This is a genomic window from Streptomyces sp. NRRL WC-3618 (assembly GCF_001280005.1).
In the GTDB taxonomy this organism is placed as follows: domain Bacteria; phylum Actinomycetota; class Actinomycetes; order Streptomycetales; family Streptomycetaceae; genus Streptomyces.
Window position 1 is genome coordinate 1 of sequence record NZ_LGDW01000040.1, and the last position, 55578, is coordinate 55578.

Annotated in this window: 54 protein-coding genes and 4 pseudogenes (1 of these 58 only partly in view); 26 read left to right on the forward strand and 32 right to left on the reverse strand. The window is 69.4% G+C overall.

The window, feature by feature from the left end:
* Window positions 1-186: 186 nt before the first annotated feature.
* The gene (locus ADL01_RS05975) at window positions 187-1809 is read left to right on the forward strand and encodes a peptide-N4-asparagine amidase (RefSeq protein WP_053740835.1); all 1623 of its coding nucleotides are present in this window, start codon (window positions 187-189) and stop codon (window positions 1807-1809) included.
* A gap of 98 nt (window positions 1810-1907) precedes the next feature.
* Here the strand turns inward: ADL01_RS05975 and ADL01_RS05980 are convergent, their stop codons facing one another.
* Both ADL01_RS05980 and ADL01_RS05985 read right to left on the reverse strand, forming a co-directional pair.
* On the reverse strand, window positions 1908-2195 hold the full coding sequence (locus ADL01_RS05980; protein WP_053740836.1) for an SHOCT domain-containing protein: 288 nt from the start codon (window positions 2193-2195) through the stop codon (window positions 1908-1910).
* A 30-nt stretch (window positions 2196-2225) separates the two neighbouring features.
* Window positions 2226-2648 carry a DUF6325 family protein gene (locus tag ADL01_RS05985; protein ID WP_053740904.1) on the reverse strand — a complete coding sequence of 141 codons (423 nt, stop codon included), beginning with the start codon at window positions 2646-2648 and terminating at the stop codon, window positions 2226-2228.
* Window positions 2649-2842: 194 nt separating this feature from the next.
* Between ADL01_RS05985 and ADL01_RS05990 the strand changes: the two genes are divergently transcribed.
* Window positions 2843-4177, forward strand: coding sequence for a hypothetical protein (locus ADL01_RS05990; RefSeq protein ID WP_234354517.1), 1335 nt, complete (start codon window positions 2843-2845; stop codon window positions 4175-4177).
* A gap of 45 nt (window positions 4178-4222) precedes the next feature.
* Here ADL01_RS05990 and ADL01_RS05995 read toward each other — a convergent pair whose 3' ends face one another.
* The 6 genes and pseudogenes from ADL01_RS05995 to ADL01_RS06010 all read right to left on the reverse strand — a co-directional run bounded on the left by ADL01_RS05995 (window position 4223) and on the right by ADL01_RS06010 (window position 8370).
* On the reverse strand, window positions 4223-4630 hold the full coding sequence (locus ADL01_RS05995) for an SHOCT domain-containing protein (RefSeq protein ID WP_053740837.1): 408 nt from the start codon (window positions 4628-4630) through the stop codon (window positions 4223-4225).
* The gene (locus ADL01_RS06000) at window positions 4627-4989 is read right to left on the reverse strand and encodes a carboxymuconolactone decarboxylase family protein (protein ID WP_053740838.1); all 363 of its coding nucleotides are present in this window, start codon (window positions 4987-4989) and stop codon (window positions 4627-4629) included. Before ADL01_RS06000 ends, ADL01_RS05995 begins: the two co-directional genes overlap by 4 nt.
* Before the next feature lie 186 nt (window positions 4990-5175).
* The gene (locus ADL01_RS47175) at window positions 5176-6000 is read right to left on the reverse strand and encodes a sulfatase-like hydrolase/transferase (protein ID WP_324614578.1); all 825 of its coding nucleotides are present in this window, start codon (window positions 5998-6000) and stop codon (window positions 5176-5178) included.
* Window positions 6001-6206: 206 nt separating this feature from the next.
* A pseudogene (locus tag ADL01_RS47180) lies at window positions 6207-6473 on the reverse strand (sulfatase-like hydrolase/transferase); the annotation flags it as partial.
* Window positions 6371-7027 carry a sulfatase-like hydrolase/transferase gene (locus tag ADL01_RS47430; protein WP_324614579.1) on the reverse strand — a complete coding sequence of 219 codons (657 nt, stop codon included), beginning with the start codon at window positions 7025-7027 and terminating at the stop codon, window positions 6371-6373. The gene ADL01_RS47430 and the pseudogene ADL01_RS47180, both read right to left, overlap by 103 nt.
* The gene (locus tag ADL01_RS06010) at window positions 7024-8370 is read right to left on the reverse strand and encodes a cation:proton antiporter (RefSeq protein ID WP_063783462.1); all 1347 of its coding nucleotides are present in this window, start codon (window positions 8368-8370) and stop codon (window positions 7024-7026) included. The genes ADL01_RS47430 and ADL01_RS06010 overlap by 4 nt, the downstream gene beginning before the upstream one ends.
* Before the next feature lie 259 nt (window positions 8371-8629).
* Between ADL01_RS06010 and ADL01_RS06015 the strand changes: the two genes are divergently transcribed.
* The 5 genes from ADL01_RS06015 to ADL01_RS06030 all read left to right on the forward strand — a co-directional run bounded on the left by ADL01_RS06015 (window position 8630) and on the right by ADL01_RS06030 (window position 12562).
* A complete protein-coding gene (locus ADL01_RS06015; RefSeq protein ID WP_053740839.1) occupies window positions 8630-9040 on the forward strand; it encodes a DUF7144 family membrane protein in 411 nt (136 codons plus the stop codon).
* 46 nt (window positions 9041-9086) lie between these two features.
* Window positions 9087-9530, forward strand: a complete 444-nt coding sequence (locus ADL01_RS06020; protein WP_053740840.1) for a hypothetical protein — start codon at window positions 9087-9089, stop codon at window positions 9528-9530.
* A gap of 510 nt (window positions 9531-10040) precedes the next feature.
* A complete protein-coding gene (locus ADL01_RS47700; RefSeq protein ID WP_420719688.1) occupies window positions 10041-10490 on the forward strand; it encodes a hypothetical protein in 450 nt (149 codons plus the stop codon).
* 15 nt (window positions 10491-10505) lie between these two features.
* Entirely contained in the window at window positions 10506-11054 is a 549-nt protein-coding gene (locus tag ADL01_RS45260; protein WP_199834768.1) for an SPASM domain-containing protein, read from the forward strand.
* 122 nt (window positions 11055-11176) lie between these two features.
* Window positions 11177-12562: a cation:dicarboxylate symporter family transporter gene (locus ADL01_RS06030; protein WP_053740841.1), complete on the forward strand. Its 1386-nt coding sequence runs from the start codon at window positions 11177-11179 to the stop codon at window positions 12560-12562.
* A 70-nt stretch (window positions 12563-12632) separates the two neighbouring features.
* Here ADL01_RS06030 and ADL01_RS06035 read toward each other — a convergent pair whose 3' ends face one another.
* Window positions 12633-13103, reverse strand: a complete 471-nt coding sequence (locus ADL01_RS06035) for a MarR family winged helix-turn-helix transcriptional regulator (protein WP_053740842.1) — start codon at window positions 13101-13103, stop codon at window positions 12633-12635.
* A 97-nt stretch (window positions 13104-13200) separates the two neighbouring features.
* Between ADL01_RS06035 and ADL01_RS06040 the strand changes: the two genes are divergently transcribed.
* Together ADL01_RS06040 and mltG are read left to right on the forward strand one after the other, a co-directional pair.
* The gene (locus ADL01_RS06040) at window positions 13201-15000 is read left to right on the forward strand and encodes an ABC transporter ATP-binding protein (protein ID WP_053740843.1); all 1800 of its coding nucleotides are present in this window, start codon (window positions 13201-13203) and stop codon (window positions 14998-15000) included.
* A gap of 65 nt (window positions 15001-15065) precedes the next feature.
* The gene (gene mltG / locus ADL01_RS06045) at window positions 15066-15953 is read left to right on the forward strand and encodes an endolytic transglycosylase MltG (protein WP_053740844.1); all 888 of its coding nucleotides are present in this window, start codon (window positions 15066-15068) and stop codon (window positions 15951-15953) included.
* Between the two features lie 33 nt (window positions 15954-15986).
* On the opposite strand, the gene ADL01_RS06050 is transcribed toward mltG, so the two are convergent.
* The 5 genes from ADL01_RS06050 to ADL01_RS47705 form a co-directional block, all read right to left on the reverse strand.
* Complete coding sequence (locus tag ADL01_RS06050) at window positions 15987-17084, reverse strand: NAD(P)-binding domain-containing protein (protein WP_053740845.1); 1098 nt, start codon at window positions 17082-17084, stop codon at window positions 15987-15989.
* A 63-nt stretch (window positions 17085-17147) separates the two neighbouring features.
* Entirely contained in the window at window positions 17148-18182 is a 1035-nt protein-coding gene (locus ADL01_RS06055; RefSeq protein ID WP_053740846.1) for an ABC transporter substrate-binding protein, read from the reverse strand.
* Window positions 18183-18272: 90 nt separating this feature from the next.
* Window positions 18273-19010, reverse strand: a complete 738-nt coding sequence (locus ADL01_RS06060) for an ABC transporter ATP-binding protein (RefSeq protein ID WP_053740847.1) — start codon at window positions 19008-19010, stop codon at window positions 18273-18275.
* On the reverse strand, window positions 18983-19870 hold the full coding sequence (locus ADL01_RS06065) for an ABC transporter permease (RefSeq protein WP_053740848.1): 888 nt from the start codon (window positions 19868-19870) through the stop codon (window positions 18983-18985). The genes ADL01_RS06060 and ADL01_RS06065 overlap by 28 nt, the downstream gene beginning before the upstream one ends.
* 138 nt (window positions 19871-20008) lie before the next feature.
* A complete protein-coding gene (locus ADL01_RS47705; RefSeq protein WP_351276907.1) occupies window positions 20009-20092 on the reverse strand; it encodes a putative leader peptide in 84 nt (27 codons plus the stop codon).
* A 123-nt stretch (window positions 20093-20215) separates the two neighbouring features.
* Here ADL01_RS47705 and ADL01_RS06070 point away from each other — a divergent pair, with 123 nt between their 5' ends.
* Window positions 20216-20638 (forward strand): secondary thiamine-phosphate synthase enzyme YjbQ, encoded by a 423-nt coding sequence (locus ADL01_RS06070; RefSeq protein ID WP_053740906.1) that lies wholly within the window; start codon window positions 20216-20218, stop codon window positions 20636-20638.
* Window positions 20639-20733: 95 nt separating this feature from the next.
* Here the strand turns inward: ADL01_RS06070 and ADL01_RS06075 are convergent, their stop codons facing one another.
* Window positions 20734-23841: a lantibiotic dehydratase gene (locus ADL01_RS06075; RefSeq protein WP_234354518.1), complete on the reverse strand. Its 3108-nt coding sequence runs from the start codon at window positions 23839-23841 to the stop codon at window positions 20734-20736.
* 196 nt (window positions 23842-24037) lie between these two features.
* On the opposite strand from ADL01_RS06075, the gene ADL01_RS44515 reads away from it, so the two are divergent.
* The 6 genes from ADL01_RS44515 (at window position 24038) to ADL01_RS06100 (ending at window position 30677) form a co-directional block, all read left to right on the forward strand.
* Window positions 24038-24190: a hypothetical protein gene (locus ADL01_RS44515; protein WP_159049462.1), complete on the forward strand. Its 153-nt coding sequence runs from the start codon at window positions 24038-24040 to the stop codon at window positions 24188-24190.
* A gap of 62 nt (window positions 24191-24252) precedes the next feature.
* On the forward strand, window positions 24253-26262 hold the full coding sequence (locus tag ADL01_RS06080) for a B12-binding domain-containing radical SAM protein (protein WP_053740849.1): 2010 nt from the start codon (window positions 24253-24255) through the stop codon (window positions 26260-26262).
* Window positions 26259-27275, forward strand: coding sequence for a DUF692 family multinuclear iron-containing protein (locus ADL01_RS06085; protein ID WP_053740850.1), 1017 nt, complete (start codon window positions 26259-26261; stop codon window positions 27273-27275). The genes ADL01_RS06080 and ADL01_RS06085 overlap by 4 nt, the downstream gene beginning before the upstream one ends.
* Complete coding sequence (locus ADL01_RS06090; protein WP_053740851.1) at window positions 27272-28063, forward strand: hypothetical protein; 792 nt, start codon at window positions 27272-27274, stop codon at window positions 28061-28063. Before ADL01_RS06085 ends, ADL01_RS06090 begins: the two co-directional genes overlap by 4 nt.
* Window positions 28064-28080: 17 nt before the next feature.
* A complete protein-coding gene (locus tag ADL01_RS06095) occupies window positions 28081-30033 on the forward strand; it encodes a RiPP maturation radical SAM C-methyltransferase (protein WP_053740852.1) in 1953 nt (650 codons plus the stop codon).
* Window positions 30030-30677 (forward strand): DUF5825 family protein, encoded by a 648-nt coding sequence (locus ADL01_RS06100; RefSeq protein ID WP_053740853.1) that lies wholly within the window; start codon window positions 30030-30032, stop codon window positions 30675-30677. Before ADL01_RS06095 ends, ADL01_RS06100 begins: the two co-directional genes overlap by 4 nt.
* Here ADL01_RS06100 and ADL01_RS06105 read toward each other — a convergent pair.
* Window positions 30642-31409, reverse strand: coding sequence for a Stf0 family sulfotransferase (locus ADL01_RS06105; protein WP_053740854.1), 768 nt, complete (start codon window positions 31407-31409; stop codon window positions 30642-30644). The genes ADL01_RS06100 and ADL01_RS06105 overlap by 36 nt on opposite strands.
* 175 nt (window positions 31410-31584) lie before the next feature.
* On the opposite strand from ADL01_RS06105, the gene ADL01_RS47190 reads away from it, so the two are divergent.
* Window positions 31585-31710, forward strand: a complete 126-nt coding sequence (locus tag ADL01_RS47190) for a hypothetical protein (protein WP_267889902.1) — start codon at window positions 31585-31587, stop codon at window positions 31708-31710.
* A 79-nt stretch (window positions 31711-31789) separates the two neighbouring features.
* Here the strand turns inward: ADL01_RS47190 and ADL01_RS06110 are convergent, their stop codons facing one another.
* Both ADL01_RS06110 and ADL01_RS06115 read right to left on the reverse strand, forming a co-directional pair.
* Window positions 31790-32458 (reverse strand): hypothetical protein, encoded by a 669-nt coding sequence (locus ADL01_RS06110; protein WP_053740855.1) that lies wholly within the window; start codon window positions 32456-32458, stop codon window positions 31790-31792.
* 375 nt (window positions 32459-32833) lie between these two features.
* Window positions 32834-33592, reverse strand: a complete 759-nt coding sequence (locus ADL01_RS06115; RefSeq protein ID WP_053740856.1) for a class I SAM-dependent methyltransferase — start codon at window positions 33590-33592, stop codon at window positions 32834-32836.
* Between the two features lie 403 nt (window positions 33593-33995).
* Between ADL01_RS06115 and ADL01_RS06120 the strand changes: the two genes are divergently transcribed.
* Entirely contained in the window at window positions 33996-34463 is a 468-nt protein-coding gene (locus ADL01_RS06120) for a hypothetical protein (RefSeq protein ID WP_053740857.1), read from the forward strand.
* Here the strand turns inward: ADL01_RS06120 and ADL01_RS06125 are convergent.
* Window positions 34445-34785 (reverse strand): annotated as a pseudogene (locus tag ADL01_RS06125) (MFS transporter); the annotation flags it as partial. The gene ADL01_RS06120 and the pseudogene ADL01_RS06125 sit on opposite strands and share 19 nt — an antisense overlap.
* A gap of 269 nt (window positions 34786-35054) precedes the next feature.
* Between ADL01_RS06125 and ADL01_RS06130 the strand changes: the two are divergent.
* Window positions 35055-35717, forward strand: coding sequence for a hypothetical protein (locus tag ADL01_RS06130; RefSeq protein ID WP_234354519.1), 663 nt, complete (start codon window positions 35055-35057; stop codon window positions 35715-35717).
* 41 nt (window positions 35718-35758) lie between these two features.
* Here ADL01_RS06130 and ADL01_RS45815 read toward each other — a convergent pair.
* Window positions 35759-35998 (reverse strand): annotated as a pseudogene (locus ADL01_RS45815) (ISKra4 family transposase); the annotation flags it as partial.
* Window positions 35999-36000: 2 nt separating this feature from the next.
* Window positions 36001-36243: pseudogene (locus ADL01_RS41430) on the reverse strand (IS110 family transposase); the annotation flags it as partial.
* Between the two features lie 263 nt (window positions 36244-36506).
* Here ADL01_RS41430 and ADL01_RS06140 point away from each other — a divergent pair.
* From ADL01_RS06140 to ADL01_RS06150, 3 genes are all read left to right on the forward strand, one after another.
* Complete coding sequence (locus ADL01_RS06140; RefSeq protein WP_234354520.1) at window positions 36507-36929, forward strand: DUF6153 family protein; 423 nt, start codon at window positions 36507-36509, stop codon at window positions 36927-36929.
* Window positions 36930-37001: 72 nt separating this feature from the next.
* On the forward strand, window positions 37002-38624 hold the full coding sequence (locus ADL01_RS06145; RefSeq protein ID WP_053740861.1) for a multicopper oxidase family protein: 1623 nt from the start codon (window positions 37002-37004) through the stop codon (window positions 38622-38624).
* Between the two features lie 611 nt (window positions 38625-39235).
* Window positions 39236-39511 carry a peptidoglycan-binding domain-containing protein gene (locus tag ADL01_RS06150; protein WP_159049463.1) on the forward strand — a complete coding sequence of 92 codons (276 nt, stop codon included), beginning with the start codon at window positions 39236-39238 and terminating at the stop codon, window positions 39509-39511.
* A 232-nt stretch (window positions 39512-39743) separates the two neighbouring features.
* Here the strand turns inward: ADL01_RS06150 and ADL01_RS06155 are convergent, their stop codons facing one another.
* Complete coding sequence (locus tag ADL01_RS06155) at window positions 39744-40571, reverse strand: tetratricopeptide repeat protein (protein WP_053740863.1); 828 nt, start codon at window positions 40569-40571, stop codon at window positions 39744-39746.
* A gap of 143 nt (window positions 40572-40714) precedes the next feature.
* Between ADL01_RS06155 and ADL01_RS44520 the strand changes: the two genes are divergently transcribed.
* Together ADL01_RS44520 and ADL01_RS06165 are read left to right on the forward strand one after the other, a co-directional pair.
* Window positions 40715-41020 (forward strand): hypothetical protein, encoded by a 306-nt coding sequence (locus ADL01_RS44520; RefSeq protein ID WP_053740864.1) that lies wholly within the window; start codon window positions 40715-40717, stop codon window positions 41018-41020.
* Between the two features lie 26 nt (window positions 41021-41046).
* Window positions 41047-43971 carry an ATP-binding protein gene (locus tag ADL01_RS06165; protein WP_159049464.1) on the forward strand — a complete coding sequence of 975 codons (2925 nt, stop codon included), beginning with the start codon at window positions 41047-41049 and terminating at the stop codon, window positions 43969-43971.
* 22 nt (window positions 43972-43993) lie between these two features.
* Here the strand turns inward: ADL01_RS06165 and ADL01_RS06170 are convergent, their stop codons facing one another.
* The 4 genes from ADL01_RS06170 to ADL01_RS06180 form a co-directional block, all read right to left on the reverse strand.
* Window positions 43994-45316: a TolB family protein gene (locus ADL01_RS06170; protein ID WP_107090821.1), complete on the reverse strand. Its 1323-nt coding sequence runs from the start codon at window positions 45314-45316 to the stop codon at window positions 43994-43996.
* A 703-nt stretch (window positions 45317-46019) separates the two neighbouring features.
* On the reverse strand, window positions 46020-46250 hold the full coding sequence (locus ADL01_RS41440; RefSeq protein WP_078960350.1) for a hypothetical protein: 231 nt from the start codon (window positions 46248-46250) through the stop codon (window positions 46020-46022).
* A gap of 187 nt (window positions 46251-46437) precedes the next feature.
* Window positions 46438-46686 carry a hypothetical protein gene (locus tag ADL01_RS06175; RefSeq protein WP_053740867.1) on the reverse strand — a complete coding sequence of 83 codons (249 nt, stop codon included), beginning with the start codon at window positions 46684-46686 and terminating at the stop codon, window positions 46438-46440.
* Window positions 46683-48020 carry a S8 family peptidase gene (locus ADL01_RS06180; RefSeq protein ID WP_053740868.1) on the reverse strand — a complete coding sequence of 446 codons (1338 nt, stop codon included), beginning with the start codon at window positions 48018-48020 and terminating at the stop codon, window positions 46683-46685. The genes ADL01_RS06175 and ADL01_RS06180 overlap by 4 nt, the downstream gene beginning before the upstream one ends.
* A gap of 392 nt (window positions 48021-48412) precedes the next feature.
* Between ADL01_RS06180 and ADL01_RS06185 the strand changes: the two genes are divergently transcribed.
* Complete coding sequence (locus ADL01_RS06185; RefSeq protein ID WP_053740869.1) at window positions 48413-48766, forward strand: hypothetical protein; 354 nt, start codon at window positions 48413-48415, stop codon at window positions 48764-48766.
* Window positions 48766-50229 carry a M14 family zinc carboxypeptidase gene (locus ADL01_RS06190; RefSeq protein ID WP_053740870.1) on the forward strand — a complete coding sequence of 488 codons (1464 nt, stop codon included), beginning with the start codon at window positions 48766-48768 and terminating at the stop codon, window positions 50227-50229. Before ADL01_RS06185 ends, ADL01_RS06190 begins: the two co-directional genes overlap by 1 nt.
* A gap of 224 nt (window positions 50230-50453) precedes the next feature.
* On the opposite strand, the gene ADL01_RS06195 is transcribed toward ADL01_RS06190, so the two are convergent.
* The 6 genes from ADL01_RS06195 to ADL01_RS06220 form a co-directional block, all read right to left on the reverse strand.
* Window positions 50454-51068 carry a nucleoside deaminase gene (locus ADL01_RS06195; protein ID WP_053740871.1) on the reverse strand — a complete coding sequence of 205 codons (615 nt, stop codon included), beginning with the start codon at window positions 51066-51068 and terminating at the stop codon, window positions 50454-50456.
* Between the two features lie 99 nt (window positions 51069-51167).
* On the reverse strand, window positions 51168-52001 hold the full coding sequence (locus ADL01_RS06200) for an ABC transporter permease (RefSeq protein WP_053740872.1): 834 nt from the start codon (window positions 51999-52001) through the stop codon (window positions 51168-51170).
* Window positions 51998-52777: an ABC transporter permease gene (locus ADL01_RS06205; RefSeq protein WP_053740873.1), complete on the reverse strand. Its 780-nt coding sequence runs from the start codon at window positions 52775-52777 to the stop codon at window positions 51998-52000. Before ADL01_RS06205 ends, ADL01_RS06200 begins: the two co-directional genes overlap by 4 nt.
* On the reverse strand, window positions 52774-53637 hold the full coding sequence (locus tag ADL01_RS06210; RefSeq protein ID WP_053740874.1) for an ABC transporter ATP-binding protein: 864 nt from the start codon (window positions 53635-53637) through the stop codon (window positions 52774-52776). Before ADL01_RS06210 ends, ADL01_RS06205 begins: the two co-directional genes overlap by 4 nt.
* A 112-nt stretch (window positions 53638-53749) precedes the next feature.
* On the reverse strand, window positions 53750-54844 hold the full coding sequence (locus tag ADL01_RS06215; protein WP_053740875.1) for an ABC transporter substrate-binding protein: 1095 nt from the start codon (window positions 54842-54844) through the stop codon (window positions 53750-53752).
* 599 nt (window positions 54845-55443) lie between these two features.
* On the reverse strand, window positions 55444-55578 hold the end of the coding sequence (locus ADL01_RS06220) for an aromatic ring-hydroxylating oxygenase subunit alpha (protein WP_053740876.1). The gene runs 909 nt beyond the window's last position; the window shows 135 of its 1044 coding nt (coding positions 910-1044); its start codon lies off the right edge, out of view — the gene reads right to left on this strand; its stop codon occupies window positions 55444-55446.

A 55578-nucleotide genomic window follows, 5' to 3' on the forward strand; every position in this document is an offset into this window, starting at 1 on the left:
TCTCGCATGAGGGGGGAATGGGGGGTGGGGGGGGAGGCCGGGAAGGCCTAACAACTGGCCGTGAAAGGTTCGCGTCACAGCGTGGCCGGAGGCAAACGGTTTTCCGGCAAGAGGAGTTGATTCGGCCTGATTGGCGGTTGATCGCCTCATTGCCGTGCGGGGCCGACTGCCCGTAGAACACCAGCCATGAGAAGCCGGATCATCATGTCCATGCTTACCGGAGTGACCCTTCTGGCGAGCACCCTCCTAGGGGCGAGCCCCGCCCAGTCGGCAGCCGCCCGGCCGGTCGATGTCCCGGCCGAGTTCGGCACCGACTGGCACGACCCGGTCACCGCCGCCCCGCCCGTCACCAGACCGGTCGGCTCCCCGTCCTGCGAAGTCACCGTCGCCGAGGCCCAGTTCAAGGACTTCACGCCCTACGAGGGCACGTACACGCCCCCGAACAGATGCGGCGTGAGCTGGAGCAAGGTCGTTCTGCGGATGGACGGCAAGGTCAAGGGCCGGCAGTACGACCGCCTCGGCTACCTCCACATCGGAGGCGTCGAGGTCCTCCGTACCTCCACCCCGCAGCCTTCGCCGGACGGTATCGCCTGGTCCGTGGAGAAGGACGTCACGCGCTACAGCGACACATTGAGCAGGCCCCAGCCCGTCGAGATGCTCATCGGAAACGTTGTCAACGACACCTACACTGGCATTTTCGACGTCAAGGTCACCTTGATGTTCTACGCCGGGAAACCTGTCGCGAGGGACACTCCCGACCGCGTTCTCACCCTCCACGACGGCACCCTCACCACCCCGCGCAACAGCGAACGGATCGTCGCCGAGGTGTACGCGACCGGTTCGGGCGGCGGCTGCGAGGAGTACTGGTACCTCACCGTCCCCGACGCCGCCCCCTACTCCTGCAAGGCCACGGACGGCCCGTACCGCGAGGTGCAGATCAAGGTCGACGGTCAACTGGCCGGAATCGCCGCCCCGTTCCCGACCGTCTGGACCGGCGGCTGGTCCAACCCCTTCCTCTGGTACGTGGTTCCGGGACCGCGCGCCTTCGACATCAAGCCGATCGAATACGATCTGACCCCCTTCGCCGGGCTTCTCAACGACGGCAGCCCGCATGATGTGGAGGTCTCCGTCGTCGGCGTCCCGGAGGGGCAGGCCGGCTGGAGCACCCCCGTCAATGTCCTCGTCTGGCAGGACGCCGAGCGCGCCCAGGTCACCGGCGGGCTCACCACCCACCGCGCGAGCGAACCGGTCAACTCCTCGACGTACACACCCGGTTCCGTCGACGAACAGCACCGCCTCGATACCCGCGGCGCTCACCGGCTGACCGTCGCCGGGTACGTCGACACCTCGCACGGCCGAGTCACCACCACCGTGAGCCGAGCCCTCGCCAACACCTCCGTGCACCGCTGGACCGACGGCGAGAACACCGACGGGCTCACCGCCGCCTGGACGGACTTCGAGAACGTCACGGTCGACGGGCGCGGGCCGGGCAGGACATCCCGCACGGCGCGGACGTACACGATGGACGGCACGACCACGCTCGGTGCGGGCGACCGGCTGCGGACTGTGCTGACACTCGGCGACCGGGCAGCCGTCACACAGACGTCAGCCGGGCGGCGTACGGCGTGGTCGTGGCTCGACGACACGTACGCCGGCGACGCGACGTACACGGCCAACGTGCCGCGCGACCAGCGCCACGCCGTCGGGACGACGAGCGAGCGCTACCGCCTCCACGGCTCGGCCGGATGCCACGACCGTTCGCTGGTGACCGTCCAGGGGGTGCTCACCCGGGACCGAAAGCGCTGCTGACAGCACGGGGACTGTTTCACCGGTCGGCGCCGTACGACTTGTTGGTCCTGGAGGCCGGCAGCGGCAGCGCTCGAACACGGCCCGCGCCGGACGATCGGTCAGGAGTCGAGGAGCTTGCGCTTCTGCTCCGCGAACTCCGCTTCCGTGAGGACGCCCTGGGCCTTGAGCTCGCCCAGCTGCTTCAGCTGTTCGATCTTGCTGGTCATGTCGGAGGCCGGCGGAGCTGCGGGCTGCTCGGCCGGGGCCGCCGCTTGTGGCGCGGGCGCCTGGGGTCCCTGCTGGGCCGCCCATCGCCCCTGCTGTCGGCGGGATACACGGTTCGACACGGTGGTTGCCGTTCCGGCGACGACGGCCGTGCGGGCCACTCCTCGGAGGAGTCCTGGCATGGCGGTCTCCCTTCTCGCTGCCTTTGACTTTCAGGGAGCGGTTTCGGTCGCGTCGAGCGCGGCCAGGACGGCCGGCGCGGGGATTCTTCCGGAGGCGACCAGCTCGGCACCGCCGCGATGCAGGGCGGCGGCGAACGGGGCGGCCCACAGGTTCTCGTAGATCAGGACGCCGGCGGAGTTGCCGGGCTCCAGGGCGGCGGCTGCCTCATTGAGGTCGTCCTGGCCCAGCAGCCCCGAGGAGGCGCCCTCGAAGACCGCCAGGTCGAGTTTGCCGTCGCCGGTGAGATCGGCGATCTCCATGGCGGTCACGGATCCGTCGGCCTCCTTCCGGATGAACGTCAGATCGAGGATCCGGATGAGGCCGCGGTCCACCAGATCGACCAGGATGGGAAAGCCCTCGCCGGTCATTCGACTGCCTGGGAACTCGACCACCAGATAGTCGATCGGTCCCATCTCGCGTGTCTCGCCGGATGTGTTGAGTTCACCGAAATCGTCGCTCACGGTGTCACCTCTGGGATTGCTGGCTTTTCCCCCATCCCATTGCAGCATCGGACCGGTTCGGTCGCACGTCCTGTGTGCTTCACCCGGTTCACCCGTCGGGCTCACCCCGGTCGCGCCTACGACGTCGCACGGATCTTCTGGTGCCCATGAGCAATGGAAGCGGCGAGCCGCTCTCGGCCGGGGAGCGCAGTGAACTGGATGAGCTGCGGCACAGGGTGGGCGCCCTGGAGAGCACCGGTCGCCCGCAGGCGGCGCGGCATCACAGGGTCCGGTCCACGGGCTCGGTCCTGCTGATTATCCTCGCGGCCCTGTTCTCGTTGCTGTCCGTCGTAGCGGTCTGGGCGAACAGCATCGTGCGGGACACGGACCGCTATGTCGCCACGGTGGGGCCGCTCGCCTCCGATCCCGATGTGCAGAAGGCGGTCACCAACCGGGTCACCGACGTGGTGCTGGCGCAGATCGACGTGAACGCGTTGGTCAAACAGTTGCAGGACGCCGCGTCGGAAAAGGGCGTCCCGCCGAAGGCATCCCAGTTGCTCGGGAACCTGAAGGGGCCGATCACGAGCGGGTTGAAGCAAGTGGTCAGCGGCGTCGTGGAGCGGGTGGTCAGCAGCAGCGCCTTCGAAACCGTCTGGGTCGACGCGAACCGCACGGTCCACAGCGCTGTCGACAATGCCCTGACGGGCAGCAACGACGGCGCGGTCGCGCTGAAGGACGGCAAGGTGGCCATCAACGTGGGACCGCTGGTGGCCAAGGTCAAGGACCGGTTGGTCGGTGCCGGCCTTGGAGTGGCCGAGAAGATCCCGGAGGTCCACACGGACTTCGTGGTGTTCCAGTCGAAGGACATCGGCAAGATCAAGACCTACTTGAGAGTGCTGCAGATCATGGGCTCCTGGCTGCCCGTGATCGCCCTGCTGCTCGCCGCCGCGGGGGTGTACACCGCGTTCAACCGCCGGCACGCGCTGATCGGGGTCGGGCTGGCGGTGTTCGTGGCCATGCTGCTCCTCGGAATCACGCTCACCGTCTTCCGTGACATCTACCTCGACCATCTGCCCCCGGGCGGGTCTCCGGCCGCCGCCGGGGCGGTGTACGACGCGTTGATCAAGTTCCTGCGCGCCGGTGTGAGGGCGCTCGGTGCCGTCGCCCTCATCACCGCCATCGGTGCCTTTCTCAGTGGTCCGTCCCGCATCGCGGTCTTCGTCCGCAAGGGCTGCCGCAGGAGTATCGGCGCCCTGCGCGACGTGGCGATGTCGGGAGGACTTCGCCTGGGGCCGGTCGGACGATTCGTGCACCGCTTCAAGCGGTGGATCGGGGTCGCGATCGTGGTGGTCGCCGCGATCGTCCTGTTCACCTGGAACTACCCGACCACGATGGTCGTGGTGTGGACCACGTTGATCGTGCTCTTGGGCTTCGCGATCCGTGAATTCCTGGACACCGACTCCACCCCGACCGCCGACTCCCGCGCGGCCGCCCATCCCTGACGTACCGCCAAGGCGGCAACGAAGCCGTCCGGTCCTCGACTGCGGTCAGTGGAGGATCTTCTCCTTGGCCCGCCGGAACTCGTCGTCGGAGATGTCGCCCTTGGCGCGGATCTCGGAGAGCTTCGCGAGTTGCTCCGCCTCGCTCTGGGGCTGCGCGCCGCTACCGGCGGCCTCGCGGATCTGCTCGTCGAAGGCCTGCTGACGGGCCTGGGCATGCCGTCTCTCGCGCTCGCCCATGCCCTTGCCCCGGGCCAGGACGTAGACGAACACGCCGAGGAAGGGGAGCACGACCACGAAGATGAGCCACCCTGTCTTGCCCACTCCGCTGAGCGTGTCGTCCCGGAAGATGTCACCGATGATGCGGAAGAGCATGATGAACCACAGGATCCACAGGAAGATCCACATGGTTGTCCAGAAGACCCCGAGGACCGGGTAGTCGTAGGCCAGATTCATGTGACCGCTCCGGCTTCGCCGCCTTCGTCGTGCAGCGGCAGACCGAAGGCTTCCCCGATGCTTCGGGCGGCGGACACCACGCGGGCGCTGCCGACGACGGGGGCGACCGCGACGAGGACGCCCTGGACCTTCTCCAGGGGTACGCCGAGTTCGTTGGCGGCGCCGACGTTGAGCAGATACGAGGCGGGGGAGGCGTCCATGGCCACCAGCGCCGCGATGCGCGTCAGCAGATAGGTTTCCGGGTCCAGCCCCGATCGCTCGAACGTGTCGAGCGTCATCTGGACGAGTGTTTCGAACACGGGGGCGTCCGCCTCGGCGAGGGCGCTGACGCCACCTGTCCCGCTCGGTACATCGGCCATGGTCCGGCTCCTTCTTCAGGGGGTGTGGTGATGCTTCAGAGGGTGTGGTGATGCTGTTCCTGCACGACTCCAGTCGAGCCCTGTCCGCCTGAGGGGGCATCGCCCGCAGCGGGTGATTCCGGTTCGTGCCCGGCGGTGTCGGCGAGGTGCCGTCGAGCACGAACCGTTCGAGGGCGGCCGGCACCGTCAGTCGATCATGAACCAGCCGCGCACCTGCGCCTCGTGGTCGACGTAGCGTTCGCCGGACACGTCGACGACGACCTTGTCGATCGTGCCACCGGCGAACGGGAAGGGGCCTTCGTAGCCGGGAGTGACCGGTGAGGCGTCGTCGCGGCCCACGCAGATCCCGTCCCCCACGACACAGAAGTAGCCGGGCTGGGTGACGATGTCGTAGCTGCCGATCTCCTGGTCGTCCATGTAGAGCGTGAGTCTGCCCGCGGCGCCGGGCATCGCGGGGTCGGCGTTGCGGCTGGTCGCTGCGAATTCGATCGGGTTCTGCGGGTAGCCCTTGAGCACCTCGGGCGGCTCGACGCCGAGGAGGTCGTAGAGCGTGGGAACGACGTCCACCGCGTGAACGTACTGCTGGCGCACCTCCCCCCGGGCGTCGATCCCTGCGGGCCAGGCGACCAGGCACATGCCGGCCACGCCGCCCTCGTAGCCGGCCCAGCGCTTCCAGTACAGGAACGGTGTGTCGAACGCCCAGGCCCATCCGGTGTTGTAGTGGTTGTACGACGTCGGGCCGCCGAGTTCGTCGATGTGTTCCAGCGACAGCTCGGCCGGGGTGGGCAGGCCGTTGAAGAACCGCCACTCATTGAACGTGCCGCTGGGTCCGCCTTCGCCGCTCGCCCCGTTGTCGGAGACGGCCACGATGATCGTGTTGTCGAGCTCGCCCGCGGATTCGAGGAAATCGAGCACCCGGCCGAGCTGGTCGTCGCTGTAGGAGACGTAACCGGCGAAGACCTCGGCCATCCGGATGAACAACCGCCGCTCGTCGGAGCTGAGTTGTCCCACGGTCGGACGGTGTCGAGCAGCGGCCACGGCTGGCCGTCCGGCCCGGTCGCCGCGGGCTCGCCGTGCGGGTTGATCGGAGAGAGTTCGGTGTTCTCGGGCAGCAGCCCGAGTTCTTTCTGGCGCCGCAGAATCCCCGGCCGGATCGACTCGTATCCCTCGTCGAAGACGCCTTTGTACCGGTCGGACCACTCCTTGAACACGTGGTGCGGCGCGTGGGCCGCGTCGAGGGAGAGGTACATGAAGAACGGCTTGTCGGGATCGACGACCTTGGCGTCCCGGACGAATGCAATAGCTTTGTCGGACAGGTCCTTGGCGATGTGGTAGCCCTCTTCGGGCGTGGCCGGCGGGTCGACCGGGTGGTTGTCGTGGATCAGGTCCGGGTACCAGCAGCTCGCCTCGCCGCCGAGGAAGCCGTAGAACCGCTCGAAGCCGCGCCCGAGGGGCCAGCGCCCCTTGTACGCGGCCAGGTTGATCTCCTCGCCGGGGGTGAGGTGCCACTTGCCGACGCACTACGTGTTGTAGCCACGCTCGCCCAGGACCTCCGAAATGAATCCGTTCTCGAACGGAATAGGGGTGGATATGCCGGGAAGCCGGCGCTGAACTCGGCGATCGTGGCCATACCGTTCGACGTCGCGTTCCTGCCGGTCATCAGGGAGGCCCTGCTGGGGGAGCGCAGCGCGGTGGTGTGGAAGTTCGAGTAACGCACGCCCATGTCGGCGATCCGCGACATCGTCGGCGTTCGCACCGGCCCGCCGAAGCAGCCCATCGTTCCGTAGCCGTCGTCGTCCCACGCGATCACCAGCACGTTCGGGGCCTTTTCGGGCGCTTTGGGGCGAGGTAAGGCGCCCAGTCCGGTTGTGATTCTCGGATGTCGAGGGCGATTTTTCCTTTGAATGGCTTGGCCATGACGATTCTCCTCGCTTCCCGGGTCCTTACCGTTACCGGCTCCGCCGGCGCCCTGGCCTGCGGGACGTGTCTCGACTCGTGGAGGTGACGCGGACCTGGCGTGCCGGGAGTTCCATGTCATCGAGCAGTGATCCGTCTCCGTACCGAGGGGTCGGGAACGGGCGTGGCCTCGTGCAGTTCCCGGCCTTGGGCCCTGGTCTTCTCGTGCCACCGGCCGTACCGGTCGGCGAGGATGACGGCCGAGATGCCGTGCAGGAGGACGCTCAGGCCGACGGTGACCGCGACGACCCTGCTCAGCAGCTCCACCCCGGGGACGTGCTCCTCCAGGACCAGCAGCCCCAGCACGACGGAGGCCAGACCGCGGGGCCCGAACCACCCGATGTACGCCACCGTGGGCAGCCGGAGTCCGCTGGCGGCGAGCGCGAGGGCCACCGGCAGCATCCGGACGACCGTGAGGCTGAGCACCGCGTAGCCGACGATGCGCCAGCTCAGGTCCTCGAGTGTCGGACCGAGCAGCACCGCCCCGAAAAGCAGCAGGCCGGCCGAGGCCAGGAGTCCTCCGAGGCGCTCGGCGAAATCGGCGGTGCGGTCGGGGTCGTCGTGGCTGTTCTGACCGTCCTGACCGCCCTGACCGTCCTGCCGCTCGGCGTCCGGCCCGGTGGCCCGGAACCGGCGCAGGGCGAAGCCGAAGGCGAACCCGGCGACCCAGGCCGCGATGAAGCCGCTGCCGTCCACCGCGACGGCCAGTGTGTACGCCGCGGCGGCGACGGCCGGGACGTAGAGCTGCGCCCACTCCCGCGATATCCATCCCCGTGCCTGCGCCCATCGCAGCAGCCTGCCGCCGAGCGCGCCGATCAGGAGACCCAGGACGGTGCTCAGCACCAGTGCGCGCCAGAAGACGCCTCCCACGCCCTCCCGCGCGGCGGACGTGCCGGGAATGGCTGCCAGGAAGAGCGCGAAGAACGGCAGCACCATGCCGTCGTTCAGGCCGCTCTCCACATTGAGCCCGTGCCGCACCAGCGCAGGCACCCGGGGACTGGACATGGCTGTCTTGCCGAGGGCCGCGTCCGTGGGAGCGAGGACGGCACCCACCAGCGCGAGCTCCCAGAGCGTCAGCCCGGGCAGCAGGGGCCATGCCAGCAGCCAGCCCGCCCCGATGCTCAGCGGCAGTCCGATGCCGAGCAGCCGACCGGGCAGAAAGCCGCCGGATCGCAGATCCCGCGCGCGGACGGCCATGGCGTCGGTGAACAACACCAAGGCCAGGGCCGCTTCGAGCAGCGTAAGGAGCGGCCCGGCGTTGTGCTTCAGGTCGATGACGTCGAGCACGGCCGGCCCGAGGAGAATCCCACAGCCCACGAACACCATCGCCGACGACACCGGAGTCGATGCCAGCCGCCGCGAGCCCAGCGCGTAGGCGGCGATGACGCCCGCCACCGCCACACCGCTCCAGGCGTCACCGCTCATCTCCGAGCCCTCCAGTCCTCGTGCGGTCGCACCCGCCGAAGTCACCGGGGAGGGTGGGGAGCGTCGGGACCCCGGTCGGCGGGGGCGGCCCGGGCACTTTCGCGGGCCCTCCTCGGGCGGCCTGTCCCCACCCCACGTCATCAGTGATCCGCCTCGCCGACTTCACCCGCCACGGGTGATCACCCGCGCCCCGGACAGCGGCACGCTCGGGGGTGCAGCGCTGGGCGTTGCATCTCATCCAGGAAGCGAGGAGTCAGTCATGGCCACGACCACACCTCACCACCGCGGGGGTACAGCCCACGCGGGTGCCGGGGGACTGGTGACGTTCGCCGGTGTCCTGCTGTTCATCGCCGGGATCCTCGACCTGTTCCGCGGGATCATGGCGATCGCCGACGACGACGTCTACGTGAGCACCCCCAACTACGTCTTCAAGTTCGACCTGACCAGCTGGGGCTGGATCCAGCTCGTCCTCGGAGTGATCGCCATGTCGGTGAGCGCGGGCCTCTTCTCGCGCGCCACGTGGGCCCGGGTCGTCGGGGTCGGCATCGCGGGGCTGCTGATCATCGCCAACTTCCTGTCGATCCCGTACTACCCCGTCTGGTCGCTCACCCTGATCGCCCTGTACGCCTTCGTCATCTGGGCCCTGTGCGTCGTGGGACGGGACGACTGACGCGGCACGCCGAAACAGCCCGCCCGCAGTGGGAGGAGGTGAGGGCATGCTCGTCGCCCTGCTCGCCGTGCTCGGCGTCAACCTTCTGGCCCTCATCGCCCTCCTGGCTGCCATGCTCGGCCGCCGGCACTGGCTGGCCGGCCGGCCGGGTGCGTTCCGGGGTGCCGTACGGGTCGTGGACGGCGAGGCCAAGGGGCTGCGGAGACGGTGGAGGGCCGGCTACGGCCGGTGGGTCCGGGATGTCTTCGTCTGGACGCAGGCTCCGCTGCTGCTGCGGACCGTGCTGCTGCCTGTGGACGCCGTCAGCGCCGCACGCCCTCTCGCACCCAAGGAGGTGCGGCGCCCGCGCGGCCTCGCTGCGACGGCCACCTTCACCGCGGGTCACGTGCTGTTCGACGTCGCGGTGCGTGAGCAGGACGAGCCGTCGACCTTTCGGCCCTCTGTCGTGGACGGGGCAGGTGCGCACCTGCCCCACAGTCGCCGCTCATGACATCGCGTTTTTCCGCCGCTGCGCCGAGCCGGGTCGCGGGCGGACAACGAGCCCCGAGCCGGCCGTGAGACAGGCAGACGGGGAACGGGCGGCCGACCGGGTAAAGGGCCCGCGCGTCACCCGCGCCTGGTGACGCGCCCAGCCCCGCGGGCGTCCCATCCTGGAGCCATGAGCAGAGTGGAGCTGCCCGACCGTCCGTCGCCGCCCGTTCCACCTGCTGGCCAAGCCGGCCGGAGCGATCTGCAACCTGGACTGCACCTACTGCTTCTTCCTGTCCAAGGAACTGCTCTACGAAGGCAGCCGATTCCGCATGGCGGACGACCTGCTTGACGCCTACATCCGCCAGCTGATCGAGTCGCACGGCCCGGCACCCGAGATCACGGTGGCCTGGCAGGGCGGTGAACCCATGCTGATGGGCCTCGATTTCTTCCGAAGGTCGGTGGAGTCGAGCGGCGACACGCCCCTCCCGGTCGGCGGATCATCAACACCATCCAGACCAACGGCACGCTCATCGACGACGAATGGGCCCGATTCTTCCGGGACCACGACTTCCTGGTCGGACTTTCCGTGGACGGTCCACGCGAGCTGCACGACACCTACCGGGTCGACAAGGGCGGCAAGCCCACCTTCGACCGGGTCATGCGCGGTCTGCGGCACTTGCGTGAACACGGCGTGCGGTGGAACGCGCTCACCACGCTGCACGACGCCAACGCCGCGCGCGGCCGTGAGATCTACGCCTTCCTCCGCGACGAAATGCGGCGCCGCCCACATGCAGTTCATCCCGATCGTGGAACGCGTCACCCCGCGCACCCTGCCCCTCGCCAACGACGGCTGGGGCGCCCGTGCCAAGGACCGGCCGCTTTACCGGCAGGAAGGCGACCGCGTCACCGACCGCTCGGTGACCGGCGAGCAGTACGGCCGATTCCTCATCGACGTCTTCGAGGACTGGGTACGCCGTGACGTCGCCGGGTTTACGTGCAGACGTTCGACGTGGCACTGGCCAACTGGTACGGGGAGCAGCCCTCCCTGTGCGTGCACTCCCGGACCTGTGGCTCCGCCCTTGCCCTGGAACACAACGGGGACCTGTACTCCTGCGACCACTTCGTCGAGCCCGAACACCTGTTGGGCAACATCGGTGACCGACACATGCTCGAGCTGGTCGACTCACCGCGGCAACGGAAATTCGGCCAGGACAAGCACGACACCCTGCCCCGGTACTGCCTCGACTGCGATGTCCGCTTCGCCTGCCACGGCGGTTGTCCCAAGGACCGGTTCGACACGACTTCGGACGGCGAAGCGGGCCTCAACCACCTGTGCGCCGGCTTCAAGACGTTCTTCCATCACACCGACCGTCCGATGCGCACGATGACCGAGCTGCTGCGCCGGGGACAGGCACCCGCACTGATCATGCGCCGGTACGCGGACGCCGACGCGGACCGGCCGCACAACGCGCCCTGCCCGTGCGCAGGCGGGCGCAAGTGGGCCCGCTGCCACGGCAGGCCGGTCGCTACGGGACAGCCGTAGCGCGAAGCGATGATTTACATGGCCGTGATACGCAAGTTGCAAACGACGCGAACAGCTTCTCAATAGTGGGTGCTGTGCGGAAGCGCTTTTCCGCATCCCAGAAACCCCCTGGAGGAGTGCTCGTGCCGCAGCCCGTACCGTCCCCACCGCGACGCGTCGCACGCGTCCTGCGTACCTCACTGTTTGCGCAGGTTGCTGTCGCGCTTGTGCTCGGGATCGTCGTCGGCAAGCTGTGGCCCGACGTGGCCACGGATCTCAAGCCTCTCGGTGACGGTTTCACCCGGCTCATCAAGACGATCATCTCGCCGCTCGTGTTCTGCGTGGTCGTCGTCGGCATAGCCAAGGCCGGAGATCTCAAGGCGTTCGGCCGGATCGGGTTCAAGGCCCTGATCTGGTTCGAGGTGGCGAGCACGCTCGCCCTGTTCATCGGGCTTCTCGCCGCCAACATCGTCCAGCCCGGCTCGGGCATGAACGTCGACCCGTCCACGCTCGACGCCTCGGCGATCGAAGCGAAGACGGCCGGCGGCGCGCTGCCCACGACGACCGAGTTCATCGTCAACGCGATTCCCACCAGTTTCATCGGCGCCTTTGCCGAGAACCAACTCCTCCAGGTGCTGATCCTGGCCTGTCTGGTGGGCGCCGCGCTGCTCCACCTCGGCCACACCAAGGTGCCGAAGGTGCTGCCCGCCGTCGAGCAGGCCCAGGAGATCATCTTCGCGGTCGTCGGCTTCATCATGCGCCTCGCCCCGATCGCCGTGTTCGGCGCGATGGCGGTGCTGATCGGTCAGTACGGACTCGGCGTGATCGAGACGTACGCCAAGCTGATCATCCTGTGCTACGCGGCCGCCGCGCTCTTCGTCGCGCTGCTCGCCGTGGCTCTCAAGATGGTCACCGGCCTCAGCCTCTGGAAGTTCCTCCGCTACATCCGGGAGGAGATGCTCCTCGCCCTCGGCACCGCCTCCACCGAGTCCGTGATGCCGCGCGTGATGCTGAAGCTGCGCAAGGCCGGTGCCCGCGATGACGCCGTGGGTCTGGTGCTGCCCACCGGGTACTCCTTCAACCTCGACGGCGCGTCGCTCTATCTCTCCATCGGGACCCTGTTCATCGCCCAGGCCGTGGGCGTGGACCTCAGTCTCAGCCAGCAGATCACCGTGATCCTGGTCCTCATGCTCACCAGCAAGGGCATGGCGGGCATCCCCGGCTCGGCCTTCCTCGCCCTGTCCGCGACCGCCTCCTCGCTCGGGGCCATCCCGGCCGGCGCCGTCGCCCTGCTGCTGGGCGTCGACCGCATCATGGACTCGATGCGCGTCGTCACGAACCTGCTCGGCAACTGCGTCGCCGTCTTCGCCGTCTCCCGCTGGGAGGGCGCGCTGGACCTGGAGCGCGCGAAGAAGGTGCTGGACAGGGAGATCGTGATCTCCGAGGAGGACGAAGAGGCAGGGGTGGCCGAGGTGACCGAAGAAGCTGATGTGACTGCGGTGATCGCGGTGAAGGAACCCGCGAGCTGACCTGCGTCGCTCGAACGGGCCGTGGGCCTCCTCCGGTATTCGCCGGGGGAGGCCCACGGCCCGTTTCATGTCAGCAGCGCCGGTCCGGCGGCGCGCCGGCGCCCTCCGTCAGCGTGTCCAGCAGCCCGCCCAGTACCGTGCGCTGCTCGTCCGTCAGCGGCGCGAGAATCTCCTCCGCCGCGGCCCTGCGCGCTCCGCGCAGCTCGCTCAGTGCCTTGCGGCCGACGTCCGTGAGTTCGATCCGGATGACCCGGCGGTTGTCGGGATCGGGCGCCCGGCGGACCTTGCCGCTCGCCTCCAGCGCGTCCACCAGCGTCGTCACCGCCCGGGGGACCACCTCCAGGTTCTCCGCCAGATCGGCCATCCGCGGTGAGGAGCCGTGGTGCTCGATGTGGTGCGCGAGGGTGCGCAGCAGTCGAGACTGGGCCGGAGTGATGCCGACTCCGCGCTCTTCCAGTTGGTGCTTGTGGATGCGGTGCAGACGGCGGGTCAGGCTCAGCAACTGGTCGGCGAGCGGACCGTCGGCGTCGGGGGAACTCATAGGGGAACAATATCAGGATGCAGTTCATTGTGAGTATAGGTAACAATGAGCTATGCTCCGCCAGTCGTCATCCTCACCGGTTCTTCCGAAGGAGCCCATGAAACCCGAACAACATGCCTGGACCCCCTCCGCCGACTCGGCGGACCAGCCGCACCAGGCCCGCCGCATTCTGCGACTCTTCCGTCCCTATCGCGGCCGCCTCGCCGTGGTCGGCCTGCTGGTGGCCGCGGCATCCCTCGTCTCGGTCGCCACCCCCTTCCTGTTGAAGGAGACCCTCGACGTCGCGATCCCCGAGGGCCGCACCGGACTGCTCAGCCTGCTCGCGCTCGGCATGATCGTCAGTGCCGTCCTCGCCGGCGTCCTCGGCGTGCTGCAGACCCTGATCTCCACGACCGTCGGCCAGCGCGTCATGCACGACCTGCGCACCGCCGTATACGGCCGTCTGCAGAACATGTCGCTCGCCTTCTTCACCCGCACCCGCACGGGCGAGGTCCAGTCCCGCATCGCCAACGACATCGGCGGTATGCAGGCCACCGTCACCTCCACCGCGACCTCCCTGGTCTCCAACTTCACCAGCGTCGTCGCCACGATCGTCGCGATGATCGTCCTCGACTGGCGGCTGACCGTCGTTTCGCTGCTCCTGCTTCCGGTGTTCGTGTGGATCAGCCGCCGCGTCGGCAACGAACGCAAGCGGATCACCACCCAGCGCCAGAAGCAGATGGCCGCGATGGCCGCGACGGTCACCGAGTCGCTGTCGGTCAGCGGCATCCTGCTCGGTCGCACGATGGGCCGCTCCGACTCGCTCACCCGCTCCTTCGCCGAGGAGTCGGAGTCCCTGGTCGGCCTCGAAGTGCGCTCCAGCATGGCCGGCCGCTGGCGGATGGCCGTCATCGGCATCGTCATGTCCGCCATGCCCGCCGTCATCTACTGGGCCGCGGGCCTCGCCCTCCAGCTCGGCGGCCCGTCCGTCTCGATCGGCACGCTCGTCGCCTTCGTCTCGCTCCAGCAGGGCCTGTTCCGGCCCGCCGTCAGCCTGCTGAGCACCGGCGTCCAGATCCAGGCCTCGCTCGCGCTCTTCCAGCGCATCTTCGAGTACCTCGACCTGCCCATCGACATCACCGAGCCCGAGAACCCGGTCCACCTCGACACCGTCAAGGGTGAGGTCCGGCTGGAGGACGTCGAGTTCCGCTACGACGACAAGAGTCGCCCGATCCTCGACGGCGTCGACATCACCGTCCCGGCGGGCGGCAGCCTGGCGATCGTCGGCCCGACCGGCGCCGGCAAGTCCACGCTGGGCCACCTCGTGCCCCGGCTGTACGACGTGACGGGCGGCCGGGTCACCATCGACGGCGTCGACGTCCGCGACCTCGACTTCGACACGCTCGCCCGCGCGGTCGGCGTCGTCTCCCAGGAGACGTACCTCTTCCACGCCACGGTCGCCGACAACCTGCGCTTCGCCAAACCGGACGCCACCGACGAGGAACTGCACGCGGCGGCACGGGCGGCCCAGATCCACGACCACATCTCGTCCCTGCCCGACGGGTACGACACCGTCGTCGGCGAGCGCGGCCACCGCTTCTCCGGCGGCGAGAAGCAGCGTCTCGCCATCGCCCGTACGATCCTGCGCGACCCGCCCGTCCTCATCCTGGACGAGGCGACCAGCGCCCTGGACACCCGTACCGAACACGCCGTCCAGCAGGCCATCGACGCCCTGTCGGCCAACCGCACCACGCTCACCATCGCGCACCGCCTGTCCACCATCCGGGGCGCCGACCAGATCGTGGTCCTCGACTCGGGGCGCGCGGTCGAACGGGGCACGCACGAGGAACTCCTGCGTCAGGACGGGCGCTACGCGGCCCTCGTACGCCGGGATGCCCAGCTGGAGCCGACCGGGTGACGTATCCGGTCGAACAAGATGAAGATATGCCAGGTTTGTGACGTTTTGCAGGTTACCGTGCCCGCATGCAGATGAACACTCCGTCACGGAAAACGATTCGCCTGACGCGCCGTGGCCGGGCCGTCCTCATCGCGACCGGAGCCGTCGTCGCGGCCACAGCCGTGGCGGTGCCACTGCTGAGCGTCGACAGCGAAGGGCACCGCCGGCCGACCTCCCTCCTCATCCCGGAGGGCTGGCGCTCCCTCCAGGTGTACGAGGCTGTCGACAAGGCCCTCGCCCTGCCGGCCGGGACCACGAAGAAGTCGATCGGCAAGGCCCGGCTGAAACTCCCGGGCGACGCCGACGGCAACCCCGAGGGGTATCTTTTCCCGGCGACCTATCCGCTGAAGAAGAAAACCACCCCGGAATCCCTGCTGTCGGTCATGGTCGACACCGCCAACCAGAGGTTCGGCGGTCCGCCGGTCACCGCGGGGGCGCAGCGCAACGCCATGAACGTCTACCAGGCCGTCACCATCGCGAGCATCGTCCAGGCCGAGGCCGTCGGCAAGCAGGACATGGGGAAGGTCGCCCGGGTCGTCTTCAACCGGCTCGAACGCGGGATGCCGCTCCAGATGGACTCCACGATCAACTACGCGCTGAACAGGTCCACGCTGAGAACGACGGCCGGCGACATCCGCCTGAACAGCCCCTACAACTCCTACCAGCGCATGGGTCTGCCGCCCACGCCGATCGCCAACCCGGGCGAGGAGGCGATGCGTGCCGCCATCAACCCGACACCGGGCGACTGGTTGTACTTCGTCACCGTCAAGCCCGGCGACACCCGTTTCACGGCCGACTACGCCGAACACCAGCGCAACGTCGCTGAGTTCAACCAGAACCAGAAGAACCAGCAGGCACGGAAGAAGGAGAAGAGCCCGGGTCGGGAGAAGCAAAGCGGACAGCCCGCCAAGTGACCTGACGGCGGGTCACGGCGCCGTACGGGGGCCTCAGACAGCGGCAGGCTCCTGGTCGAGCAGCCGCCTGATGTCCCGTACGGCCGCCCGCCCGGCCCGGTTGGCGCCGATGGTGCTCGCCGAGGGACCGTAGCCGACCAGATGGACGCGCGGATCGGCGACCGCGCGCGTCCCCTCGACGCGGATGCCGCCGCCGGGCTCGCGCAGCCTGAGGGGCGCCAGATGGTCGATCGCGGCCCGGAACCCGGTCGCCCAGAGGATCACGTCGGCGTCGACGCGCTGTCCGTCGGCCCACTCGACCCCGTCCGGGGTGATCCGGTCGAACATGGGCCGCCGGTCGAGGACGCCGTCGGCGAGGGCCCGCCGGATCGCGTCGTTGAGGGGCAGGCCGGTGACCGACACGACACTCTTCGGCGGCAGTCCCTGCCGTACCCGCTCCTCGACGAGGGCGACGGCCTCCCGCCCGAACTCCTCGGTGAACGGCCCCTCGCGGAAGACCGGCGGACGCCGGGTCACCCAGGTGGTCGCGGCGGCGTACGGCGCGATCTCCATCAGATGCTGGGTACCGGAGGCGCCGCCGCCCACCACGACCACCCGCTGCCCGGCGAACTCCTCGGGCCCTGGGTACTGCGCGGTGTGCAACTGCCGCCCCCGGAAGGTCTCCTGGCCCGGATAGCGCGGCCAGAACGGCCGGTCCCAGGTACCGGTGGCGTTGATCAGCGCACGTGCCGACCAGACACCGTCCGAGGTCTCGACGAGCAGCCGCCCGTCCCCGTCGCCCTCGCGCACGGCACGTACCTCCACCGGCCTGCGCACCCTCAGACCGAAGGTGCGCTCGTACGTGTCGAAGTACTCGCCGATGACCTCGGCGGACGGCCGCGCCGGGTCGGCGTCCGTCAGTTCCATGCCGGGCAGCGCGTGCATCCCGTGCACCTTGCCGTACGTGAGCGACGGCCAGCGGAACTGCCACGCCCCACCGGGATGCGGGGCGTGGTCGAGCACCACGAAGTCACGCTCCGGCACGAAACCGGTGCGCTGCAGGTGATAGGCGCTGGACAGACCGGCCTGGCCAGCGCCTATGACGACGACATCGACTCCTTGTACGCCATCGCGCACCCCGGTGTTGTTCACGCTTCTACCAACCCGGGGAGGGGCGAGGATCTTCCCGGCGCCCGGTCCTTCGGGCTCGTCGGCTCACGACTCCTTGCTGGGGCGCGGAGCGGTGGTGGACGGGGGCAGGTCGTCGTTGAAGCGTCGGTCCACGTACTTCGCGAAGTCGACCTTGTTCGGGATCAGCTTGAGGCTGGTGAACGTGTCCGCGATGCGCTGCTCGGACGCGACGAGCGCGTCGTCGATCGCCACCGGGATACGGGTCGCGTTCGACCGGTTCACCGACGCGAGCGCCACCTCGTACGGCAGCCCGGTGTCCTTCGCCCACACCTTGGCCCACGCGTCCGGATGCGCGTACACCCAGCCCTGGGCGCGCCGCAGCCGCTCCACGAAGTCCTTGACGGCAGCCGCCTTCTTGCTGTCCTTGAGCGCGGAGGGCGCCGCCACCTGGAAGTTGAGCCCGTTGACCACCCCCTCACCGTCGGCCAGGACGCGTCCCTGTCCGCCCTTGAGTATCTGCGAGGTGTACGGGTCCCACACCGCCCACGCGTCGACGCTGCCGCTGGTGTACGCGGCGAGCGCGTCGGCCGGCTGGAGGTACTTCACCTTGATGTCGTCGAGGGTGAGCCCGGCCTGCTTGAGGGAGGCGATCAGCTGGTAGTGCGCGGACGAACCCTGCGCCACGGCAACGGACTTGCCCCTGAGATCGGCGGCCTTCCTGAGCTTCGAGTCCTTGGGGACGAGGATGGCCTCACCCTGGGAGCCGCCACGCAGGGCACCCACCACAGTGATCCGGGAACCGGCGCCGGCCGCGAAGACCGGCGGGGTGTTGCCGACGCTGCCGATGTCGACGGCCTTGGCGTTGACGGCCTCGAGGAGCGGCGGGCCGGAGGTGAAGGTGGACCATTTGATCTTGTAGTCCAGGTTCTTGAGCTCCCCGGCGGCCCGCAGCACCGCCTCCGAACCGCCCTTCTGGTCACCGACGTTGAGCGTGACGGACCCCTTGCCGTCGGTACCGCTGCCGGAGCCGACGGAGGAGGCGGCAGAGCTTCCGCCGCAGGCCGAGGTGAGGAGGGCGAGGGGGAGGAGCAGCGCGGCGGGGGCGAGGTGTCGTCGCATGGTTGTTCGTTCCAATCGTTTCTGCGTTGCTGTTGTGGCTGTGTGGCTGAGGGGGCGAAGCGGGGGTGCGGGGAAGGGAGTTGCGAGGGCTCAGGCGGCTTTGGTGACGGTCTCGACGCCCAGGCGTTCCAGGAGGCGGGCGCGCAACGCGGCGAATCGGGGGTCGGTGATGTCTCGGGGGCGGTCCAGGCCGACTGTCGTCTCGTACGCGATGACCCCCTCGTCCATCACGAGGACACGGTCGGCGAGCAGCACCGCCTCCTCCACGTCGTGCGTCACCAACAGGACGGCGCAGCCCCGGCGTTGCCACAGTTCACCGACCAGCCGCTGTGCCGTGACGCGGGTGAGCGCGTCCAGGGCGCCGAACGGCTCGTCCAGTAGCAGGAGATCGGGTTCCCGAACCAATGCGCGTGCCAGCGAGGCGCGTTGGGCCTCGCCGCCGGAGAGCGTCTTGGGCCAGGCGTCGGAACGGTGGCTGAGGCCGACCTCGGTGAGCGCCTGCTCGGCGACCTCGCGGCCGGGCTTGCCGGGCAACCCGAGCAGGACGTTTCGCCACACCGACTTCCACGGCATCAGCCGGGGTGCCTGGAAGGCGACGCCCTTGCGGCGCGGTACGAGGACGGTGCCCGCGATGTCGCGGTCGAGACCGGCGAGGATGCGCAGCAGCGTGGACTTTCCGCAGCCGCTGCGGCCCAGCAGCGCTACGAACTCCCCCGGCTGGACGTCGAGTTGGAGGTTGTCGATGACGGCACGGCCGTCGAAGGACCGGGTCAGTCCCTCGACCCGTACGGCCGGTGAGGTCACCGTCCGGTGAACGTGGGTCGCCATTGCAGCAGCAGCCTTTCGAGGGAGCGGACGACGAAGTCGGCCAGCAGGCCGAGGAATGCGTAGACGATGAGGCAGACCACGATCACGTCGGTCCGCAGGAAGTCGCGCGCCTGCACCATGAGGGCGCCGATACCGGCGTCCGCGTTGATCTGCTCGGCGAAGACGAGCGCGAGCCAGGCGATGCCGAGCGAGTAACGCAACCCGGTCATCGCCCCGGGCAGTGCGCCCGGCAGCACGACATGCCGCACGAGTCCCCACCGGGACAGCCCCAGTGACTCCCCGGCCTCGATCAACTGGGCGTCCACGCCACGGATTCCGGCGTAGACGTTGAGGTAGAGCGGGAAGGTCACGCCGAGGGTGATGATCGCGACCTTCGGGGCCTCGCCGATGCCGAACCAGATGATGAACAGCGGGATCAGACCGACGAACGGCACGGTTCGCAGCATCTGGACCGGCGCGTCGATGAGATCCTCGCCGACGCGGAACAAGCCCGAGACGAGGGCGAGTCCGGTGCCGATGACGGCGCCGAAGAGCAGTCCGAGCGCGACGCGCTGGAGCGAGGTGCCCATCGCGTTGCCCAGTGAACCGTCGGCGACCAGGTCGCTTCCGGCCTGGGCGATCCGCTCGGGCGAGGCGAGGATGCCGGCGGTCAACACGCCTGTGCTGCTGAGGAGTTGCCAGAGCGCCAGGAGCGCGAGCGGGCCCGAGGTGCGGCGCAGCCAGCGGGGGACGCGGGTGCGGCGCGTGGAGCTGGGGGCGATGGGTTCGAGATCGGGGGTGGTGCGCCGGCTGTCACCGGCGGCGGATATAACGGATATATCCGGCTTGGAGGAGCTGGGTGGGGCATGGCTGATGCTCATGAGTGCTCCATGAGGAGGAGAGCGACCGGAGAGGGGGTGTGCCTCGGCGCCGCCGCGTCCGGCATGGATCAGGTCAGATCCCGGACGTGCGGGTCGGGCGGTGCCCGGAGAACGGGCGGGAGGGGAGGAGAAAGGGCGTCAGCAGCCGCGGCGACACGCGGCGGAGGCCACCCGCAGCAGGTCGATGTGACCGCGCGTGGTGAGCATGGCTGAACGCAACATGCCGCTGAAACTAGCCAGGTGACGTGGCCGCGGTCAACGGTGTCTCACAGAATGGGCCACGCGTATCAAGGTGCGGGAGTCGAGCGGAGTGTGGCTTCCGGTGGCCGGGTGATGATGGGGCACATGTCCAACGCCTTCACCACTCGCGTACTGAACATCGCCTCCGGCTCCCGGGAGACGGTCGTCGACCTCACCCATGACTGCGAGACCTTCCTGAGGGAGGTGGCGGCCGGCCGCGACGGCCTTCTCAACGTCTTCGTCCCGCACGCCACCGCCGGGATCGCCATCATCGAAACGGGCGCGGGCAGCGACGACGATCTGCTCGCCGCGCTGCGCACCCTGCTCCCCGCCGACGACCGCTGGCGCCACCGCCACGGCACCCCGGGCCACGGCCGCGACCACGTACTCCCCGCCCTCGTCCCCCCACACGCCACGCTGCCAGTGCTGAGCGGGCGGCTGGAACTGGGGACTTGGCAGTCGGTGTGCCTGGTGGACACGAATCGCGATAATCCGGACAGGGTGGTTCGGTTGTCGTTCCTTGGGTGAGGCTTCGGGTGTGACGACTGTAGGTGTGATTGCGCTTGCGGCAACGTGCGGCCACCGTCCGGCCGCCGGCAAGGCGGCGCCGGGGGCTGCCGTGGTCACGATGTTCTCCTCGCTCGTGCCGTCCAGCTCAGTGCGGCGGCTCTGGCCAGGTGGAGGTGTGCGCGTTCCTCGGGTAGTCCCGGCCCGCACATGCGGACGTGGTGGAGATGCAGCAGGTCCGGGAGCAGGTCCTGTGGGGGCAGCGTCCCCGCACCCTCAAGCGCGCTGCGGTAGGCGGCCAGCGCGGCGCGGCGTGCGGACCAGCTCGCGGTGACGCGCGCGTCCAGCACCGGAGTGCCGGGGGCCTGGGGCGTGAGGGAGGCGGTCGTCAGGGCGATGGTCTCGTCGTAGACCGCTCGGCGTGGGGCGCTCCTGTCCGTGTGGGTGTGCCCGACCAGCCAGCGCATCGCCTTCCTGTCGTCCCCGAGCAGGCCGACGGCGATGTCCACCATGCTCGCGGCAGTCACCGCACGCACGTCGGGAGCGCCCCGCTCCGCCTGCGCGGTCAGCTGGGCGAGGACGGCGGCGGCGTCGGCGGCGAAATACTCCTCGGCGGCTTCCATCACCGCGGGGCCGCCGAAGCGCGTGGTCTGCGGGTAGTAGGTCTCCAGGCTCGCGTGGGTGATCAGGCCCGCGTGCCGAAGCCGCCGGGTCCACTCGCCGATCTGCCCGACAGCGGTGCCGAGGGAACCGGGCGCGCAGGTAAGACGGAGACGTAGGTGGTCCTCGGGATCGCCGTGACGAACGAACCACCAGCGGGGCTCTCCCAACTCCCCGAGCAGGGACGGCAGATGCCGGGTCAGAAGCGGGTCCTGACGGTCGCGGTGCCCGTGCAACCTGATGGAGAGCAGGTTGCCGCAGCCAGGCAAGCGGCCGTACTCCCGACCGACGACGTCGCCGGATGCACGGACGGGTGCGCAGGTCCGGCCCACAGCGGCCAGGGGTACGACGATCTCGTGGGCGCGCCCGCCGGCCCAGCCCAGGTCCCCGGGCTTCGGCGCGGCACGTAGCAGTACCCTGCCGTCGCGCTCCACGTGCGTACGGAGCAGGACCCGGTGCGAAGGCTCCGCCAGATCCAGGTTCATGCGCCGGTCTCCGTCGCCCAGGTACACGTGCTGGGGCAGGAGAACTTCACGACGCCATTCGGCCAGGGCCTCGTCCCACCGCGGCCACGGCGTCCGCACGTCGGGCAGGTCGTTGACGCCGAGTGTCCAGCGGGCCGGCGACAGTACGGTGCGCCCGTAGTGCAGTGCGGGGAGGAACGGCAGGCTGGAAACGGCCGCTCCCCACGAGAACCCGGTGCACGGGACGGCCAGTGCCACCGGTGCCTCGATCAGGAACCGCGCCAGCGGATGAGTGTGGTGGGTCAGATCCACCGCGTTCAGCAGCATCGTGTGCACCGGGCGGCGGCGGGAGACCGAGACCAGGTGCAACCGCTCGGCATCGGCGGTCACCGCCAGGTCCGTCACGGGCACCTGGTCCATGTCCGGGCCGTGGTAGTCGCCGAGGGGGAGCACCACCCCCGCCACCTGCGGGGCGTGCGCGACGTTCACCGAGCGTATGTACAGCGGAGCGGTACTGATCTGCGCGATCAGCGCGTCCTGTTGTACGCCGGGCAGGCCGGCGTACACGTCGGTCATCCGGCGGCGGTCCTCGGCGTCGAACAGGTGGAGAAAACGCCCGGTGGCCGTTCCGGCCGCACGGGCCACCCCGACGACGTGCAGCGCGAACTCCCCTTGTTCGAGGGCGGATACGCTTGCGGCGTGGATCCGCACGGTCACCTCGGTGCTCGGCTGCACCGGCCTGCCGGGATCCACCACCGCCAGTTCGTCGATCGCGGCGTCATCGAGTCGGACGTGGTGGCGGCGCCGCGTCGCGGCGGTGTACGCGAGCCTCAGCAGCCGGCTGTCGCGGGCGGTCAGCGTCGGGCCCGTCGACGCGGCTGTGGACCCGAGGTAGCCGGACGGGTAGCCGAGGAGGTCGATGGCGCTCAGGACGGGTACCACCGCTCCTGGGCCGTAGCGCTCGAGGAAACGGCCGTGCCAGGCAGCCCATCCGGGGCTCAGCGCCGCTCGCGGCGCCAGCCGCGTGAGCACGGCGGCGGCCGACGCCACCTCCTCGGCCACCGCCTCCGGGATCACCAGGTCCCAGTCCAACCGCAGGTCGAGGGCGAGCGCGGGTTTCGCAGTGGGACAGAGCCGGGTCATCGCGGCCGTCACTCGTGCGCGTTCGGCGCGGGCGCCCGCGGGGGTCACGGCGGCGTCGTCGTGCCGTGCCAGTTCCGCCGCGACCTCACACAACTCGCCGGCTTCAGCCGCGGGCAGGTGCTGTATCTGTCCGAGCAGGGCGGCAATCGGATCGGAGGACGTGACCGCAGGACGCAGACTGGTGATCAGGAATCGCTGTCGTACCAGGTTCGCGAGCAGGTTCTCGATCGCGGTGGGCGAAGCGGCCGGGAAACCGCCGGAGAGCGTTTCGGCAAGAACTGTCCACACTACCGGCGCCCGTGCGATCTCCATGGCCATGCGCACCGGCTCGGTCGCGCGTATCCCCACGTGCACCGGGGCGCCGTCGTTCGCACTGCTTGAGCGGTGCTCGACCGTCAGGCGTCCGTCGCGCTCGAACGCGAGGCTGGAAGCGAGCAGCGTCAACTGGGGCCGGAGCACACGGTGTTCCTCCAACCGGTCGACAAGAGCCGCGGTCCATGCCGCCTCCGGTCTGGTGACCGCCCGGTGCCCGGTGCCCGCACGCAGCACGGGAGCGGCCCCTGTGCGGGCGGCCTCGACACCGGCGAACAGACCGAACGGAGTGGCACGTGAGCGGGCGCGCAGCAGGTAGCGCACCACCGAAAGCACAGCGTGCCGCACGGCGAGGTCCGGCACCGGCTCGCCGACGCATATCTGATGCACCCGTCTCGCCAGGTCCGGGCTGGAGAACTCGACCGCGGTGGCGAAATCGGTTGCCTGCCACATCTGTTGAAGCCATGCCCGCCACGATTCCTTGTGCGCGGACGGGCCGGTCAGGTCCGGCCAGACCATCGGGTGGTCGGGACACCAGGTTGTCGCCCGGACCACGGCCGCATCGACATGGCGGTACAAACAGCCCTCCAGCAGCACAACGGCGTTGTCCTCGATCTTCCCAAACCGCGCGGCGACGGGGGCCATTATGAGCCATGGTCATTGTCGCTGTTGCTGCGCAATCCCGCTGCCGCAGAGTCCCCAAGAGTCGCTGACCTGGGCGAATACCGTCCGTACCAAACGGCGGCGTTTGGGCTGTTGTCGCACGTGCGGTCTGGCTAGCATTGGGCGCCGCACACGGCACGCGGCACATTCCCAGCACGTTTGCGAAGGGGAGAAAACCATGACTGCTGCATCTCCTGAGAAACTCGCCGATGAGGAATTCGGTGAACTCGAAGAACTCCAGGTGATCGATTCCAGCGAGCTGAAGCTCGGCGCGGCGTACCACACGTACACCTACATCGCGGCGGAGAGCACGGACGACATCCCCGAATAGGACGTCCGGGAGCCACGGCAACTCTCCGACGGGCGAGACCGGTTGAGACGAGGAGGCAGGTCGTGCCGTCCAGCCGGTCGGTGGACCGTACCCGCACCGACGTCCTGTTGATCTTTCCGCCGCAGACCGAGGCCAGGTTCTTCCCGTATCTGAGCCTGCCTTACCTGACCGGCCATCTGCGGCGCCGGGGCCGGCTGGTTCACCAGGCCGACCTGAACATCGCTGTGCTCCACGATCTGCTGCGATGTCCCGCGCTGCTGGACGACGCGGTCCGCGCCCAGGACACGGGCGACGACGGTACGGCCGTGAGCCACTGGTATCGCCGAGCGGTGGCCGACGTCTTCACCGCGCACATCGGCGAGCTGCGTGCCCACGTCCTGCACAAGGAGTCAACCGGCGAGCTGGGCCCCCACCGCGCGGTTCGGCTCGCCACCCTGGCCCTCGAACTGCTGGTCCGCGACACCTTCCTGGCCCGGACCTGGGAGGACCTCGGCCGACTCGACGATGCCGTACGCCGGGCCGCGGACGAGCCGCCCGTCGCGTCGGGCGTACCGGTCGTATCGCTGCACCGCCTGGTGACCGGGCTGCTCGGCCGGCATCGCCCCCGGGTGGTCGGCCTGTCCGTGGCGTTCTTCAGCCAGCTCGCGCCCGCGCTGCTGATCGCCGCCTGGGTCCGGCAACTGGCGCCCGACACCAGGATCTGTCTGGGCGGTCAGCAGGTGATGCTCCGCCACGACGCTCTCGCCCGGCTGCCCGGAGTCCGGGAAACGGTCGACGCTCTCTGCACGACCGCCGGAGAAGAGCCGCTCGAACGCTGGCTGGACGCGCTGGACGGAACGTTTCCGCTCGCCGCCGTGCCCGGCATGACCTGGCTACCACGTTCCGATGCCGGGCCGCGCACGGGTCCCGCGGTGACCCTGCGCTTCCGTGATCTCGGACCTCCCGACTTCACCGGACTGCCGTTCCGCTCCTATCTCAACGACGCGCTGGAGCTCGCGATCGTCTCGTGCGTCGGCTGCTACTGGGGACGGTGCGCGTTCTGCTCGTACGGCAACCGATCGCTCCCGCAAGGCGGGTACCAGCAGGGCACCGCGGCCCAGATCGCCGACGCCGTGGAGGCCGTGGTTCGCGCCACGGGCACCCGGTACGTGTCGGTCGCGGACGAGAACACCAACCTGCGGCTGATCCTGAAGGCCATGCGCGCGACACGCGAACGTGGCGTACGGGTCCGGTTCGGCGTTCGCAGCCGGCTGGAGGCCGTGCTGACCGACCCGGGGTTCTGCCACGACCTCGCCACGGTCGGCTGCGCGATGATCTCAGTCGGCTACGAGGGCACCTCGCAGCGCCTGCTGGACCGGATGGAGCGGGGCGTGCGCGCGGCCGACTACCAGCGGATCCTCGACAACCTCGCCGCAGCGGGCATCGCCGTCCGGTTCACCGTGATGGGCCAGGTCCTGGACGAGACGCCGGACGAGTTCGAGGCATCCCTGCGCTTCCTCGTCGACAACGAGCGGCGGATCGGCATCGACGCGCTGGAACTGATGGTGGCGGAGCCCGGCAGCAGACTCGTGGCCGGCCCGGAGGACTACGGCCTCGCCCTTGACACCTCGGACCGCCTCGCGGGCAACCCCGAGCTCAGTTACCTGGCCGGCCGGGTCGGCCACCCGCTGGCGGTCCGCGGCGGCCCGACGCGAACCGAGGCACTGGACCGGCTGGTGCGGATCTTCCGCACCGTCAGACCGGGCCGTACGAACGCCTCGGCACCCTCGCGCCCCGCCCCGAACGGCCATCACGCGCCCGCCGTCGCGGCCCTGCGCCCGCACCCGTGGGTACGCACCGTGCCCGCGCACGCCGACGACCGTACGGCAGACCGCGTCACTCTCGCCGACCTCGTCCGGGAGCGGTTCTACGCGCTTCCCCGCACCGACGTGGAACAGCGCGCCGACGGCCTGCTCACGGCCCGCACCGACCGTGGCAGCCGACTGCTGGCCCGCCTGGCCGACGCGGCGGCGGGCACCCCCGACCCGGCCCGTTCAGCCGACCCGGCGCCCTCAGCCAGGAGCTCGTCATGACGCAACCGCCGCGCACCGCACCCGGCGGCGCCCGAACCGTCACCATCACCGAATCCCCGCGTCGAATGGGCCTGGGGGTACTGATGGACATGCCGTGGGGCGGCGGACGCCTCGGCAGGCGCGGTATCGGATTCGTGGAGAGCGACGACGGCGGCGGAGACATCACCGACCGGGTGCGCGCCTTCCTGCGCCGCCACGGCGGCGACTTCGCCTACTCGGCCCTCGCGTTCCAGCCGCGCTCGCGCGCCCGCGTACGGACGGCCCACTACGTGCGCGCGTACGACCGCTTCTTCGAGGCGCTGCCTGCCGGGGCGGCCCGCGCCTTCCACCAGACCGAGCTGAACATGGGCACGCCCGAGCGCTACGACCGCCGCGCGGCCGCCGAGTTCACCAACGAACTGGCCGCCCGCTACGGCTTCTCCTGGGTGGTCGAGGACCTGGGCATCTGGAGCCTGCGCGGCATACCGATGCCCTATCCGCTCCCGCCGCCGCTGACCGAGCCGGGGCTGGAGATCGCCACCCGGAACGTGGCGGAGGCGGCCCGGCTGCTCGATCCGCCGCTGCATGTCGAGTTCCCCGGCTTCACCGAAGGCGGCTCGTTCGTCCTCGGGCACATGGACGCCTTCGGGTACTTCGCCCGGCTGGCTCAGGACGCCGACGTGTGGGTGACGCTCGACGTCGGCCATCTGCTCAGCTACCAGTGGCTGAGAGGACGTACCGGAAGCAACATGTACGACGGGATCGAGGCTCTGCCCCTCAGCCGTTGCCGGGAACTGCACCTTTCGGGCTGCCAGATCGTGGGAGGCAAATTCCGCGACCTGCACCACGGCGTCCTGCTGGACGAACAGGTGGGTCTCACCGAGTATCTGCTGCCGCGCTGCCCGAACCTCCTCGGGGTGACCTACGAGGACCCGATGTACCGCGAGGACGGACAACTGGTCGAGAAGTCCCGTCGTAACTACGCGCGGCTGCGGGACCTGGTCGCCGCCTGGCAGCGCGGGGAGGTGGCGTGAGCACGGTGGAGCCGGGCGCGTCGCTGGACGGCGAGCGGCTGACCGACCTGCTCCTGCGGCTTCTGCTGGACGCGGACCTGCGGGCCCGACTCGCCGAGGAGGGCGCCGAGGCCGTGGCGGCGGATCCCGGCGAGCTGGAGTGCCTGGACTCCGTCGACCTGGCCGAACTGGACACCACCGCGCGCCGGCTGCGCTCCCAGGTGTGGCGGCCCGGCAGCGGCGGCAGCCTCGCGACCACGTTCCCGCGCAGCCTGAAGCTGCTCCAGGACGCCGGTGCCACGGAGTCCTGCCTGCTCACCGGATTCCTCGGCTCAAAGCACTTCTCCCGGTTCCGGCTGATCCCGTACACCGCTCCCGGGTTGTCGGCGGAGGAGGCGTTCGCGTCCTACCTGCTGGATGACGCCGGGGCAGGGGCGCTGCGCGACACCGTGACCCACGAGCTGATGATCGCCCTGTTCACCGCGCTGACGTGCGAGCAGCCGCTGTCGTTCGTGATCGAGGCGGAGGGAATCGTTCGCACCGACCGAGGCCACGCCACCGTGCGTACGTACGCGGCAGCGTCCGTAGCCACCTGGGGGACGACGCCGGGGGAGCGTGCCGGCGCGGGGGCCACCGAGGTCACTGATCTTGCCGCGAACGCGGAAGCAGTGGAATACGCGTACTTCACCACGTCCGCAGGGCTGGCACACGGAGTGGTGTCCGGGCGGGTGGCGGCGGCCTTCGAGGCCGAACCGACGGCCCGGCGCGAGACCGCGCGGCGGGCGTTGGCACGCCGCGAACTGTGGTGACGGGGAGAGGAACCGCCTTGCACATCGTGTTGGTGGACATGCCGTGGTCGTCGCTGGACGCGCCGTCCCTCGCACTCGGCATTCTCAAACGCCGGATCCTCGACGTCTTTCCCGACGGAGCCGCGGACGTCGAGGTGGTGCACGCCAACCTCGACTTCGCCGACTGGGTGGCCGCTCGTACGGAGTACGGCTTTGAGGAGTACGACTTCTGCGCCAACTCGTACTTCTCCGGACAGAGCGAGTGGATCTTCTCGGCCGCGCTCAACGACCGACCCCGGTGGCGGGTGGCGGAGTTCACCGAACACTTCGGCGGGAAGATGCCGGAGCGCATGCTCGCCAAGGCGCGGGAACTGCACGAACTCGCGCCGCTGTTCGTCCGGGAGACAGCTGCCAAGATCGCCGCCACGGCACCGGACGTGGTCGGCTTCACCACCACGTTCGCGCAGAACGCGGCTACCCTCGCCGCGGCCCGCGTGGTCAAGGAACTGGCACCCGGCACCACCACCGTCTTCGGCGGCGCGAACTGCGACGGCCCGCAGGGCGCCGCGCTGCACCGCAACTTCCCCCAGGTCGACTTCGTGGTGCGCGGCGAGGGCGAGATCGCGTTCCCGCGGCTGCTCGCCGCGCTCCGCGACGGTGACGCCGACGACCTGGCAGCCATCCCCGGCCTGTGCCGCCGCGATCCGCACGGCCGGTCCGTGGCACACCCCATGGACGCCGCCCCGCTGCCCCCGGGAGCACTGGTCACCCCGGACTACGGCGACTACTTCGAGCGGCACGCGCGGTCCACCGCGGGCGGCTGGGTGGAGCCGCGGCTGGTGGTGGAGGGCTCGCGCGGCTGCTGGTGGGGCGAGAAGCACCACTGCACCTTCTGCGGCCTCAACGGCTCGTTCATGGAGTTCCGCAGCAAGGACCCCCGGCGGTTCGTCGACGAGATCCTCGGCCTGGTCGAGCGTCACCGCGTACTGGACGTGTGGGTCACCGACAACATCCTCGACATGGCCTACCTCAACTCGATGGCCCCGCTTCTCCAGGAGTCCGGGTACGACCTGCGGTTGTGCTACGAGATCAAGTCGAACCTGCGGCGCGAGCAGCTGGCGACGCTGTACGCGGCCGGAGTCAGCTACGTGCAGCCCGGCGTGGAAAGCCTCAGCAGCCGGGTACTGAAGCTGATGGACAAGGGTGTGACCGGCTGCCAGAACGTACGGCTGCTGCGGGACGCGGAGACCACCGGCGTCAACCTCAGCTGGAACTACCTCTACGGCTTCCCCGGCGAGACCGAACAGGACTACGAGGAGATCATCGACCAGCTGCCCGCGCTGCACCATCTCGGACCGCCGGCCAACTCCACCCGCCTGAAGGTCGAGCGGTTCAGCCCTTATTTCGACCGGCCGGAACTGGGCTTCGGCGACCTGCGCCCCGCCTCGCACTACCACCACATCTACGACCTGCCGCCGGACGAACTCGCCGACCTGGTGTACATCTTCGACTCACCGCACCAGGGCATCGCCGACGACTGTCGGAACCGGCTGCGCACGGCCGTCGCCGACTGGACGGCGGCCTACCCGCGCAGCCGGCTGACCCACTGCGACCTCGGCGGGCACATCGTCCTGGTCGACACCCGGCCGGGCTTCTCCTGGCGGCTCCTCGACCTCACCGACCCGCTCGAAGTGACGGTGTTCCGGCTGCTCGACACACCGCACAGCCCGGCGGCGCTGCTGCGCAAAGCCGCTGCCCGGTGCGCGGACGCGGGGGAGCCTGCCGGAGAGGTGACAGAAGAGCGCGTGACCGGGTTGCTGGCGCGCTGGCGCACCCTCGGCCTGGTCTTCGCCGAGGGCGGCCAGTACGTCCAGGTCGCGCCCGCCGTGGCCAACCAGGACCTGCTGCGGCTCGACGGCGACGGACTGCACGGGGACGCCACGTCGCTCGTCCCCGCCCTGGCGGCCCCGGCAGGGGGAGACACCCGATGAGACCGGCGCTGACTCTGTGGAAGGACCGCGATCCGGCGGCCATGCTCCTGCCGGGCATCCGCTGCGGCACCCTCGACGGGCTGCCGGACGACCCGGTGGACACCGTCGGACGACTCGCCGCCGACGGCGTCCAGTTCGTCCAGGTGCACGAGCCCGTGGACCTCACCGATCCGGACGGTGCGTCCGCGGTCGCCGTCCTCCTCGTCGTCCGGGAACTCACCAGCCACGGCATCGCGGTGGACTGGACACTGCGCATGGCCGACCCGGCCCAGTGGCGTGCGCTGAGCCATCTGCATCCCCCGGCAGGCGTCTTCCGCGGCTCCACGGGAGAGGAGAACGACGAACGCGTGGTCACCGCATGGCGCGGCTCGTTCCATATCGCGAAGTGCGGCTACCGCCGCGGCCCCGGTTTCCTGGAGATCCGCGACCACCGTGGGAGCTCGTTCCGACGCCTGGTCGTCCAGGCCCCACGGAGCACGGCGTTCCAGGGGCTGCTGGACGGCGTCCCTGTGATCGCGTCGGCGTCGACGGAGCGGGCCCTGGAGCGTTACCTGCGCGAAAACCTGCTCCATCGCGCCGGGCGCTACTTGTGGTGGACGCCGTACCGCCTACGACGCTGGCCGCTCAGCACGACGATCCCGTAGGAACCTCTCGACCCACCGTTCCGTCAACTCGTCGGCCTGACGCCTGATCCCCGGAGCCGGCACCGACTCGGGGGCGCCGAGACCGAGGAAGTCGAGGCAGCCCAGCAGGCCTGCCTCGTAGTCCGCGACCATGTCCTCGTAGACGACGACATGCGGGACGACAGCGTGCCTGCCGAAGTAGTCCTCCCAGACCGACGCGTCGCGGTCGAGCAGCCGCAGATGACGGCGGATCTCCGCATAGCTGTACCGGCGAACGGCGCGCGCACTCGCCTCCGGCAGAAGGGTCCCGTCCAGGATCCAGACACCGGTCTGCTCAGCCATGGTGTACGACACGGCCTGCCGCAACCGGTCCCTGCGTTGGATCCAGATGTACCGGGGTGCCTGGAGGATGTCGTACGGGTCGACCTCCAGGCTCCCGAGGTGCCCCGCGTGGATCCGCAGCCCGAACACGCCGTTGGGGCTGGTCCGGCACGTCATCAGCTGCCGCACATAGGTCGCCGCCAACTCCTGCGGATCGCTGGAGCCGAATCCCCACCGCTCGAAGTAGTCCAGCACGAAGGCGTCGGCGAAGTAGTCCTCGGCGAAACCGGCCAGCCCGGTGTGCCACAGGGCGCGGGCAAGCATGTTGCTGCCGCACCGGGGGGTCGACGCGAGCACGTAACGGACCGGCGGCAGACCGGCGAAGGGCGGGAAGTCGAACTCCGGACCGTTGGTCCGATAGCGCAGCACCATGAGAACACCTTCGTGCCCGGCACCGGTGGTTGTCACCGCTCCGTCGCGTTCCGTGCACGGTGCACGACAGCGACCTGCATCGCACCGGCATTCGCGGGTGTGCGGGTGTTCACCGTCTCGTACCAGCACGCGGCCGGGGCCCTGAAAGGGGGCTCTGGCCGGGCGAGGCGAGACGATGGGCGTGGTCGTCGCGGCGGCGTTCGCGGCGCCGCCTGATCCGGTGGACAGGGCTACGGCGGACATCGCGGTGGCGAGGACGACGCCGGCGTTCTGGACCGGCGTCGGGTCAGGGGTGCGGTGATGCGCATGGCGTTCCCTTGCGGTCGGTGGGTGGGGCTGCGGGGCTCGGTGGCTGGGGTGGCCGTGGAACTACCCGTGGACTACGGGGTGAATTCCTGCTCGAGCTTGTCGACCGCTCCGTCCGCGCCGGCGTGGTACTTGAAGACGAGGCCGGAGTTGGGGTGGGCCTCCAGCCAGTCGAGAAGTTCCTGCACGCCGATCTGCTGGTTCTGGCTGCTTTCGGTGATCGGGTTGGTGGCGGTGATGTAGGCGGCTTGGTCGAGCGGCAGGTCGTACTCCTTGCCGGTCGTCTCGAACGCCGGGCCGTCGGAGTCGGGGTCGGGGCAGCCCCAGGCGCCGGCCTTCACGATCAGGTTGAGGCTGCCGCCTTCGGGGGTGTAGCGGTAGACCGCGACCTCGTCCGGTGAGATCGGCATCTTGTGGTCGCAGCCCGGTGTCGCGCCGGAGTCCGCGTCGGGCGACGACGCAGCCGATGTCTCGGCGGCCGCCTGGGCCGTGGGGGCTGCGAGGGGTGCCGCGGGGGTTGTCGGGGCGGACACCGTCGGCGGGGCGGTTGTCGCCGTGCTGGGGCCGGAAGCGGAGGGCGCGGCGATACCGGTTGCCTTGTCCTGTGTCTCCTGCGTCGCGGTGGTCTTCCCGGAGCCGCCGCAGCCGGTCAGCGCGGCCGTGCCGAGCGTGGTGAGCAGCACCGCCGCGACCATCGCGCGATGTCCGGGTCTGGTACGGCTCGTTGAGTGTTCGTCGGCCATGGGTCCTCCCCTGCCAGGGACGGCCTCGGTGGCCGGTCCTCTCGGTGATCCGTTGGCGAAGGTAGCAGCGGAAGTCGCTGTGCCAGGGTTTGCGGTCGTTCCGCCATATTCCCGGGACACAGCTGTTGCACAGGGGCGGCGGAGGTCCCCGTCGTGGGTCCTCACCACGTTCGACCGCGCCGAGTACGCCTACGCCGGTTTTGAAAGCGAGAGCGGGCAACGTTCAGCGACGATTTCGGGCAGCACTTAGTGATCACGCGGCTCGGAAATGTCGATGAGAGCTGACAACGCTGAGAGCCTGGCCGTTCTTCATCGCTGTGGGCGTCCTGAGGCGACCTTGGGGGCGGTGAGGTGCCGGTGGGCGCTGGGTTCTGTTCAGGTGTGAGTGGTAGCTGACCGCACGACGGTCAGGCCGCACCGGTATGGCTCGTCGAGCTCGCCGCCGGGGAAGATCCGGGCCAGGGCGGTGCGGTTCATGTCGAGGAGTTCGGCCCGCTCGATGGGGTCCATGACCGCGAAGTGCGAGTGGGTGCCGAGGTTGTGGATGTGCTCCTCGACGGTGATTCGGCGCGACCACAAGATCTCGCGGGTAGCCACGTGGACCGGGAACGGGGCGACCAACTCGGCCACGGTTGCCGGGTAATTGCGGGTGAAGGGCGCGAGTCGGGCGTCTTCCGCCGCGACCCACGTGACGCGGACGTCGGCCTGGTTCCACCACAGGGCCAGCACGCCGTGCGGGCGTAACACGCGCAGCGCTTCGGGGACGGAACTGGCCGGGTCGGTCCAGTGCCAGGCTTGGGCGTAGGTGATCACGTCGAAGCTGTGGGCGGCGAAGGGCAGAAGGTTTCCTTCGCCCCGGACCAGCGGGATCTCCGGCTCGGCAGCGCGCAGCGTGGCGGCCATACCGGCGCCCGGTTCCAGGGCGACGACGTGGGCGCCGCGTTCGCGCATCAGCCGGGTGGCGATGCCGGTACCGGCTCCGCAGTCCAGCACGTTGGCGCCGGCCAGCGGTCGACCGGCGAGTTCCTCAACGGCGTCGAAGAGGGCTGGCGGATAGCCCGGGCGGGCGGCAGCGTACTGCGTGGCAACGGTGTCGAAGGACAGGGCGCGGGCTTGGTTCGCGTGAGAGGGCATGCCCGCGATTTTTCCGGGTGTGGTGAGAAGTGGCCAGCAGCGCACGGCGAGATCCGCGTGCAGCGTAAGAGATCAACCGGGGCCTGACGAGAGGCTGTCGCATCCAGCTCGGGCCCACGATGAGCGTGATGCGGCACTGTCACGTTGGCCGGCCGGTGGGATGATCTTCTGGTTGATCGTGCTGGAGGGGCCTGGGAGCAGACCACCGGAGTCGCCGGCCTCGCCGCCACGGCGTGAACACAGCCCGAAACCGGACTTCACCACGCCGCGACGCACCACCAGACACCTACCCACCCAACAACGTGACAGCGCCCACGCCGGGCCGTTCGAGTGGTGAGGCCGGGCCGCCGGTCGTAGCGTCGGAACCGGGACATCCATCGGCCAGCGGCAGCGGGGATCGGCCATGCAGCTACGCGCACTCACCACGACGGTCGCGCTCTTCGCGGTGGCCACCCTCGCGACCTCCGCGGGCGCACAGCCCGCGGCCCGGCCGGACCCGGCACCCGCCGCGCAGAGCGTGCAGCAGCGCACCGCTCTTCCGGTCCTCGTCGATTGCCTGTGGCACCCGCAGGTGCGTCCGCACGACTTCATCCTCGCCTGCGGTGACGGCAACAGCCGTCTGGCCTCGCTGCGCTGGTCCCGGTGGGACGCTGCTACGGCGCGGGCCAAGGGGGTGAACTGGGTCAACGACTGCACGCCGTACTGTGCGGCAGGACGCTTCCACGCCTACCGGGTGACCGTACGGCTCGACCGTCCGCGGCCCTGGAAGAAGCAGCCTCAGGTGGCGCACTACTCCCGGATCACGCTCGTGTACCAGGCCGGTCGGCCGGAGCAGGTCGCCCGGACCGTGTCCTACCCGCTCTGGGACTGAGCGGCGGCGACCTGCTCGGGCTGGGCTCCCGTGATCACCTCGGAGCGGCTGCCGCCCCGGTCCATGAGGCCGCCCAGGAACGCCAGGCCCAGTCCGGCCATGCCCAGCGCCGCGCCGACCAGGGCCGGTGAAGCCCAGCCCCAGCCCACCGAGATGGCGAAGCCGCCGAGCCAGGCGCCGCCCGCGTTGGCCAGATTGACGGCGGAGTGGTTGGAGGCCGCCGCCATGGTCGGAGTGTCCTTCGCCTTGGCATCAGCGGCATCTGGACGGGCGTGGTGAGCAGGGCGTCCATCGCGCCGACGAACGTGATCGTCACCAGGGCACGGCACGGTGCTGGGGATCGGCCTTGGGGTACAGCGGTACAGCGGTACAGCGTTTAAGGCATTGTCACGTTGGTTGGCCGGCGTGGGATGATCTTGTGACTGGCCGTGCTGTGGCCGTCGACGCGCGCACCGACCCCGTCGAACGCCGGATCCTGCATGCCTATGCGCACTGGCGGCTGCTGCGACGGCTCCGCCACCGCAAGTGCGTCAGGCGTCATGCCGACAAACCATGCGGCGGGGAACCGTGAGGCGTCGGGATACTGGGCCGGTGAGCAACGTCATGGCTGAGTGCGAAGCGGTTACTGAGCAGTTGATGCGAAGGGTCTACCTCGGCCTGCGTGAGGACAATCTCGACCCACAGCAAGTCGTCGCCCTCGCCTGCGAACTGCTCGACTGGTTCCACTGCACCGGCGCCATCCTGGAGGTCGTCGAGCGGAACCCGGCTGAGGTGTCGCCGGCGGAGATGACCGCCCTGGCCCGGCGCGTCCTGGACGACGTGGGCTTCGATCCCGGCTTCGACCTCGCCCCCGAGCGTTTGGCGACGTTGCGCGCCGCGCTGCGGATCGTGGCCCGCGATCTGCCCACGCGTGGGATCGAGGGCGAACCGGAGATCGACATCCTGGAGGACTGGTTCCCGGTGGGAGCCGGTGTCCGCCTGGCCGACGGCGAACGGCTCAACTGGGGCGGCCCCATCCTGCCGAACATGTGCGACGACCCGACCATGGCACTGACCAGCCTGGCGATCCTGATCCAGGAGAGCCTGCTCGAATGGACCTGGCAGGTCTGGCCGGTGTGCCCCCAGCATGACCTCGGCGTCCACGGCTCGGAGCGGGACGGTGCGGCCGTGTGGTGGTGCGCGGGCGATGACGGACACACACTGGCGCCGGTCGGCGAACTCGCGCGCTCTCTCGGTCGCCGTCGCCCCAAGTAGGTCTGGCGGCGAAGGCAGTTCGGTTTGAACGACTGCCGGGATCAGGCGGTGGGCGCGTAGTTCCGGTGGTCGGGTGCGGGGTAGAGACGTTCGTGTTCGCGGGCGACGTGGTAGCGCCAGTAGGGGTTGAAGTCTCCGTTGGCGAGGACGGCACGCAGTCGCAGTACGGCTTCCCCTCCGTGAAGGCGCCAGCGGGCGCCGGTGATGTCGAGGCGGTCGGCGATCAGGGGGCGGCAGGGGCCCTCAACCGTGCCGATGGCGATCGGCCGGCCGTTGTCCAGCGCCGTGCGGCGTCCGCGATGATGAACGCGTCACGGGCGTCGGTTTTGGTCTCGCCTGGGTAGAGGCCGGCGTTCCGCCGCATCGTTAATCCCGGCAGGTAGGCGACGTGGCAGCCCCCGTCGCGGGCGACGGCCAGTGGCAGGGCGCCAATGGATGCGGGCTGGTCGACGACCACCAGCACGGCGCCGTGCTTGGCCTTCAACTTACCGAAGAGCTCGCGGAGTTCGGGTTCGGTGTTGGGCAGCCGGGGGAAGGGTGGCCCAGGTCATCATGCGGTGGGTCGCGCAACCTTCAAGGCATCGTCAGGCATGAACAGTTCACGTAGGCGCTCAGGTCGCCGGCCGCGACGACGAACTCTGCTCGATCTCCGCTTCTCCAGCACGGATCTCAATATTCGATATACTCCCCAGGGGTATATCGGGGAGCGCGGAGGTGGGGGAGGTATCGGTACCCCTAGGGGGTAAGATGCGTCCTCAGTGATCGGCGGACACGGCACAGGTGATGGCGATGCGAGCAGGGCGCAGTGGTGGCAGGGCCGTCCGCTGGGCGTACGGGGTGGTCGTCACCCTGTGTGCCGTGCTGGCCGTGCTCGTCCACCATGAGGTGACCGCGATCGGGGCCGCCCCGATGCCCGGCATGTCTCATGCGGCCGTGCCGGCCACGGTCCACGCTGCGCACGGGATGCCCGACGCGCCGCAACCGTCCATCTCGGGCTCTTCGACGCACGATCTCGGCGCCGGTGTGTGCGCGGGAGCCGGCATGCAGCACTGCAGCGCGGCCGGCGTCTCCTCGGTGCACCTGGTCGCACCGGAGCACAGCGACGTGCCCCCGCCCGTGAACCTCCCGTCGGCGCTCTCCGGGCATGCGGCCGGCGCCGTGGTGAGCCGAGCTCCGCCCGATCTGTCCGTCCTCTCCCAGCTGCGCATTTAGGCCGCACCGCACGGTGCTTGATGCGCCGTGCCTCCGCGCCCCCATCCGCAGTTGCACAGCAGAGGACAAAAAATGAACAGCATCAACCGCCGCTCCCTCCTGCTCGCCGGACTGGGGGCCGCCGGCGCCGGCGCGCTCGCCGCCTGCAGCAGTGGTTCCGGCCCCGGTGGCAACGCCCTGGTCAGCCCGTCCGGATCCGCGGTCGCAGTCGCCGAGCGGAAGCGGGCCCGCACCGGACGGCAGCAGAAGCTCACCCTGACCGCCGCACCCGCGATGGTCGACCTGGGCGGCGGGGTCATCCCGAAGACCTGGGCCTTCGACGGACGTACCCCGGGCAAGGAGGTCCGGCTGTCCGTCGGTGACACCCTGGTCGCCGAGCTGTCCAACCAACTCCCGCGCAGGACCACCACGTCGATCCACTGGCACGGCATCGCCCTGCGCAACGACATGGACGGCGTTCCGCCCGCCACGCAGGCCGCCGTCCGGGCCGGTTCCACCTTCACGTACAAGTTCATCGCCGACGTCCCGGGCACGTACTTCTTCCACCCGCACGTCGGCGTTCAGCTCGACCGCGGCCTGTACGCCCCGCTGATCGTCGAGGACCCCAAGGAGTCCCTCGCGTACGACGACGATTGGGTCGTACTCCTCGACGACTGGGTCGACGGTGTCACCGGCACGCCGGACGAGGTCTTCGCCGAGCTCAAGCAGGGCATGGGTGGCATGGAGATGGGCGCGAGCAGCAGCCCCAGCTCCAGCGGCATGGAGGGCCACGACATGGGGGACATGGGCGGGATGGACATGGGAAGTGACTCCGCGTCCCCCTCCGCCTCGGCCTCCTCCTCCGGCGGCATGTCGACGAAGTTCATGCTCATGGGCGCCACCAGCGCTCTGCTCGGCGGTGATGCCGGCGACGTGAAGTACCCGCACCACCTGATCAACGGCCGCGTGGCGAGTGACCCGGACGTCTACACGAGCAAGCCCGGCAGGAAAGTCCGGCTGCGGATCATCAACGCGGGCTCGGACACCGCCTACCGGGTCGCCCTCGGCGCCCACAAGCTGACCATCACCCACACCGACGGCTTCCCGGTCCAGCACCAGGAGGTGGACGCCCTGCTGGTCGCCATGGGAGAGCGCTACGACGTCCTGGTCACCCTCGGCGACGGAGTCTTCCCGCTCGTCGCGCTCGCCGAGGGCAAGGACGCCAACGGACTGGCCCTGGTGCGTACCGGCGCGGGGAGCAAGCCCTCAGCGACCGTCCGCCCGAAGGAACTCGGCGGCATGATGATGACGGCGTCCCAGCTGCGCTCCGCCGACGAGGTGCGGCTGAAGTCCGCCACGACCGACGTCACGCACCAGATCAAGCTGACCGGCGGCATGGAGAAGTACAACTGGGCCATCAACGGCACGCCGTTCGACATGAAGGATCCCGGGGCGCACCCGATCGTTGTCCGTGAGGGGCAGCGCGTACGGCTCGACTTCGTCAACGACAGCGACATGTGGCACCCGATGCACCTGCACGGCCACACGTACCAGATCGGCGGCTTCGGGCCCCGCAAGGACACCGCGATCGTGCTGCCCAAGAAGAAACTGTCTGTCTTCTTCGACGCCGACAACCCGGGCCAGTGGATGCTGCACTGCCATAACGCCTACCACGGTGAGGCCGGAATGATGGCGAACCTCGCCTATCGGGACTGACCTACCTCCTGCCTCCCGGACCGGCCGTCGAGGACGCGCATCGACGCGTTCCCCATCCGGGGTGGACCCTGACTGTCCACCCTCGGGCGGATCCGCCCTCACCATGAGGCCTGCCGCACCGCGAGTCGAGCGTCGCCGACCGGACCGGCCGGCAGCTCGCCGACGAGTTCATGATGGTTCGGTGTCGAGTGCCGTGCCGCATACGGGTCTGGCGGGATTCTGACGACGGGGCCCGGGGGCGGCAGGGCGGTCGACAAGGTTCCGGCAAGGCTTCCTGCCCATCGTCGTCATGTGCACCGAGGCGACCACGCCGGCCACCGGAGCGGAAGGTCCCGAACGGCGCACGCTATCGCGCGTCTGTGCGAGGGCTGTGGGGTAAAGGAGAGGGAATCAATGCGAACGACACGACGGGCAAGCCTGGCTTCGTTGGCGGCAGTGGCGGCGCTCGCTGTCCCGGCGCTGGTGGTGGGTGGCCCAGGAACAGCCTCGGCGCAGGTTGCGTCCAGGCGGTTGCCGCCGAGGTCGCGTGCACCGGCTTCACCAACGTGAGTGTTGGTGGCGGTTGGTACCTCCACGTGCCGTCGGCGGGCTCCGGAAACTACAACTGCGTCGTGGCCCGGGGGATGAACGGCCTCCCCGTAGTGGTCGTGCAGGAGAGCCTGAACGCCTGCTTCGGCCAGGGCATCGCGGAGGACCGGGACTTCGGCGGCAACACCGAGCGGGCGGTGAAGAACGCCCAGACGCGGATCAACCAGGACTGGGGCAGCCACGTGCTGGACGTGGACGGCCGCTTCGGCCCCAAGACGAGCGCCAAGTTCTACTTCCAGGCATACGACTACACCAACGGCCAGACCGGCAGGCACACGGGCGTCTGCTACGGGCGATAGTCCATGACGTGTCCGCACGCTGCCTGTCGTGCGGGCACGCTGCCTGTCGTACGTAGGCCGAGGGCCGAGCTGGGCGCCCACGGCCTGGTCCACGCGGAGGCCCTGGCCGAGGTGGCCAGGCGGGAGCATGCCTTCGCACCCATCGGGCCCGCGGCCGGCCGTGAAAAGATCCGTGCGTTCGCGCAGGCCCGTCGGTCGGCTGTCGGCTCAGAGGATGCTGAGTAGGACCTGCTCAGGGGTCGGCCGGCAGGCCGAGGCGGCGCAGCCGGGCGCGGATGCCGTCCGAGTCCGGGACGCCGAGTTCGTCGAGGATGTCCGCGGCGCGCCGGGCGGCCCGCCGTGCTGCGTCGGTCTCGCCGGCGGCCCGGTGGCTCTCGCTGGGGTGGGCGAGTACGTCGGCCTCGTAGTAGCGGTCCCCGAGGCCGTGGAACAGCGCGACGGCGTTGCGGTAACAGGTTGCTGCCCGGCGGTGGTCTCCCAGGTGCTGGTGAGCGTAGCCGAGGCTGTCCCAGGTGTCCGCCTGCCCGTCGCGGACGCCGAGTTCGGTGAAGAGCTCCAGCGCCTGCCCGCAGAACGTGAGGCACTGGCGGTGGTCGCCGAGCTGCGAGTGGTACCAGCCCACCGAGTTGAGGGCCCGGGCCTGTCCCGTCCGATGGCCCAAGGAGGTGTACTGGTTGAGGGCCTCCTGGGCACAGGCCAGGGCTTCGGGGTAGGTGTCCCGCCGGGCGTGCAGGCGGGCCAGGTCGAGGTGGGTGTGGGCCAGCTCGGTACGGTTGCCGAGGGCTTGGTGGAGATCCAGGGCGCGGGCGAGGTGGGTGAGCGCGTCGTCCAGTCGGATCAGGCGGGTGCAGGCACGGCCGAGGCCGCTGCGGGCTTCGGCTTCCCCGGCCGGGGAAGCCGAGCGCAGTGCGGCGTCCAGCGCGGCCTCCTGGGCAGTGGCCCAGTCGGACCAGTGGCCGCGTCGCTGCAGAAACGTGGTCAGGGCGCGGGTCAGCTGCCAAGCCGGGGCATCCGGTGCCTGCGTGGTGACGCCCGACCGGTGCGCCACCGCGAGGAGCACGGGGTGCTCGGCTGTGAACCAGGCAAGAGCCTCTCCGTGGTCCGCGGCGTGTTCGGGGAGACGCCGGGGACCGGGGGCGGCAGCGCGATCGGGTCGCGGTGCGGATCCAGCATGCGGTCCGCGGAGTGGGCGGAGTGCAGGTAGTGGCCGAACAAGCGGTCTTCGGCCGCTTGCGTTTCGCCGGCGGCGTTCGCGGTGCCGGCGAGTTCGGCGGCGTACATCCGCAGCAGGTCGTGGAGTACGTATCTGCCGCGCGAATGCTCTGTGACCAGGCAACGGCGGCCCCGCAGGTGCTGCACGCGTTCGGGAGGGCGGAGATGAGTGCTTCGTCGTCCAGCCAGATCTCGCCGGAGATCTTGGCCTTGAGCGTGCGGTGCAGGACCGTGATGCCCAGCGAGGTCACCGATGTGCTTCGGTCCGCGCGTCGTCTGTCCGATGGACTGAGGTGATCGGCTGGGTCGCCTGCCGAGGGCGCGTGAGCGTCGATTACCATCGCCTGGTCGCGGACGGAAAGCGAGTCGACGCCAGCATGACTGACGAAGCGAGAGGGAAGCCCGTCGGCGGATTACATGGCCGGGCGCGAGAAGTCGCGATCCTGCGCGCGGTGCTGGCGGGCGAAGGCGGCACGTGGTGCGTCGGGGTCACAGGGGAACCGGGGATCGGCAAGAGCCGGCTGCTGACGGAGCTGGGGAAGCTCGCGGACACAGAAGGATGGACTGTCCGCAGTGCACGCGCGGCGGAGTTCGAGTCTCACATCCCGTTCGGTGTGTTCGTCAATGCGCTCGACGACCGGCTCGCCGAGCTGAGCCCTGAGCGTCTCGCCACTCTGGGGCAACAGCAGCTCGCACTTCTCGCGACCATGTTCCCGGCGCTTCCCGCCGTCGGTCCCGCCGACCTGGTCGACGCGGAGCGGTACCGGCTGCACCGGGCGGTTCGGGCATTGCTGGAGCTGCTCGCCGAGCCGTCCGGGCTGGTGCTCGTCTTCGACGATCTGCACTGGGCGGACGAGGGTTCGGTCGAGTTGCTCGACCACCTTTTGCGCCACCCGCCCCAGGGGCGGCTGGTCTTGGCATTGGCGAGCAGGCCCCGGCAGACATCGCTGCGGCTGTGGCACGCGCTGTCCCGCGCCGCGACCGACGGGGTGGCCGAGCTGCTGGAACTCGCGCCGCTGAGCCAAGCCGATGCCGGCCACCTCATGCCGGAAAGGCTGGGCCGTTCGCGGCGGGAACAGCTTTACCAGGACAGCGGCGGAAACCCGTTCTACCTGGAAGCCTTGGTGCGGGCCGGTGAGCGGGGTATCGCCGTCGGTGATGTGGCGCTCCACCCCGACGGGGCGCTCCCGGTGGCGGTCCACGCGGTACTCGCTGCCGAGTTGGCCGCGTTGACCCCACAAGAGCGAGTCGTCGCGCACGCCGCCGCAGTCGTGGGTGACGACTTCGAGGCTGATTCGCTCGCTGAAACGGCGGCAATGGACGCCGGGTCCGTGCTCGCCGCGCTCGACCGGCTCGCCGAGCGTGACCTGGTGCGGCTGGATGGCGCGACCGGCCGGTTCCGGTACCGGCATCCGCTGGTGCGCAGCATCGCCTACCAGGACGCCGGTCCTGGCTGGCGACTTCAGGCACACGGCCGGGCCGCGTCGGCACTCCGGAGCCGGGGCTCGCCGCCGGCTGAATTCGCCCGCCACGTGGAACGGTCCGCCGTCCGTGGTGACCTCGGGGCGGTCGCGGCGCTCACCGAGGCGGCTGAGGCGACGATGCATACCACGCCGACGACCGCCGGGCACTTCCTGCGGGCGGCCATTCGGTTGCTTCCCGACTCGGAGTCGGCCACGCCGCAGCGACTGATCCTGCTCGGCCGGCTGGCACACACTCTCGGCGCCACGGGCGACCTGCGGCAGGCCAGGGAAACCATGCAGGAGGTGCTGCGGCTACTGCCTGCCGAACTCACCCAGATCCGGGCACAGACAGCACGGGCCTGTGCGACGGTGGAGCAGATTCTCGGGCGCTACACCGAGGCCAGGGCGATGCTGCACAGCGAGTGGAAACGCGTCGAAGGTGTCGACGCCCACTCGGCGGCCGTCCTGCTTGTCGCGCTCGTTGCCGGTGAAAGTGTCGAGCGCGAGCACGGACAGGACCGGGTGCCCGAGGCGATCGCCGCCGCGCGGGAAGTCGGGGATCCGATGCTGCTGGCGACGGCGTTGTCGGCCGCAACGCTCATCGACGGGCGGGCGGACCGGCTGGACGAGGCGGCCGCACTCCTGGACGCCCTGCCCGACAGCGACCTGGTCCGCGACATCGATGCGGCGTTCTGGCTGAGCTGGTCGGAAGTCTCCGCCGACCGGCTCACGGCGGCGAGCCGGCACATGAGCCGTGGCCTGCACTTGGCTCGTGCGAGCAGGCAGTCCCACAAGATCGCGCTGCTGACCGCGATCCGCGGCATGGTGCATGCCTACCTCGGCGAGCTGGCGGAGGCTACCACCTGCTTCGACGACAGCCTGGAGTCGGCGGAACTGACCGGTAGCGAGGAACTGCGCGTCATGGCGTTGACCTTCGGGTGCTGGATCACCACCTGGCGCGGCGACCTGACCGAGGCGATCCGCCTGGGCAAGGAAGCCATCGTCGTCGACGACCAGGCGACGGCCATGAGCTCCTGGCGCAGTGGCCAGGCCGAGGCGATGCTGGCGCAGGCGATGTTGCACTCGGGTGATCCGCACGCTTGCATCGAGCTGCTGCTCACCCGTGGCGGAGGGGCCGAACTGCCCGCAGTGGGCCTCCGCACTAGGCCATTGGTGTACCTGATGCTCACGGAGGCGGAGGTCGCGGCCGGCCGGGTTGCCGCGGCCACGGGATGGGCCGACCGGGCGGAGGACGCGGCCGGTCGGCTCGAGCTTCCGCTGCGTACCGCCATGGCACAGCAGGCCCGCGCGATCGCTACGCGGCCAACGGATCCGGCGGCAGCCGCACCGCTCGCCATCGCCGCTGCTGCCACGTTCGGCCGGATCGGGGCGGCCGTGGAGGCCGGGCGGGCGCACTTGCTCGCGGCGACGGCGTTCGGCGACAGCGGGGCGATCGACCAGGCCCGTGCACACCTCGTGGCTGCCCGCGGGTTGTTCACCCGGTGTGATGCGCGACTGTTCCTGCCGCAGGTCGCGCGCGAGGAGCGGCGCCTGAACGCGCGTGGCCCCAGGCCCGAAAGCGGTGCCGAGCGATTTGACCTGACCGCCCGTGAGGTCGAGATCGTCAACCTGGTCCTGGACGGCCTGACCAACCGGGACATCGGCCTGCGGCTGCATTTGAGTTTCAAGACCGTTGAAGTCCACCTGGGCCGGGTCTACACAAAGGTTGGTGTCTCTGGTCGTACTGCTCTGGCCGGCGTGTGGGCCGCCGCGGCGCGTGATTGAGGACGCCACGGCGGCCAACTACTCAGTTGCCGAGATCGCGTACGTACAGGTCGAACTTCCGGCTGGTGCCGTCACCGCCCAGGTTCGTCGCGCTGGTCGTGAAAGCGACGTGGTGGCCGTCGGCCGAAATCGAGGGGCTGTTGCTGTAGCCATCGCTCTGCGAGCCGTCGACGGCGACACTGACCCTGGTCGTGGTGGCGGTCACCCGGTCTCGCACGAACACGTCCCAGCGTGAGTTGGTGTCGCCGGTCACCAGCTTGTCCTCGCCGGACACGAACGCGATGTAGCGGCCGTCGGCGGAGAGCGTGGTCCGCTCCTGGCCGGGGGTTCCACCGTCGCTCAGGTCATTGGGGCCGAGGTTCACCTGCGTCGTCGTCCGGGTGACCCGGTCGTACAGGAAGATGTCGGTATCGTTCGGACCGCCGGTGTCGCCGGCCACCAGATTCGATGCGGTGGACTCGAACGCGACGTAGCGGCCGTCGGCCGAGATGGCCGCCGTGCGACTGGCGGAATTGCCTTCATTTCCGTCGGGACCGACGCTGATCCGGTCGGTGTACCCCGTCAGCCGATCGTGTACGAACACGTCGTCCGAGTGGTTGTGGTCGGGGAACAGGGACAGCGTCTTCGCCCCGGAGGAGAAAGCGACGTAGCGCCCGTCTGCCGAGATCGACGGCAACTGACTGACGTCGTCGCCCTGGCGACCGTTGGAATCGACGCTGACCCTGGTGGTCTCACCGGTCTGCCAGTCGCGTACGAAGACGTCGTGGATGTCGTTGGTGTCGCCGAACACCAGGTTCGACGCGGGGGAGTCGAACGCGACGAACCGGCCTTCGGCGGAGATCGACGGATGGAAACTCTCACTGTCGCTCTGCTCACCATGCCTGCCGACGCTGACCCTGGTGGTCTCACCGGTCTGCAGGTCGTGCAAGAAAATGTCGCGGTAGCGGTTGGTGTCACCGGGTACCAGGTTCGTCGCGACGGACTCGAACGCGACGTAGCGGCCGTCGGCGGAGATCGACGGATTCCGACTCGCGTTGTTGGCCTGGGCGCCCGCGGAGTCGACGCTGACCCTGGTGATGACGCCGGTCTGCCGGTCGCGCACGAACACGTCGTCCGCTCGGTTGGTGTCGCCAGTCACCAGATCCCTTGCCAGCGACGTGAAAGCCACGTAGCGGCCGTCGGCGGAGATCGACGGCCCGCTGGCGGAGTTGCTTATCGGTGCCGTGCCTGCCGGCCCCGGCTCGGCATCCGCGGCATGCGCGACGCCGCCTGACAGCAGCGCCGCGACGATTCCCGACGCGAGCACTGTGCGCTCTGCGTTGCGGATTATGGAGAGACGTCTCATGCGTGTCCTTCTGTTCGGTTCGCCGCCACGGCAGCCGGTTGGCCGGATCAGCGTTCCGCGGAGCCGGTTGGCCGGATCAGCCTTCCGCGTCGGACCGGCCGAAGCATGAGGGAACCCCCTACGCCTTAGGCATCGGCGTCTTCACGCTTCACGACCGGCTGCACCTGTCAATCCCCCCGTTTCGTAGAGACCCTCCGATGCGGTCAGCCCGGACGGCACCGTCCTCGCGACCGCCGACCGTTCCGCCGGTGACACCGGCTGGGCACTGCGCTCGGACGGCCGCGGACCGGGCCGCCCGGCAGGCGGCCGACGCCCGCCTCGCCGTCACCGACGCCCTGGCCGCCGCCGAGCGGACCTGCGGCAGGCATCTCCGGGGCGGTCATGCACACCGACCAATTGAACTCGCCCAGAACACCAGCCGGGCCTTCGCCGACGCTGCGGTCAGGCCGGCATCCGCCAGTCCATGAGCGGGGTCGGCCGTCCTCCAGCGCGACGTTCAGACGCGAGACGCTCCAGGGCCGCAAGCCCTGGTCCAGCGAGCACGAGGCCGGCTTCGATGTGCTCCGCCGGCTACACCGCTACAACACCCGGCGCCGCCACTCCCAGCGGGACAACCCTTCCGTCGGCAGGGCACCGGTAGGCCCCGGCCGGGTGTGCTTCCGGACGGGGCTACCGTTTTTCCCGCGACGTCCCTGTGGCCTGGCTACCTCGTCAGTGGAGCCACGACCCAGCGCCACGCCCACCGCTCGTCCGAGACGTGATCGGGGGAGAGCAGCCGCTCGCTGTTGAGACGGTCGACGGCTTCTTCACGGGTGGCCCCACAGGCGGCGACGGACGGTGCCTGGGCGGTGCTGATGCGCCAACTGGCGTCCAGCCATGCCTGCGTCGCGAAGGTCGATGCTGAACGCGCCCCAGCGGCCGTCCGTGGAATCACGGACTCCGGCGGCGCTTTCTACGACTCGAACGGCGACGGGCCGCGGTCTGCGTAGGTGATGGGCATGGCTGTCCCTTCGTTGACCGTCCCTTCGTTGGCGGTCCGAGGTCATGGAGGGCACGCTCATCAGGACCCGCCGCAAGGGAGAAAGATGCCCGGGCCGGCCCGGCCCGGGCGTTTTCTGGACTCATTGCAGGGGGGAGTCAGGCGGGGGGAGACGGATGATGCGGTCCCGGTCTACGGAGTTGACGCCGGCGACCGCCTTCAGAACCGGGATCCGGTCCTCGGCGATGGTTCCGGACAGTGTGCCGAGGACAGGTTGCTCGCCCGTGACGGTCAGCCCGGCCCGTCGCGCTGCCTCGAGCACCTCCGCGAACCGGTCGCGGTCGACGGCAAGGATGACTCCGACCGGTTCGGACTGCGAAGACTCGCTCACGGGGCCTGGAGCAGACCCGAGCCGACGTCCTCGACGGGTTGCGTCAGCGGGAACGCACCCGCCAGGAGGCTGTCTTTGAGGTCGGCCGCAGAGGCGTTGGGGTTGGCTTCGGCGAGCAGTGCGAGGACACCCGCGACGTGCGGCGTGGCCATGCTGGTGCCCGACTTCGTCTTGTACCCGCCGCCAGGGGCTGCCGAGCGTACGTCCCTGCCGGGCGCGGCGATGTTGACTTCACCGCCCTCGCCGTTGATGCCGCTGCAGGAGAAGAACGACGTCGTGAGTGACTTGTCCAGCGAGGCCACCGCGAGGACGGAGGGGCAGTTGGCGGGTGAGCCGACGGGCTCGATGTGCTGGGGCCGTCTGCTTTCGTTGCCCGCGGCGGCGACGATCACTGCCCCGAGATCGAGCGCGATCCGGGCCAGGTTCTCGTATGTCTGGAGGAAGAGCTCATCCGGCCGGACGGGAGCACCGAGTGACATGGAGATCACCCGCGCGCCGTGGGTGATCGCCCAGTGCATGCCCGCCAGGACCTGGCCGTCGGTGCCCTGGCCCGTGTTGTCGAGCACCTTCGCCGCGAGTATCCGGGCGTCGGGCGCCACGCCGTAGCGGGGCTCCTGATTCTGGGGAGTCGCCGGGCCGGCGGCGGTGCCGATGCAGTGTGTGCCGTGGCCGTGTACGTCCTCGACAGTCTCGCCGAGCACGAAGGAGACCGTCTCGTCGATACGCCCGACCAGGTCCGGGTGGTCGGTGTCCACGCCGGTGTCGAGTACGGCGATCTTCACGCCGCGCCCGGTCAGGGGGGACAGGCCGGCCCGGATCGCCTGGAGACCCCAGGTCAACTTGTGCTCGTCCCAGTCCGGGCCCTGGGCGGCGGCCATTGCGCCCTCGGTGTGACGTTCAACCACTTTGTCGTCGCTGCGGTAGGCCGGGAAGAACTCGGTCATCGGCTGCTGCGCCGTACCGATCACCGAGGCGTAGACCATGCGCTCCGGCTCTGCCGCGATGATCGAGGGCTCGGCCTCGGCCGCGGTCACCAGCGCGTGGCGCTGCTCGCGTCTTACTTCGACGACGGCCGCGCTGATCTGCTCGAAGTGCACGGAAACGTCGGGGTTTTCGAGGAGTTCGGCGACGTTTGCGGTCTCCGCTCCCCGGACGCGCTCCACCGGTGCGATGTCGGCGGCGGAACGCAGTGCGTCCAGTCCGCTCTCCTGCTTGCTCGGGTCGAGCAGGATCACGTACCGACCGGTGTACTCCGAGCCCTGATCCGCCGGGGCGCCATTGGGCCGGTCCGGCTGCTCGCCGAAGCCACGCCTGTCCAAGGGTCCGTTCGCCATGTGAATTTCCCGCCCTTCTTAATGGTTTCCCGGTCAGTGGACGCGCGTCGAGGCGCGCAGTGCCAGGCTCCGGGGATGGGGGGCGCGGTTCGGCCGAGTGACGACGCGTGAGCCATCGTCTGCGGGACTTGTCCCTGCCGGGCCGTTGTCTCGGCATCGCCCTCTTGTCCACCGTCGCACCGGGTACATGGGCCCGCAACATGGCGCAGCCTCAGCCGTTCTGGAGGCATCGACTGCCAGTTGTGGCGCCGAAGTTGACAGCGGACCGACCCCGGCTCAGTATCGTTGGTGGCGGCGTATTGTCTGATTTCATCGGTTATAGGGCGGTATCCCTCTGGGTCTCAGTAGCCCAGAACCAGATGACAGACGGAAACGCATCGAAGGAGACGGACATGAACGGACCGTCCGAACGCCCGCAGCAGCCTCCGATCCGAGACGCACGTGACGCCGGGGGTGAAAACCCCACGGTGCGTTTCGACGCCACGGTCCACCCCGGTGTGACGAACCGTGATCTCCTCGGCGTCGCAGACCTTGATCTGGACCGGATCCCGGATCCGGAGGGCGACGTCCGGGTGGTCGTCACTGCGGACGAGTGCCGGCGTCTGCTGGAGAGCGGTTACGAGGTCCGTCTGCATGCCCAGGTGCCCGTGCGGCCCCTCCCGGCCGAACTCGTTGAACAGGACGACTCGGTAAGGGCGTGGCTGGAGGAGCGCGTTGAGGGCATCGAGCGTTCGGGAGGTGTGTGATGTACCGAACGGTCCCCCAACTCGACTCCGTTACCTCGCTGCTCGCCGCGTGGTTCCCGCAACTGTGCACGAGAACCCAACTGCCCGAGACCTCCGTCCAGGGCAGCCCCGTGTTCGCCCTGCGGTTGCGTGCCGGCCACGACGCGGACCGCCGAGGTGTCCTGTTCGTGGGCGGCACTCACGCGCGCGAGCTGATGAACCCGGACGCCCTGGTGGAATTCGCCGTCGACCTTGTCGTGAGCTATCTGCGCGGCACCGACATCGTGTACGGCGGCCGCACCTGGACGGCTGAGGACGTCAGACTCATCCTGGAGAGCCTCGACCTCTGGTTCATACCCTGCGCCAACCCCGACGGCCGCACCAAGGTGCTGACCGTCGACAACATGTGGCGCAAGAACCTCCGTGACAACCCGGGCACGTTGTGCGACGGGGTCGACCTCAACCGCAACGCGGCCATCCTCTGGGGAGTGACGGAGGGCCAGACCTCGTGCAGCCCCTGCACCGATATCTACGTCGGGTCCAAGGCTTTCTCCGAGCCGGAGACCCGAAACGTCAAGCACCTGCTGGACACCGAGCGCATTCACACGTTCGCGGACGTGCACTCGTTCTCGGAGCTGGTCCTCTACCCGTGGGGCCACGCCGAGAACCAGACCACCGATCCGGCGGCACAGCGGTTCACGAGCCTACCCACCGGAACCTGTGCGCCCATCGGCATCCCGGGCTATCGGGAGTACATCTCGCCCCAGGACCTGCTCCGCTTCACCACGGTCGCGCAGCGGCTCGTCGACGCGATCGCGGCGGTACGCGGAAGCGCCTACACACCGCAGACAGGCCGGACGCTGTACGCCACCACCGGCACCCAGAGCGACTACGCCTACAGCCGCCACATCGCGGATCCCGCGCTGGGCAAGACATACGGCTTCACCATCGAGACGGGCCCGCGGGTCGGCAGCGTCGAGGACTCCTTCCACCCGCCGGACCCCACGCCCATCAAGCTCGATGCCAAAGCGGGCATGCTGGCCCTCGCCCAGGAGAGCATCTGCGCCTTCGACCTGATCGGCCTGCGACAGCTCAACCGCCAGACCGAGGTGGACACGCTACGCCGGGTCCGTGACGACGTGCTCGCGAGCGCCGAGGCCGGCCGCGACTGGATCACCCTCGTCGAACGAGTCGAACTGCCCGTCGCTTCCCTGCTGTTCACCGACGAGGACTTGGCAGGCCGGGCCGCCGCGCTGATCGAACGCGCGGGGAAGCTGTTCGAGGACGAGCAGTCCGTCGTCAGCGACGAGGACGTCGACCTGGGACGGGCCCTGCTGGCCGAACTCGCCGAGCGGGTCGGAGCCGAGAACGCTCAGGTGCGCACCGATCTGCAAGCCGTCGGCGCGGCTCTGGAACAGGCGAGAAGGGTGTCGACGGTCGAGGTGCTGAAGCAACTGACGAACCGCGGCCCGCTGCCGAAGTAGAAGCAAGCCGGGAACGACGGACGCGCTACGAGGCTCCGATGCCGGCCGCAAACTGGGGCGCACCGCCTCACTGACGCGAACGCCGCGTACTGGAAGGGGAATCCCTTGCGCGAGGGTTCGGGACTGCTTTCTGGGCCGGGTGCGGCTGCCGTACGGGCGATGCCACGGTTTGCCCTCGCACACCTCCTGCACGGACGGCCCACTCCAGGTGCGGACCGGACCGGCTACGACGTGACCGTCGCTGCTCCGCGCGCGTTGTAGACGACGGCGTCCTCGCGTTCGCCGTAGGCCCGGAAGACAGCGATCGCCTCGTCACGCAGGACGCCGGAGACGACTTGGATGCCGCGCCGCTCGAACTGTTCCGCCCAGTCCTCGCGCATGGGGCCTTCGTCGAAGCCCGTGAGCTGTTCCAGTTCGGGGCCCTCTCCGGCGACGACCAGACGCCGTGCCCCGGACCACATCGCGGCGCCGTAGCACATGGCGCAGGGGCGCCAATTGACGACCAGTTCGAGATCGGGACCACCCGCGGCGCCGAGGTCCCATGCACCCAACCGGGTCTGGGCGAGGGAGATCGCGACGACCTCGGCGTGGGTGGAGGAGAGCCCGGAGGACAGGACGACATTGACCCCGGCCGAGACGAGCCGTCCGGTCACCGTCTCGACGACCAGTGCGGCGAAGGGGCCGCCGGTGTTCTCGCGGTGGTTGCGTTCGGCGAGTCGGTTGGCGAGCCGGACACGGTCCTCGTCGGTCGGCAGCGTCTCGGGGACGTCGGCCAGTTCGGACAGCACCCATGCGGGGAGTTGAGCGCCGAAGGTGGTCGCGAGGGCGGAGGTGTCCATGGGGCGGGGTTCCAATCCTGGGGAGAACGCGGTCGGTCGGAGACCGAGAAGGGGTTCAGGCCGCCAGGGAAGCGGAACGGGCTGCCCCGGCGGCCTGCGTCACGTACCGGTGCGGATGTTGGGCGCGAAGCGGGCCAGCGCGACGGTCTCCAGGGCGGCGATGACGTTGTAGCAGAGCGCGGAGACTACGGTCAGCACGGCCACGGAGGCCCACAGGTGGTCGTAGTCGAAGGTCGAGGAGTCCTTGAGCATCGCGTAGCCGAGACCTTGTCCCGTCGACAGCCATTCGGCGAGCATCGCGCCGATCAGCGCGCCCGGCACGCCGACGCGGGCACTGGCGAAGAACGCCGGCACCGCGCTGGGCAGCATGACCTTGCGGGCGACGGTCCAGCCGTCGGCGCCGTACGCGCGGCACAGGTCGGCCGCCTGCCGGGAGGCGGATCGCAGACCGAAGGACATGGTGACCAGGGCGGGGAAGAAGACGATCAGACCGCTTATGACGGTGGTGGCCATCAGGCCCCGGCCGAAGATGAGCGTGATGAGCGGGGTCATCGCGACAAGTGGTACGGACCGTACGACCACCGCCATCGGCAGCAGCGCCTGCTCGACGCTCCGCAGGAGGACGAAGACGACCGCCACCGCGACCGCCGCCACCAGCCCGGCGACGAAGCCGAGGCCGGCGTCCATCAGGGTGCGGCCCAGACCCGAGGCGACCAGGGATCGGTGGGCGCCCGCGTCCGCGCCCGCGAACAGGTAGTGGTAGATGTCGACCGGCGACTTGGCCACCAGCGGGTCCAGGTCGTAGATCTGCAGGAAGATCACCCACAGGACGACTACGGCCGTCATCGTCACGACCACGTTCAGCAGCGGGCGCAGCACGCCTGCCGCGAAGCGCAGCGCGGGGGCCGCCCCCGTCTCCGTCGCGGTGCTCATGCGACTCCGCCTTCCACTGTCGTCGTGCGTGACCAGGGCAGGGCGTAGCGGGCGATGAGCCCGACCACGCCGTATGCGATGCCTGCCACCGCGCCGGAGACCAGGGCGATGCCCCAGGTGCGCGGCACGTCGAGCTGCTGCTGGGCGATTGTCATGGCGATGCCGAGCCCGCTGTCGACGCGGCCGAGGTACTCGCCGATGATCGCGCCGAGCAGCGCCGCCGGTCCGGCGATCCTGAGCGCGGCCAGTGTGCTGGGCAGCGCGGCGATCAGGCGGACCCGCAGCATCTGCTGCCAGCGTCCGCCGCCGTAGGCACGTACCAGGTCCAGCGAGGCCGGGTCGGCCGAGCGCAGCCCGAGCAGCGCGCCGATGAGGGTGGTGAAGAAGACCGACAGCCCGGCCATCGCCGACATCGGCTTGTCCCCGTCCAGGACGAGGGACAGGATCGGGCCGATCGCCACGATCGGCAGGCAGTAGGAGGCGACCGCTATCTGTGTGATCACCCGCTCCAGTACGGGCACCAGCAGAACCAGCACCGCCAGACCCAGCGCCAGCGCGTTGCCGAGCATGTACCCGGTCAGGGCCTCGCCGACGGTCTGCGTGACATGCGGGCTGTAGAAGGTCCAGCCGTCGTCGAACACGCTCGCCACCACCGCCCAGGGGGTGGGCACGCCGTCCCCGGGGCCGAAGACCGTGGTGGACAGCAGCGACCACGCCCCGATCAGAGCCGCGATGCCGACGGCCCCGCCGGTCCAGGCGGAACGCCCCCCACTCATGACGCCTCCCCGGCGGGCTCGGCGGCGGGGGAGTCAGCGCGGCCGAACAGGAGTTCCGACAACTGGTCGGCATACGCGTGGAATTCTGGCGAGCGCATCATCTCCGGGGTACGCGGCCGGGGCAGGTCGATGGGGACGACCTCCACGATCCGGCCGGGCCGGGGGGACATGACGGCGACGGTGTCGCTGAGCAGTACGGCCTCGTTGATGGAGTGAGTGACCAGCAGGGTGGTCACCGCGCGGGCCTGCCAGATGCGCTGGAGTTCGAGGTTGAGCCGCTGGCGGGTCATGTCGTCCAGGGCGCCGAACGGCTCGTCCAGCAGGAGCACCTTGGGGTCGACGACCAGCGAGCGGGCGATGGCGACGCGTTGCCGCATGCCGCCGGAGAGCTGGGCGGGGCGGGCCTTCTCGAAACCTTCGAGGCCGACCAGCTTGATGAGGTCGGAGATCGCCGCCGGGTCGGCCTTGATGCCGCTGATCTCCAGCGGCAGCCGTATGTTGGCGGCGACCGAGCGCCATGGCAGCAGCGCGGCGTCCTGGAAGGCTATGCCCAGGTGGTGCCGTTTACGGGCCGCCTCCGGGTCCTCGCCGTGCACGAGCGCCGTGCCGGAGGTGGGGCTGTCGAGCCCGGCGAGGATCCGCAGAACGGTCGACTTGCCGCAGCCCGACGGCCCGAGCAGTGCGAGGAACTGGCCCTCGGCCGTGTCCAGGTCGACGCCGGCCAGTGCGGGAACGCGGTTCCGCCCGAGCTTGAACTCCTTGCTCAGCCCGCGCAGGGACAGCCCGGTGCCGGTGCCGGACGGCGGGGAGTCGTCGGGCGCGTCGTCGGATGCGTCGGGAACAGCGGCTGCGGTACTCATCAGTTGGCGACCTCGGTGTGCGGTGTGCGGTGGGGTGCGGGTGTGGGTACGGGTACGGGTACGGGAGGCCGGTACCGGCGGGCCTATGGGCCGCACCGGTACCGCCTGAGCGTCAGATGAGGCTGGGGTTCTCCTTGTAGACCTCTTCGATGATCGAGAGGTCGAAGAGCTTGTCGGCGGTGATGTCGAGGCCGCCGTACTTCAGCGTCTTGATGTTCTCCTCGACCAGCTCGGGCGTGATCGTGAACAGGCCGTTCTTCTTGGTGTCGGCGGTCACGAGCAGCTTGTTCTCGTCCGCGGCCTCAAGGGTCTGCTCCTCGGTCGTCAGTCCGAGCCCCTTGCCGTACGTCTCGGCAGCGAGTTTCGCGCCGAGCGCGGGGTCGGCGATGCTCGCCTTCCAGCCCTTGATCTCCGCGCGCAGGAATGCCTTGAGCAGGTCACGATGCTTGTCGATGGTGTCCTGGCGGACGCAGTAGGTCTCCGAGACCAGCGGGTAGCCGGTGTCGGCGAGGAGCATCGTCGAGACTTTGAAGCCCTTCAGCCGCAGCGTGTTCGGCTCGTTGGTCACGAAGGAGAACCAGCCGTCCACGGTGCCCTGGGTCAGCGGCAGCGGGTCGAACTGCACCGGCACCTTGGTGATCTTCGACTCGTCCAGTCCGGTGGCCTTGATGTACGCCGCCCACACGGACTCGTTGCCGGCCTGGACACCGATCTTCTTGCCGTACATGTCCTCCGGCTTGGTGATCGGGGCCTTGGTCATCGACATGATGCAGAACGGGTTCTTCTGGTACTGCGCACCGATGATCTTCAGCGGCGCGCCCTTGGCGACAGCCGCGCCGGTGATGTCCGGGGCGCTGATCGCGACGAGCGCCTTCTTCGTGACGACGTCGGTCTCCATCGGAGTCGCGGACGGGCCGCCGCCGATCAGGGTGACCTTGGAGAAGCCCTCGGCGGTGTAGTAGCCCTTGCTGTCGGCGATGTAGCTGCCCGCGAACTCGACGTTCTTGATCCAGGACAGGCGCAGTGTCAGCTCGCCGAAGCCCTTGGAACCCGAGGAGGCCGAGGACGACGAGTCGGAGTCGCCGCACGCGGCGAGCAGCGGGCCGCCGAGTAGCACGGCACCACCGAGCTGCAGTCCCCGTCGGAGGAAGAGACGGCGGTCGGTGGCCGCGAACGCTCTGTCGTCGCTGTCTGTGCTTCTGGTCATGGCGCGCTTTTCCTTTCGCCTGGCCGGGTGGGCACCGGCTCACAGCGGACGTGAAGAACATGGATATGGCTCGGCGTGGACATCACGCCGGGCCGGTCCCGGGTCGGCCGAAGACCGAGGTCAGAGGCCGAGCAGGAGTTCGGGGGTACGGGCGCGGGCGCGAGAGCAGCAGATGGTGATGATCTGGTTGTCTGCGGCGAGCCCGTCGCGCCAACGGCCTCGAATCGCGATCCGTACGGTGAATTCGGAATTCTGCGGTGAATTCGGTCGCGATTTCGTCTCCGGAGGCCGTGGGGGGCTTCGGCCGTCGACAGCAGGGGCGTGATGCCGATGCCGCCCGCCACCTGCATGTGGCGCTGCGCCGTGGCATGCTCGCGCCGCACGCAGATCAGGTAACGGCCGCTTTTCCGGGGGGAGTTGCACAGGGAGTGCTGGCGGTCGAGGGAGGGGCCGAGGTGGACGTCGAGATGAGCGCCGGCGTCGAAGGGCGGTAGGGCTCCATCCACTGCCCGGAGTTCGTAGCTGCGGCTCGTGGCGGAGGCGAGGGAGATCGCGTGGACGATGGCGTCGAGGGTTCGCATGCTCTTCATGGCTGACGCCTACGCGGTGAAGAAGTGGCTCAGGCCGAGGTCGCGCAGTCCGCGCCGGTAGGCGATCGAACTGCGGTCGGCCGGGATGTTCACTTCGATCCTGGGGTCCAGGGGGAGGTTCTCGGGTTTCTGGACCTCGACGAT

What these genes read in the sequence shown, in the direction of transcription:
- ADL01_RS05975 (WP_053740835.1), top strand. Translation starts at nt 187, where the DNA reads ATGAGAAGCCGGATCATCATGTCCATGCTTACCGGAGTGACCCTTCTG.
- ADL01_RS05980 (WP_053740836.1), bottom strand. Translation starts at nt 2,195, where the DNA reads ATGCCAGGACTCCTCCGAGGAGTGGCCCGCACGGCCGTCGTCGCCGGA.
- ADL01_RS05985 (WP_053740904.1), bottom strand. Translation starts at nt 2,648, where the DNA reads ATGGGACCGATCGACTATCTGGTGGTCGAGTTCCCAGGCAGTCGAATG.
- ADL01_RS05990 (WP_234354517.1), top strand. Translation starts at nt 2,843, where the DNA reads ATGAGCAATGGAAGCGGCGAGCCGCTCTCGGCCGGGGAGCGCAGTGAA.
- ADL01_RS05995 (WP_053740837.1), bottom strand. Translation starts at nt 4,630, where the DNA reads ATGAATCTGGCCTACGACTACCCGGTCCTCGGGGTCTTCTGGACAACC.
- ADL01_RS06000 (WP_053740838.1), bottom strand. Translation starts at nt 4,989, where the DNA reads ATGGCCGATGTACCGAGCGGGACAGGTGGCGTCAGCGCCCTCGCCGAG.
- ADL01_RS47430 (WP_324614579.1), bottom strand. Translation starts at nt 7,027, where the DNA reads ATGACATGGAACTCCCGGCACGCCAGGTCCGCGTCACCTCCACGAGTC.
- ADL01_RS06010 (WP_063783462.1), bottom strand. Translation starts at nt 8,370, where the DNA reads ATGAGCGGTGACGCCTGGAGCGGTGTGGCGGTGGCGGGCGTCATCGCC.
- ADL01_RS06015 (WP_053740839.1), top strand. Translation starts at nt 8,630, where the DNA reads ATGGCCACGACCACACCTCACCACCGCGGGGGTACAGCCCACGCGGGT.
- ADL01_RS06020 (WP_053740840.1), top strand. Translation starts at nt 9,087, where the DNA reads ATGCTCGTCGCCCTGCTCGCCGTGCTCGGCGTCAACCTTCTGGCCCTC.
- ADL01_RS06035 (WP_053740842.1), bottom strand. Translation starts at nt 13,103, where the DNA reads ATGAGTTCCCCCGACGCCGACGGTCCGCTCGCCGACCAGTTGCTGAGC.
- ADL01_RS06040 (WP_053740843.1), top strand. Translation starts at nt 13,201, where the DNA reads ATGAAACCCGAACAACATGCCTGGACCCCCTCCGCCGACTCGGCGGAC.
- mltG (WP_053740844.1), top strand. Translation starts at nt 15,066, where the DNA reads ATGCAGATGAACACTCCGTCACGGAAAACGATTCGCCTGACGCGCCGT.
- ADL01_RS06055 (WP_053740846.1), bottom strand. Translation starts at nt 18,182, where the DNA reads ATGCGACGACACCTCGCCCCCGCCGCGCTGCTCCTCCCCCTCGCCCTC.
- ADL01_RS06060 (WP_053740847.1), bottom strand. Translation starts at nt 19,010, where the DNA reads ATGGCGACCCACGTTCACCGGACGGTGACCTCACCGGCCGTACGGGTC.
- ADL01_RS06065 (WP_053740848.1), bottom strand. Translation starts at nt 19,870, where the DNA reads ATGAGCATCAGCCATGCCCCACCCAGCTCCTCCAAGCCGGATATATCC.
- ADL01_RS47705 (WP_351276907.1), bottom strand. Translation starts at nt 20,092, where the DNA reads ATGTTGCGTTCAGCCATGCTCACCACGCGCGGTCACATCGACCTGCTG.
- ADL01_RS06070 (WP_053740906.1), top strand. Translation starts at nt 20,216, where the DNA reads ATGTCCAACGCCTTCACCACTCGCGTACTGAACATCGCCTCCGGCTCC.
- ADL01_RS06075 (WP_234354518.1), bottom strand. Translation starts at nt 23,841, where the DNA reads ATGGCCCCCGTCGCCGCGCGGTTTGGGAAGATCGAGGACAACGCCGTT.
- ADL01_RS44515 (WP_159049462.1), top strand. Translation starts at nt 24,038, where the DNA reads ATGACTGCTGCATCTCCTGAGAAACTCGCCGATGAGGAATTCGGTGAA.
- ADL01_RS06085 (WP_053740850.1), top strand. Translation starts at nt 26,259, where the DNA reads ATGACGCAACCGCCGCGCACCGCACCCGGCGGCGCCCGAACCGTCACC.
- ADL01_RS06100 (WP_053740853.1), top strand. Translation starts at nt 30,030, where the DNA reads ATGAGACCGGCGCTGACTCTGTGGAAGGACCGCGATCCGGCGGCCATG.
- ADL01_RS06105 (WP_053740854.1), bottom strand. Translation starts at nt 31,409, where the DNA reads ATGGTGCTGCGCTATCGGACCAACGGTCCGGAGTTCGACTTCCCGCCC.
- ADL01_RS47190 (WP_267889902.1), top strand. Translation starts at nt 31,585, where the DNA reads ATGGGCGTGGTCGTCGCGGCGGCGTTCGCGGCGCCGCCTGATCCGGTG.
- ADL01_RS06110 (WP_053740855.1), bottom strand. Translation starts at nt 32,458, where the DNA reads ATGGCCGACGAACACTCAACGAGCCGTACCAGACCCGGACATCGCGCG.
- ADL01_RS06115 (WP_053740856.1), bottom strand. Translation starts at nt 33,592, where the DNA reads ATGCCCTCTCACGCGAACCAAGCCCGCGCCCTGTCCTTCGACACCGTT.
- ADL01_RS06120 (WP_053740857.1), top strand. Translation starts at nt 33,996, where the DNA reads ATGCAGCTACGCGCACTCACCACGACGGTCGCGCTCTTCGCGGTGGCC.
- ADL01_RS06140 (WP_234354520.1), top strand. Translation starts at nt 36,507, where the DNA reads ATGCGAGCAGGGCGCAGTGGTGGCAGGGCCGTCCGCTGGGCGTACGGG.
- ADL01_RS06145 (WP_053740861.1), top strand. Translation starts at nt 37,002, where the DNA reads ATGAACAGCATCAACCGCCGCTCCCTCCTGCTCGCCGGACTGGGGGCC.
- ADL01_RS06170 (WP_107090821.1), bottom strand. Translation starts at nt 45,316, where the DNA reads ATGAGACGTCTCTCCATAATCCGCAACGCAGAGCGCACAGTGCTCGCG.
- ADL01_RS06180 (WP_053740868.1), bottom strand. Translation starts at nt 48,020, where the DNA reads ATGGCGAACGGACCCTTGGACAGGCGTGGCTTCGGCGAGCAGCCGGAC.
- ADL01_RS06185 (WP_053740869.1), top strand. Translation starts at nt 48,413, where the DNA reads ATGAACGGACCGTCCGAACGCCCGCAGCAGCCTCCGATCCGAGACGCA.
- ADL01_RS06190 (WP_053740870.1), top strand. Translation starts at nt 48,766, where the DNA reads ATGTACCGAACGGTCCCCCAACTCGACTCCGTTACCTCGCTGCTCGCC.
- ADL01_RS06195 (WP_053740871.1), bottom strand. Translation starts at nt 51,068, where the DNA reads ATGGACACCTCCGCCCTCGCGACCACCTTCGGCGCTCAACTCCCCGCA.
- ADL01_RS06200 (WP_053740872.1), bottom strand. Translation starts at nt 52,001, where the DNA reads ATGAGCACCGCGACGGAGACGGGGGCGGCCCCCGCGCTGCGCTTCGCG.
- ADL01_RS06205 (WP_053740873.1), bottom strand. Translation starts at nt 52,777, where the DNA reads ATGAGTGGGGGGCGTTCCGCCTGGACCGGCGGGGCCGTCGGCATCGCG.
- ADL01_RS06210 (WP_053740874.1), bottom strand. Translation starts at nt 53,637, where the DNA reads ATGAGTACCGCAGCCGCTGTTCCCGACGCATCCGACGACGCGCCCGAC.
- ADL01_RS06215 (WP_053740875.1), bottom strand. Translation starts at nt 54,844, where the DNA reads ATGACCAGAAGCACAGACAGCGACGACAGAGCGTTCGCGGCCACCGAC.